The organism is Nocardia salmonicida NBRC 13393, from assembly GCF_001613085.1.
GTDB lineage: Bacteria > Actinomycetota > Actinomycetes > Mycobacteriales > Mycobacteriaceae > Nocardia > Nocardia salmonicida.
On sequence record NZ_BDBR01000031.1, the window covers coordinates 57,672 to 115,342 of the forward strand.

At 68.2% G+C, this 57,671-nt stretch carries 53 protein-coding genes (1 of these 53 only partly in view); 37 read left to right on the plus strand and 16 right to left on the minus strand.

The window, feature by feature from the left end; genetic code table 11:
* The 13 genes from NS1_RS26075 to NS1_RS26135 all read left to right on the plus strand — a co-directional run.
* Nucleotides 1-821, plus strand: the 3' portion of a protein-coding gene (locus tag NS1_RS26075) for an amino acid ABC transporter permease (protein ID WP_084504425.1). 187 nt of this gene lie to the left of the window's left edge; 821 of the gene's 1,008 nt are visible here — the last part of the coding sequence; its start codon lies off the left edge, out of view; its stop codon occupies nt 819-821.
* The gene (locus tag NS1_RS26080; RefSeq protein ID WP_062988629.1) at nt 818-1,579 is read left to right on the plus strand and encodes an amino acid ABC transporter ATP-binding protein; all 762 of its coding nucleotides are present in this window, start codon (nt 818-820) and stop codon (nt 1,577-1,579) included. Before NS1_RS26075 ends, NS1_RS26080 begins: the two co-directional genes overlap by 4 nt.
* A 32-nt stretch (nt 1,580-1,611) precedes the next feature.
* Nucleotides 1,612-2,574 carry an ABC transporter substrate-binding protein gene (locus NS1_RS26085; RefSeq protein ID WP_084504427.1) on the plus strand — a complete coding sequence of 321 codons (963 nt, stop codon included), beginning with the start codon at nt 1,612-1,614 and terminating at the stop codon, nt 2,572-2,574.
* Between the two features lie 28 nt (nt 2,575-2,602).
* On the plus strand, nt 2,603-3,673 hold the full coding sequence (locus NS1_RS26090; RefSeq protein WP_062988630.1) for an LLM class flavin-dependent oxidoreductase: 1,071 nt from the start codon (nt 2,603-2,605) through the stop codon (nt 3,671-3,673).
* Nucleotides 3,670-5,289: an ABC transporter substrate-binding protein gene (locus tag NS1_RS26095; RefSeq protein ID WP_084504429.1), complete on the plus strand. Its 1,620-nt coding sequence runs from the start codon at nt 3,670-3,672 to the stop codon at nt 5,287-5,289. Before NS1_RS26090 ends, NS1_RS26095 begins: the two co-directional genes overlap by 4 nt.
* Nucleotides 5,290-5,291: 2 nt before the next feature.
* On the plus strand, nt 5,292-6,407 hold the full coding sequence (locus NS1_RS26100) for an ABC transporter permease (protein WP_084504431.1): 1,116 nt from the start codon (nt 5,292-5,294) through the stop codon (nt 6,405-6,407).
* Complete coding sequence (locus tag NS1_RS26105; protein WP_062988632.1) at nt 6,400-7,296, plus strand: ABC transporter permease; 897 nt, start codon at nt 6,400-6,402, stop codon at nt 7,294-7,296. Before NS1_RS26100 ends, NS1_RS26105 begins: the two co-directional genes overlap by 8 nt.
* Nucleotides 7,293-8,957 (plus strand): dipeptide ABC transporter ATP-binding protein, encoded by a 1,665-nt coding sequence (locus NS1_RS26110; RefSeq protein WP_062988634.1) that lies wholly within the window; start codon nt 7,293-7,295, stop codon nt 8,955-8,957. Before NS1_RS26105 ends, NS1_RS26110 begins: the two co-directional genes overlap by 4 nt.
* Nucleotides 8,954-10,114 carry an LLM class flavin-dependent oxidoreductase gene (locus NS1_RS26115; RefSeq protein ID WP_062988636.1) on the plus strand — a complete coding sequence of 387 codons (1,161 nt, stop codon included), beginning with the start codon at nt 8,954-8,956 and terminating at the stop codon, nt 10,112-10,114. The genes NS1_RS26110 and NS1_RS26115 overlap by 4 nt, the downstream gene beginning before the upstream one ends.
* Entirely contained in the window at nt 10,111-11,478 is a 1,368-nt protein-coding gene (locus NS1_RS26120; RefSeq protein WP_062988638.1) for an NtaA/DmoA family FMN-dependent monooxygenase, read from the plus strand. Before NS1_RS26115 ends, NS1_RS26120 begins: the two co-directional genes overlap by 4 nt.
* On the plus strand, nt 11,475-12,284 hold the full coding sequence (locus NS1_RS26125) for a DUF1684 domain-containing protein (protein WP_062988640.1): 810 nt from the start codon (nt 11,475-11,477) through the stop codon (nt 12,282-12,284). The genes NS1_RS26120 and NS1_RS26125 overlap by 4 nt, the downstream gene beginning before the upstream one ends.
* Nucleotides 12,281-13,429 carry an LLM class flavin-dependent oxidoreductase gene (locus NS1_RS26130; RefSeq protein ID WP_062988642.1) on the plus strand — a complete coding sequence of 383 codons (1,149 nt, stop codon included), beginning with the start codon at nt 12,281-12,283 and terminating at the stop codon, nt 13,427-13,429. The genes NS1_RS26125 and NS1_RS26130 overlap by 4 nt, the downstream gene beginning before the upstream one ends.
* A gap of 261 nt (nt 13,430-13,690) precedes the next feature.
* Entirely contained in the window at nt 13,691-14,269 is a 579-nt protein-coding gene (locus NS1_RS26135; protein ID WP_062988644.1) for a DUF2867 domain-containing protein, read from the plus strand.
* A gap of 9 nt (nt 14,270-14,278) precedes the next feature.
* Here the strand turns inward: NS1_RS26135 and NS1_RS26140 are convergent, their stop codons facing one another.
* Complete coding sequence (locus tag NS1_RS26140) at nt 14,279-15,280, minus strand: methylenetetrahydrofolate reductase (RefSeq protein ID WP_373864363.1); 1,002 nt, start codon at nt 15,278-15,280, stop codon at nt 14,279-14,281.
* A 250-nt stretch (nt 15,281-15,530) separates the two neighbouring features.
* Between NS1_RS26140 and NS1_RS26145 the strand changes: the two genes are divergently transcribed.
* From NS1_RS26145 to NS1_RS26170, 6 genes are all read left to right on the plus strand, one after another.
* Nucleotides 15,531-16,685 carry a polyprenyl synthetase family protein gene (locus NS1_RS26145; RefSeq protein ID WP_084504451.1) on the plus strand — a complete coding sequence of 385 codons (1,155 nt, stop codon included), beginning with the start codon at nt 15,531-15,533 and terminating at the stop codon, nt 16,683-16,685.
* A gap of 13 nt (nt 16,686-16,698) precedes the next feature.
* The gene (crtI, locus tag NS1_RS26150; RefSeq protein ID WP_062988646.1) at nt 16,699-18,276 is read left to right on the plus strand and encodes a phytoene desaturase family protein; all 1,578 of its coding nucleotides are present in this window, start codon (nt 16,699-16,701) and stop codon (nt 18,274-18,276) included.
* Nucleotides 18,277-18,377: 101 nt separating this feature from the next.
* A complete protein-coding gene (locus tag NS1_RS26155; protein ID WP_062988648.1) occupies nt 18,378-20,039 on the plus strand; it encodes an alpha-(1->6)-mannopyranosyltransferase A in 1,662 nt (553 codons plus the stop codon).
* 22 nt (nt 20,040-20,061) lie between these two features.
* Nucleotides 20,062-21,114 (plus strand): phytoene/squalene synthase family protein, encoded by a 1,053-nt coding sequence (locus NS1_RS26160; RefSeq protein ID WP_084504434.1) that lies wholly within the window; start codon nt 20,062-20,064, stop codon nt 21,112-21,114.
* 36 nt (nt 21,115-21,150) lie between these two features.
* A complete protein-coding gene (locus NS1_RS26165; RefSeq protein ID WP_062988650.1) occupies nt 21,151-21,432 on the plus strand; it encodes a type II toxin-antitoxin system Phd/YefM family antitoxin in 282 nt (93 codons plus the stop codon).
* Nucleotides 21,429-21,839 carry a type II toxin-antitoxin system VapC family toxin gene (locus NS1_RS26170; protein ID WP_062988652.1) on the plus strand — a complete coding sequence of 137 codons (411 nt, stop codon included), beginning with the start codon at nt 21,429-21,431 and terminating at the stop codon, nt 21,837-21,839. The genes NS1_RS26165 and NS1_RS26170 overlap by 4 nt, the downstream gene beginning before the upstream one ends.
* 3 nt (nt 21,840-21,842) lie before the next feature.
* Here NS1_RS26170 and NS1_RS26175 read toward each other — a convergent pair whose 3' ends face one another.
* On the minus strand, nt 21,843-22,211 hold the full coding sequence (locus NS1_RS26175; protein ID WP_062988752.1) for an Rv2175c family DNA-binding protein: 369 nt from the start codon (nt 22,209-22,211) through the stop codon (nt 21,843-21,845).
* A gap of 125 nt (nt 22,212-22,336) precedes the next feature.
* Here NS1_RS26175 and pknB point away from each other — a divergent pair, with 125 nt between their 5' ends.
* A complete protein-coding gene (pknB, locus tag NS1_RS26180; protein ID WP_062988753.1) occupies nt 22,337-24,256 on the plus strand; it encodes a Stk1 family PASTA domain-containing Ser/Thr kinase in 1,920 nt (639 codons plus the stop codon).
* A gap of 159 nt (nt 24,257-24,415) precedes the next feature.
* Here pknB and NS1_RS26185 read toward each other — a convergent pair whose 3' ends face one another.
* Nucleotides 24,416-25,801, minus strand: a complete 1,386-nt coding sequence (locus NS1_RS26185) for a class II 3-deoxy-7-phosphoheptulonate synthase (RefSeq protein WP_056816537.1) — start codon at nt 25,799-25,801, stop codon at nt 24,416-24,418.
* 183 nt (nt 25,802-25,984) lie between these two features.
* On the opposite strand from NS1_RS26185, the gene NS1_RS26190 reads away from it, so the two are divergent.
* A complete protein-coding gene (locus NS1_RS26190; RefSeq protein WP_056816848.1) occupies nt 25,985-26,482 on the plus strand; it encodes a polyadenylate-specific 3'-exoribonuclease AS in 498 nt (165 codons plus the stop codon).
* A gap of 60 nt (nt 26,483-26,542) precedes the next feature.
* Here the strand turns inward: NS1_RS26190 and qcrB are convergent, their stop codons facing one another.
* Genes qcrB through ctaE form a run of 4 tightly spaced genes read right to left on the minus strand, consistent with a single transcriptional unit; the run spans nt 26,543 to nt 30,827 of the window.
* Entirely contained in the window at nt 26,543-28,153 is a 1,611-nt protein-coding gene (gene qcrB, locus NS1_RS26195) for a cytochrome bc1 complex cytochrome b subunit (RefSeq protein ID WP_062988654.1), read from the minus strand.
* Nucleotides 28,150-29,289: a cytochrome bc1 complex Rieske iron-sulfur subunit gene (gene qcrA / locus NS1_RS26200; RefSeq protein ID WP_062988758.1), complete on the minus strand. Its 1,140-nt coding sequence runs from the start codon at nt 29,287-29,289 to the stop codon at nt 28,150-28,152. Before qcrA ends, qcrB begins: the two co-directional genes overlap by 4 nt.
* Nucleotides 29,286-30,158: a cytochrome bc1 complex diheme cytochrome c subunit gene (gene qcrC, locus NS1_RS26205; protein ID WP_169812834.1), complete on the minus strand. Its 873-nt coding sequence runs from the start codon at nt 30,156-30,158 to the stop codon at nt 29,286-29,288. The genes qcrA and qcrC overlap by 4 nt, the downstream gene beginning before the upstream one ends.
* A 57-nt stretch (nt 30,159-30,215) precedes the next feature.
* Nucleotides 30,216-30,827, minus strand: coding sequence for an aa3-type cytochrome oxidase subunit III (gene ctaE, locus NS1_RS26210; RefSeq protein ID WP_056816546.1), 612 nt, complete (start codon nt 30,825-30,827; stop codon nt 30,216-30,218).
* 179 nt (nt 30,828-31,006) lie between these two features.
* On the opposite strand from ctaE, the gene NS1_RS26215 reads away from it, so the two are divergent.
* Together NS1_RS26215 and trpD are read left to right on the plus strand one after the other, a co-directional pair.
* Nucleotides 31,007-31,423, plus strand: coding sequence for a hypothetical protein (locus tag NS1_RS26215; RefSeq protein ID WP_062988656.1), 417 nt, complete (start codon nt 31,007-31,009; stop codon nt 31,421-31,423).
* Nucleotides 31,424-31,511: 88 nt separating this feature from the next.
* Nucleotides 31,512-32,573, plus strand: coding sequence for an anthranilate phosphoribosyltransferase (trpD, locus tag NS1_RS26220; RefSeq protein WP_062988658.1), 1,062 nt, complete (start codon nt 31,512-31,514; stop codon nt 32,571-32,573).
* A 10-nt stretch (nt 32,574-32,583) separates the two neighbouring features.
* Here the strand turns inward: trpD and NS1_RS26225 are convergent, their stop codons facing one another.
* The 5 genes from NS1_RS26225 to NS1_RS26245 form a co-directional block, all read right to left on the minus strand.
* Nucleotides 32,584-32,859, minus strand: a complete 276-nt coding sequence (locus tag NS1_RS26225) for an Lrp/AsnC family transcriptional regulator (RefSeq protein ID WP_056816554.1) — start codon at nt 32,857-32,859, stop codon at nt 32,584-32,586.
* A gap of 4 nt (nt 32,860-32,863) precedes the next feature.
* Nucleotides 32,864-33,415: a phosphoribosylanthranilate isomerase gene (locus NS1_RS26230; protein WP_062988660.1), complete on the minus strand. Its 552-nt coding sequence runs from the start codon at nt 33,413-33,415 to the stop codon at nt 32,864-32,866.
* Nucleotides 33,416-33,547: 132 nt separating this feature from the next.
* The gene (locus NS1_RS26235; protein WP_062988760.1) at nt 33,548-35,350 is read right to left on the minus strand and encodes a DEDD exonuclease domain-containing protein; all 1,803 of its coding nucleotides are present in this window, start codon (nt 35,348-35,350) and stop codon (nt 33,548-33,550) included.
* A 132-nt stretch (nt 35,351-35,482) separates the two neighbouring features.
* On the minus strand, nt 35,483-36,526 hold the full coding sequence (locus tag NS1_RS26240) for a tetratricopeptide repeat protein (protein ID WP_062988662.1): 1,044 nt from the start codon (nt 36,524-36,526) through the stop codon (nt 35,483-35,485).
* Nucleotides 36,527-36,533: 7 nt separating this feature from the next.
* Nucleotides 36,534-37,808, minus strand: a complete 1,275-nt coding sequence (locus tag NS1_RS26245) for an ATP-binding protein (RefSeq protein WP_062988664.1) — start codon at nt 37,806-37,808, stop codon at nt 36,534-36,536.
* 674 nt (nt 37,809-38,482) lie between these two features.
* On the opposite strand from NS1_RS26245, the gene NS1_RS26250 reads away from it, so the two are divergent.
* The 13 genes from NS1_RS26250 to NS1_RS26310 all read left to right on the plus strand — a co-directional run bounded on the left by NS1_RS26250 (nt 38,483) and on the right by NS1_RS26310 (nt 51,876).
* A complete protein-coding gene (locus NS1_RS26250; RefSeq protein WP_062988666.1) occupies nt 38,483-39,052 on the plus strand; it encodes a C40 family peptidase in 570 nt (189 codons plus the stop codon).
* Nucleotides 39,053-39,276: 224 nt separating this feature from the next.
* Complete coding sequence (locus NS1_RS26255; protein ID WP_084504438.1) at nt 39,277-40,341, plus strand: NlpC/P60 family protein; 1,065 nt, start codon at nt 39,277-39,279, stop codon at nt 40,339-40,341.
* Between the two features lie 9 nt (nt 40,342-40,350).
* Nucleotides 40,351-41,358: a hypothetical protein gene (locus NS1_RS26260; protein WP_062988668.1), complete on the plus strand. Its 1,008-nt coding sequence runs from the start codon at nt 40,351-40,353 to the stop codon at nt 41,356-41,358.
* A 63-nt stretch (nt 41,359-41,421) separates the two neighbouring features.
* The gene (locus NS1_RS26265; protein WP_062988670.1) at nt 41,422-42,549 is read left to right on the plus strand and encodes a glycosyltransferase family 4 protein; all 1,128 of its coding nucleotides are present in this window, start codon (nt 41,422-41,424) and stop codon (nt 42,547-42,549) included.
* 43 nt (nt 42,550-42,592) lie between these two features.
* Nucleotides 42,593-42,982, plus strand: a complete 390-nt coding sequence (locus NS1_RS26270) for a hypothetical protein (protein WP_062988672.1) — start codon at nt 42,593-42,595, stop codon at nt 42,980-42,982.
* Between the two features lie 103 nt (nt 42,983-43,085).
* Nucleotides 43,086-43,523, plus strand: a complete 438-nt coding sequence (locus tag NS1_RS26275) for an SRPBCC family protein (RefSeq protein WP_056816585.1) — start codon at nt 43,086-43,088, stop codon at nt 43,521-43,523.
* Nucleotides 43,524-43,549: 26 nt separating this feature from the next.
* Complete coding sequence (locus NS1_RS26280) at nt 43,550-44,800, plus strand: ArsA family ATPase (RefSeq protein WP_084465713.1); 1,251 nt, start codon at nt 43,550-43,552, stop codon at nt 44,798-44,800.
* Nucleotides 44,790-45,500 (plus strand): hypothetical protein, encoded by a 711-nt coding sequence (locus NS1_RS41200; protein WP_174562681.1) that lies wholly within the window; start codon nt 44,790-44,792, stop codon nt 45,498-45,500. Before NS1_RS26280 ends, NS1_RS41200 begins: the two co-directional genes overlap by 11 nt.
* Complete coding sequence (locus tag NS1_RS26290; protein ID WP_062988676.1) at nt 45,497-46,492, plus strand: ROK family protein; 996 nt, start codon at nt 45,497-45,499, stop codon at nt 46,490-46,492. The genes NS1_RS41200 and NS1_RS26290 overlap by 4 nt, the downstream gene beginning before the upstream one ends.
* Before the next feature lie 118 nt (nt 46,493-46,610).
* Nucleotides 46,611-47,339 (plus strand): lysophospholipid acyltransferase family protein, encoded by a 729-nt coding sequence (locus tag NS1_RS26295; RefSeq protein ID WP_056816594.1) that lies wholly within the window; start codon nt 46,611-46,613, stop codon nt 47,337-47,339.
* Between the two features lie 183 nt (nt 47,340-47,522).
* Nucleotides 47,523-48,902: an ABC1 kinase family protein gene (locus NS1_RS26300; RefSeq protein WP_062988678.1), complete on the plus strand. Its 1,380-nt coding sequence runs from the start codon at nt 47,523-47,525 to the stop codon at nt 48,900-48,902.
* A 97-nt stretch (nt 48,903-48,999) separates the two neighbouring features.
* Entirely contained in the window at nt 49,000-50,553 is a 1,554-nt protein-coding gene (locus tag NS1_RS26305; protein ID WP_084504440.1) for an alkaline phosphatase D family protein, read from the plus strand.
* Between the two features lie 51 nt (nt 50,554-50,604).
* Nucleotides 50,605-51,876 carry an FAD-binding oxidoreductase gene (locus NS1_RS26310; RefSeq protein WP_056816601.1) on the plus strand — a complete coding sequence of 424 codons (1,272 nt, stop codon included), beginning with the start codon at nt 50,605-50,607 and terminating at the stop codon, nt 51,874-51,876.
* A 225-nt stretch (nt 51,877-52,101) separates the two neighbouring features.
* On the opposite strand, the gene NS1_RS26315 is transcribed toward NS1_RS26310, so the two are convergent.
* Together NS1_RS26315 and ctaC are read right to left on the minus strand one after the other, a co-directional pair.
* A complete protein-coding gene (locus NS1_RS26315; protein WP_062988680.1) occupies nt 52,102-52,518 on the minus strand; it encodes a cytochrome c oxidase subunit 4 in 417 nt (138 codons plus the stop codon).
* A gap of 10 nt (nt 52,519-52,528) precedes the next feature.
* Nucleotides 52,529-53,518, minus strand: coding sequence for an aa3-type cytochrome oxidase subunit II (gene ctaC, locus NS1_RS26320; RefSeq protein ID WP_373864364.1), 990 nt, complete (start codon nt 53,516-53,518; stop codon nt 52,529-52,531).
* Nucleotides 53,519-54,002: 484 nt separating this feature from the next.
* Here ctaC and asnB point away from each other — a divergent pair, with 484 nt between their 5' ends.
* Nucleotides 54,003-55,946, plus strand: coding sequence for an asparagine synthase (glutamine-hydrolyzing) (gene asnB, locus NS1_RS26325; protein WP_062988768.1), 1,944 nt, complete (start codon nt 54,003-54,005; stop codon nt 55,944-55,946).
* 56 nt (nt 55,947-56,002) lie between these two features.
* Here the strand turns inward: asnB and NS1_RS26330 are convergent, their stop codons facing one another.
* Nucleotides 56,003-56,929, minus strand: a complete 927-nt coding sequence (locus NS1_RS26330; protein ID WP_373864365.1) for a carbohydrate kinase family protein — start codon at nt 56,927-56,929, stop codon at nt 56,003-56,005.
* 221 nt (nt 56,930-57,150) lie between these two features.
* Nucleotides 57,151-57,507, minus strand: coding sequence for a HesB/IscA family protein (locus tag NS1_RS26335; RefSeq protein WP_056816608.1), 357 nt, complete (start codon nt 57,505-57,507; stop codon nt 57,151-57,153).
* Nucleotides 57,508-57,671: the final 164 nt, after the last annotated feature.

The following is a 57,671-nucleotide window of genomic DNA, read 5'->3' on the forward strand; positions in this document are numbered from 1 at the left end:
TGATCACCAATCCCGGCTGGGACTGGGGCACTTTCGCCCAGTACTTCACCGCGAAGTCGGTGATGGCCGCGCTCCGGGTGACCATCGAGCTGACCCTGTGGGGCACCGTTCTCGGTTTCGTGCTCGGCACGCTGCTGGCGATCGGGCGGGTGTCGAACAATCCCGTACTGCGGGTGATCGCGTGGACCTACATCTGGGCGTTCCGTTCGATCCCGCTGATCGTGCAGCTGCTGTTCTGGTTCAACATCGCCTACCTGTATCCCCGCCTGTCCGTGGGCATTCCGTTCGGTCCGGCCGTCTTCGATTTCGAAGTCAACGGCGTCATCAGTGGTTTCACCGCGGCGGTGATCGGTCTGGCCCTGCATCAGGCGGCGTACTCGGCCGAGTTGATCCGCGCGGGTCTGCTCGCCGTGGACGACGGTCAGCTCGAAGCTGCCGCCGCGCTGGGCATTCCGCGCCGGCGGCAGTTCCGCACGATCGTGTTGCCGCAGGCGATGCGCTCGATTCTGCCGAACGCGGCCAACGAGGTGATCAGCCTGTTCAAGGGCACCTCGATCGTGTCGGTGATGGCGATCGCGGAGCTGTTCTACCAGGTGCAGGTGATCTTCGGGCGCAACGGCCGAGTGGTGCCGCTGCTCATGGTGGCGACCGTCTGGTACATCGTGCTCACCACGGCTCTGTCGATCGTCCAGTACTACATCGAACGCCACTACGCCAAGGGCGCGCACCGCGAGGCGCCGCCGACACCGTGGCAGCGGGTCCGCGCCAAGGTCACCGAGATCGCCGCCGGTGCGGCCGCACCCCGAGGAGCAACCCGATGACCGCAGCGGTGCTGGCGCGCGGAATCCGCAAGTCCTACAACGGCACCGAGGTACTGCGTGGCGTGGATCTGGCGGTGGACACCGGCGAGGTGGTCGCCGTGATCGGACCGTCCGGCTCGGGCAAGTCCACCCTGTTGCGGGTGCTCAACCATCTGGAAGCGCAGGACGCGGGCACGGTTCACGTCGACGGTGAGCTGATCGGTTACCGGCAACGTGGCAACATCCTGCGTTCGCTGCCCGACCACGCGGTGCGCGCCCAGCGCAGCCACATCGGCTTCGTGTTCCAGCAGTTCAACCTGTTCCCGCATCTCACCGTGCTCGACAATGTGGTGCTCGCCCCGATCTCGGCACAGCGCCGCCCGCGCGGTGAGGTGGTCGCCGAGGCGAAACAGCTCCTGGATCGGGTGGGCCTGGCCGATTTCGTCGACGCTTACCCCCGGCGGCTCTCCGGCGGACAGCAGCAGCGCGTGGCCATCGCGCGGGCGCTCGCCTTGAAACCACGACTGATCCTGTTCGACGAGCCCACCTCCGCACTCGACCCGGAACTGGTGGGCGAAGTCCTCGCGGTGATCCGCGATCTCGCGCACAGCGGCACCGCCCTGGTGATCGTCACCCACGAAATCGGATTCGCCCGTGAGGTCGCCGACACCGTGGTGTTCCTCGACGAGGGACAGATCGTCGAACAGGGCCCGGCGGCCACCGTTCTCGACCAACCGACACATCCACGCACGCAGGCATTCCTGTCGCGCGTGCGCTGATCATCCCCTCCCACGAACAGGTTTCGACACTGATGAAGCTCTCCACACTGATCGGCATCGTCGCGGCAGCCACCCTGCTGACGACCGGCTGCACCGCCGATCCCGAAACCGCGAACACGGTCGAGGCAGGCAATGTCACCTTCGATCTGTCCCCGGGTCAGGAAGGTCGCCTGCACGTGGCCAGGGCCGACGCGATCGCGGCCAAGGTGCCGAGGGCGATTCGCGACCGGGGCACCCTGGTGGTGACCGGCGCCTCCGGTGCCGCGCCGCCGCTGCGGTTCTACGCCACCGACGACAAGACCGTGGTCGGATCCGAGGTCGACTTCGCCGCCCTGGTCGCCGACATCCTCGGTCTGAAACTGGTCACGCAGGTGGCGGATTGGTCGCAGAACTTCGTGCGCGTCGATTCCGGCGAGGTGGACGCGTTCATCTCCAACGTGACCGTCACCGAGGAGCGCAAGGAGAAGTACGACTTCGCGACCTACCGCAAGGACAATGTCGCGCTCGAGGTGCCCAAGGACAGCTCGCTGGTCTACACCGACCGCAAGAGCCTGGCGGGCAAGCGGATCGGCGTCGGCGCGGGCACCAATCAGGAACAACTGCTGGTGAAGTGGAACGAGCAGAACGTCGCCGACGGCCTTGCTCCGATCGACATCGCCTACTACCAGCAGAACACCGACTACTACCTGGCGTTGTCCTCCAAGCGGATCGACGGCTACATCGGCCCGAACCCCTCCGGGGTCTACCACTCGACGACCACCGGCGAGACCGAGCTCATCGCCACCTTCTCCGGCGCGGGCGAGGCGCTGCAGGGCGAGATCGCGGTGCTCATCAAGAAGGACAACGGCCTCATCGCCGCGGTGCACGAGGCACTGGTCCATGCCATCGCCGACGGCAGTTACCAGAAGGTCCTCGATCGCTGGGGTCTGGATTCGGAGAAGGTCACCGAGTCGCGGATCAATCCGCCCGGACTGCCGAAGAAGCCCGCCGCATGAGGTCATCGGAGAAGCGGGGAGTCCGCGCATGAAATTCCTGCTGATGACGCTGATCACCCGGGTACCCGATCCGGTCACCGGCGTGGTGCCGACGACCCGCGATCGCCTGCACGAAGTGATCGAACAGGCAAGGCGCGCCGAGGAATTCGGCTACGACGGCTTCGCCGTCGGTGAGCGGCACGAGGATCCGTTCCTGTCCGCCGCTCCCCCGGTGGTGCTGAGCCATATCGCGGCCCTCACCTCGCGGATCAGCCTGTTCACCGCGGTCACCACCTTGAGCCTGCTCGATCCGGTGCGCGCGTTCGAGGACTATTCCACCCTGGACAACCTGTCCGAGGGCAGGCTCGAACTGATCATCGGCAAGGGCAACGGCGCGGCACAGGCGCAGCTCTATCACGTCACCACCGAGGATCAGTGGGACCGCAATCGTGAAGGGTACGAACTGTTCCGGAAGCTGTGGGACAGCGACGAAGTGACGTGGTCGGGACAGTTCCGGCCCTCGCTCACCGCCGCCAAGGCCCTGCCGCGACCGCTACAACCGCGATTGCGGATCTGGCACGGCAGCGCGACGAGCAAGGAATCGGTGGAACTGGCCGCCCGCCACGGTGACCCGGTGTTCTCGGCGAACGTCACCAATCCGATCGAGCCGTACGCCGAGCTGATCCGCCACTACCGCGAGCAGTGGGCGCACTACGGGCACGACCCGGCCGACGCGCTGGTGGGCGCGGGAACCGCGGGTTTCCACGTCGCGCGCACCTCGCAGGAGGCCGTCGAGGTGTTCCGGCCGCTCTACGAGGCCCGCACCTCCTTGCAGCGCAAGATCGGCAATCCGGTCGTGTTCGAGACCATCGAGGACTTCGTCGCCCGCTCGTCGGCCTTGGTCGGCAGCCCGGAGCAGGTGATCGACAAGGTCGGCCGCTATCACGAGCAGTTCGGGCACGAGGTCATCCACCTGTCCGCCGAACGCGACGGCCGCACCGAAAACCGATACCTGGACAGTCTCGAACTGTTCCAGGCCGAGGTGGCGCCCGAACTGCGCCGCCGCATCCCCAGCCGTCCCCTGGCCACCGGCCGTGAATTCTCTGGAGTTACCTCGTGATCCGTCCCCGTCATCGCATTGCCGCCCTCGCCGGCGCACTGGCCGCCGTCACCACGGTGGTCGCGTGCGGCAGTGACTCCGGCGGCTCGGGAGGTCAGGCCGGACCGCCGCAGCCCGGCGGCACGCTGCGCTATGGCCTCTCGCAGGCCCCGACCTGCTCGGATCCGGCTCAGTCGGCCAGCAATCAGACCATCTATGTCGCTCGCCAGATCGTCGACTCGCTCACCGATCAGGACCCGAAGACCGGCGCGATCACACCCTGGTTGGCCAAGAGCTGGGAGGTCAGCCCGGACGCGAAGGTGTTCACGTTCAAGCTCGCCGACGGCGTGACCTTCAGCGACGGCACTCCGCTCACCGCGGACTCGGTGCGCGATACCTTCGACTCGACGATCAAGCTCGGCGGAGCGAAGGCCGCGCTCGGCGTCAGCTATCTCACCAACTATGTCGGCACCACCGCCGTCGACAATCTCACCGCCCGTGTCGAATTCAGCCAGCCGAACGCACAGTTCCTGCAGGCCACCTCGACCCCGCAGCTGGGCATCCTCGCCCAGTCCACCAACGCCGAGCCCGCCGAGGCGCGGTGCGCGGGCGACAACATCGGCAGCGGACCGTTCACCTACACCAGCTGGAAGCAGGGCTCCTCGGCCACGCTGGCCAAGCGGGCCGGCTACAACTGGGGCTCGGCCGTTTTCGGGCACCAGGGCGAGGCGTACCTGGACAAGATCGAGTTCACCGTGGTCCCGGAATCGGGTGTGCGAACCGGCAGCCTGTCGTCGGGTCAGCTCGATGCGGTCAGTGACGCGCTGCCGCAGGACGCGCCGCAGATCGAGGCCGCGGGCGGGCGGGTGCTGTCCACCTCCAACCCGGGAACCCCGTTCGGCTTCCAGCTCAATGTGACTCGTGGTCCGCTGCGTGACCAGGCCGTCCGTCTGGCTCTGCTGACCGCCCTCGATCGCAAGCAGCTCGTCGACACCGTGCTGGGCCCGCAGTTCGAGTACGCGACCGGCAGCCTGGCCTCGGCCACGCCTGACTACCTGGATCAGTCGGCCCGGCTCGCCTACGACCCGGCCAAGGCCGAGGCCGCCCTCGACCAGGCGGGCTGGGTGCCCGGCGGCGACGGTATCCGCGCCAAGAACGGTGAGCGCCTGAGCTTCTCGGTAACCTTCAGCCAGGTGTTCGCGGGCAACCAGGCGATTCTGGAACTGGCTCAGCAGCAGCTGCGCCAAGTCGGGGTAGATCTGAAGCTCGACCTGGTCTCCGGACCCGAGAGCACCGCGAAGATGAACTCCAAGGACTACGACTCCTTCTACGGCAATTCCACTCGCGCCGATGGTGACATCCTGCGTACCTCGTTCTCGCTGACCGGTCGCAATCTCAATGTGCGCGGCCCGATTCCGGCTCTGGACGAGGCCCTGGACAAGCAGCTGGCCACCAACGACCCCGCGGCTCGCAAGGAGCTGCTCGCGACCGTGCAGAAGCTGGTGCTCGACAACGGCCTGTACCTCCCCACGATCGAACTGTCGCAGGCGATCGGCGCGGCCGGGCACACCCAGGACCTGAAGTTCGAAGCCTCGGCACGGCTGCAGTTCTTCGACACCTGGCTGAGCGGGCACTGATCATGGGCCGATACGTGGGTTCGCGGGTACTGCAGGCGGTCTGGGTGCTGTGGGCGTCGTTCACGATCTCCTTCCTCGTGCTGTACGCGCTGCCCTCGGACCCGGTCTCGATGGCGGCCGACGGCGCCGGTCTCGGCACCCCGGTCGACAAGGCCGCGGTGGCGGAGATGCAAGCCCGCTACGGGCTGGACAAGCCACTGTGGGAGCAGTACGTGACCGCGCTCGGAAACGCCGTCACCGGCGATCTGGGCCGGTCCATCAACACTGGTCAACCCGTCACCGAGGCCCTCGGTGATTCACTACCGCCCACGCTCGGGCTGGCGGCTCTCGCACTGCTTTTCGCGGTGATCGGCGGGACCGCGCTGGCCTTCGCGGCTACCTACACACGACGGCCGTGGCTGCGCAACACCCTGAGTGCGCTACCGCCACTGGGTGTTTCGGTGCCCACCTTCTGGACCGGTCTGCTCCTGCTGCAGCTGTTCTCTTTTCGGCTGCACTGGTTCCCGGCCTTCGGTGGGACAGGGGTGCGCGGGACCCTGCTACCCGCGCTGACCCTGGCCTTACCGATCGGAGCGGTGCTCGCTCAGGTTCTCGCGGCCGGTCTGGAACAGACCTGGCGGCAGCCTTTCACCGACGTGGCGGTGGCCAAGGGCGCCTCGCGGTGGTGGGTACAGCGCCGCCACATCGCTCGCCTGGCGAGCGTGCCCGCCTTCACGATCGCCGGCGTGCTGGTCGGCACGATGCTCGCGGGGTCGGTGGTGGTCGAGTCGGTGTTCGCCCGTGTGGGCGTCGGCCGACTCACCCAGACCTCGGTGCTCAATCAGGACATTCCCGTGGTCCAGGGCGTGGTGTTGCTCTCGGCGCTGATCTTCGTCGGCGTGAATCTGGCGGTGGACCTGCTCTATCCCCTGCTCGATCCACGCATCACCGGATCGCGGCGCAGTCGTCCGGTCGAGGCGCAAGCAGACGCGCCTGCCGACAGTCCCCTACCGGTCGCCGCGGCGTCTGTGGCCGCCGCAGACCTCGCGACAACGCCGCGCAGCAGCGGGGCGTTGACAGGTGCCACCGCTGCTCGGTGGCCTCGCACCACCGACACCGAAGGAACCGAGCATGGTTGACGTTCTAGTGCGACGTGAGGTGGTGGCTGATCGGCCCGTCGCGACGTCCGGCGTCGCGCCCCGCAGTCGCGGTGCACAGGTTGTCCGCTGGACGCGCGGACACCTCGGACTCGCGCTCTCGGGTGTCGTTCTCGTGATCGCCGTCGGGTGGGCCGTGGCGCCATCGCTGTTCGCCTCCGGTGATCCGCTCATCGGGGTACCCGCGGAGAAGTTCCAGGCACCCAGCGCCGCACACTGGTTCGGCACCGACAATCTCGGGCGCGACCTGTACACGCGGATGGTGCACGGTGCGGGGCTCTCGCTCACCGCCACCCTGACCGCGGTCGCGATCGCGTTGGTGGTCGGGTCGGTGCTCGGGCTGCTGTCCGGCGCCGCGGGCGGCATCGCCGACACCGCGATCATGCGGGTCGTCGACGTGCTGCTGTCCATCCCGTCGCTGCTGCTGGCGCTCGCGCTGGTCACCGCCCTCGGTTTCGGCACCCGCAATGTGGCTGTCGCCGTGGGTATCTCGCTGATCGCGAATTTCGCCAGGGTGATGCGGTCGGAGGTGCTGCGGGTGCGGCACGCGCCCTATGTCGAGGCCGCGCACGCATCGGGGGTGCGGTGGTACGCGGTCCTCATCCGCCACGTCCTGCCCAACTCCTTCCAGCCCGTACTCGCCTTGGCGGCCGTCGAATTCGGTATGGCGGTGCTGGCCGTGTCGTCGCTCAGCTTCCTGGGCTACGGCACCAAACCGCCTACCCCCGAATGGGGTTCGCTGATCTCGGAGGGGCGCAACTTCCTCGCCTCCGCCTGGTGGCTCACCACACTGCCCGGCCTCGTCATCGTCGCCGTGGTGTTGTCGGCCCAGCGTCTCGGCCGCTTCGCGGGAAGGACCGAAAGACGATGAACGACAAGAAGAACGCAACGCAGCGCTCCGCGGCGGACGGCCCCTTGCTCCAGGTGGAGGACCTGCATATCGCGTATCGCACCGGCGCGGGGCCCGTTGCCGCGCTGCGCGGGGTGTCGATCGAGGTGGCGCGAGGAGAGGTCGTCGCTCTCGTCGGCGAGTCGGGGTCGGGGAAGTCGACGTTGGCGCATGCGGTGATCGGGCTGCTCGGGGATTCGGCGGAGGTCGTCTCCGGCAAGGTCGAATTCGCTGGTGAGCGGGTCGATCCGGCTGACGAGAAGGCTCTGCGGCGGCTACGCGGGGCGCGAGTGGGGTTCGTCCCGCAGGATCCGGGCCTGTCGCTCAATCCGGTGCTGCGGATCGGTGATCAGGTGGCCGAGGCGCTGCTGGTGCATCGGCTGGCCGACCGGCGTGGAGCGGGGTTGCGGGCGCTCGATCTGCTGGAGGAAGTCGGGCTGGATCGGCCGGAGTTGCGGGCACGGCAGTATCCGCACGAGTTGTCCGGAGGACAGCGGCAGCGGGGGTTGATCGCGATCGCGCTGGCGTGCGGACCGGAGTTGATCATCGCGGACGAGCCGACGAGCGCCCTCGACGCGACGGTGGCGCGGCAGGTGCTGGATCGGCTGGCCGAACGGATCGCGGCCCGCGGCACGGCCGTGCTGCTGATCACCCATGATCTGGCCGTTGCCGCCGAACGGGCCGATCGGCTGGTGGTTCTCGAGCAGGGCAAGGTCGTCGAATCCGGCACTACCGCACAGGTTCTGACCCACCCGGCACAGCCGTACACGCAGCATCTGCTCGCCGCGTCCCCGGCGCTCTCGGCCACCGAATTCCGGCCCCTACGTTCCAGAGCGGAAACACCTTTGCTGTCGGTTCATGCCCTGCACAAGCGATTCCATGCGGGAGCGGGGTCCATCACCGCCGTGGACGAGGTGGAGTTCAGCCTCGATCGCGGGGAAACGCTCGCGCTGGTGGGTGAATCCGGTTCGGGCAAATCGACGACCGCGCGGATCGCGCTGCGGCTCACCGAGGCCGACAGCGGGACGGTCACCTTCGACGGCCACAACCTCAGCAGTGCCCGCCGCAATCGTCTGCGTGCGCTGCGCAAACGGTTCCAGGTGGTGTATCAGAACCCGTACTCCTCGCTGGACCCGCGCTGGGAAGTCGCCGACATCATCGCCGAGCCCTTGCGCGCCTACGGCGTCGGTGACCGCGCCGCCCGCACGGTACACGTGGCCGAGCTCCTCGAACAGGTGGCGCTGCCCGCGGATTTCACCACTCGCAAGCCCGCCGAACTGTCCGGCGGGCAGCGACAACGAGTGGCGATCGCCCGCGCGCTGGCCCTGCGCCCCGACCTGCTCGTGCTCGACGAACCGGTCTCCGCGCTCGACGCCTCGGTGCAGGCACAGATCCTCGACCTGCTCGACGGCCTCCAGACCGAGCTCGCCCTCGGCTACCTGTTCATCTCCCACGACCTGGCCGTGGTGCGCCGCATCAGCGACCGGGTCGCGGTGATGCGCCACGGCCGCATCGTCGAAACCGGGCCGACCGCGACCCTGTTCACCGATCCACAGCACGCCTACACCAGGGAGCTGCTCGCGGCGATCCCGCGACCGGGTGTGCGCATCGATCCCCTCGACGGAAAGGACATCACCCGATGAGCGAGCCCGCACTGTTCCTCGGCATCGAAACAGCGGGGACCGGAACCCATCCCGCGTCATGGCGGCGCGCCGACTCCGGGGCCGAGGACCTGTTCACGCCCGGATATTGGACCGGCGTGGTGTCCTCGGCCGAGCAACTCGGGTTCGACGCGGTCTTCCTGCCCGACTCGTTCGCCATCCAGGAGGGCGGCGCGGCCGTGACCCGCGGCCGACTCGATGCCGTCGCGATCGCCGCCCGAACCGCGCCACCCACCGGCCGGATCGGCCTGATCCCCCAGGCATCGGTCACCCACACCGAGCCGTTCCACGTGTCGAAGGCGGTGAGCGCGCTGGACTTCGCGAGCCGAGGGCGCGCCGGCTGGGAGGTGACGGTGTCCACCGACCAGGTCGAGGCGAAGGCGTTCGGCCGCAAAGAGGTTCAGCAGCCGGAGTCGCTGTGGCACGAGGCCGACGAAGCGATCGAGGTGGTGACCCGACTGTGGGACAGCTGGGAGGACGACGCCGAGATCCGCGAGGTCGCCACCGGCCGGTTCATCGACCGCGACCGCCTGCACTACATCGACTTCGCCGGTGACAACTTCTCGGTGAAGGGCCCGTCGATCACCCCGCGATCCCCCCAGGGACAGCCGCTCGTCACGGTCCGCGCCGACGACCCCGAGTCGACCGAGGTCGCCGTTCGCCGCGCCGACATCATCCGGATCACCGCGCCCGATCTCGCCACCGCGACCGAACGACGCCTGGCCCTCCGTACCGCCGTCGCCGCCGCGGGCCGCGACCCGGAAACGGTACGGATTCTGTTGGATCTGCCTGTTCACCTGGCTGATTCGGCCGACGAGGCGCGGGCAGCGGTAGGTGAGCTCGACCGGTGGACGGCACGGTCCGACGTCGCCACCGAGCAGCCGCATCTCGATACCGGTCTGCTCCACCATGTGGGCACAGCCGCCACGCTCGACGATCTGCTCGGCGAGATCACGCGGTCCCGCGTCGTCGACGGCGTAGTCCTGCGACCACTGGCCCTGCGCGCCGCGCTGACCGCGCTCACCGCCCACCGCCCTGCTGCCGCACCGCACGACACCGGCGCGCCCCGCACCCTGCGTGACCGTCTCGGTCTCCCCCGCCCACTCAGCCGATACGCCATGACAGGAGCAGCGCTGTGACCTCGAAACCGCGCAAGCAAGTCCGCCTTGCCGCGCATTTCCCCGGCGTCAACAACACCACCGTCTGGGCTGACCCGGCGTCGAAGTCGCAGGTCGACTTCGCGTCCTTCGAACATCTGGCGCGGACCGCCGAACGCGGCCTGTTCGACTTCTTCTTCCTGGCCGAGGGGCTGCGGCTGCGCGAGCATCGCGGGCAGATCCACGACCTGGACGTGGTCGGCAGGCCCGACACGTTCACCGTGCTCAACGCGGTGGCGGCGGTGACCGAGCGGCTGGGGTTGGCGGGCACCATCAACAGCACCTACAACGAACCGTTCGAGCTGGCCAAGCAGTTCGCCTCGCTCGATCACCTCTCCGGCGGTCGGGCCGCGTGGAACGTGGTCACCTCTTCGGACGCGTTCACCGGCGAGAACTTCCGGCGCGGGGGCTACCTCGAACACGGTGAGCGGTATCGGCGGGCCGAACAGGTGGTCGCCGCGACCAGGGCGCTGTGGGACAGCTGGCCCACCGACTCGCTGGTGATCGATCGGGAGCGCGGTGTCTTCGCCCGCGAGGTTCCCGAGACCACCTTCCGCAGTACGCAATTCGACTTCGCGGCGCCGTTCGTCGTCCCGCCGAGTCCGCAGGGACACCCGGTGTTGCTGCAGGCGGGCGATTCCGACGAAGGACGCGAGTTCGGCGCGAAGACCGCCGATGCGATCTTCACCGGGCACGGCACCCTCGAGGCGGGCCAGAAGTTCTATGCCGATGTCAAAGGTCGGCTGGCCAAATACGGTCGCGCACACACCGATCTCTTGGTTCTGCCCGCGGCCACATTCGTCCTGGGCGACACCACCGAGGAGGCGAACGAGCGGGCCCGCGCCATCCGCTACCAGCAGGTGAGCCCGCAGACCGCCATCGCCTTCCTCGAACAGGTCTGGGGCCGTGACCTTTCCGGCTACGACCCCGACGGCCCGCTGCCCGATGTCGAGCCCGACGCCGCCGCCGAGATCACCCGAGGCCGGGTCAGGCACGCGAAAGATCCGCTGGCCGTGGCGACAGCGTGGCGTGAGCAGGCCGAGGCGGGCAACCTCAGCATCCGCGAACTGATCATCGAGGTCACCGCCCGTCAGCAGTTCATCGGCACGCCGGCCCAGGTCGCCGAGCAGATCGACCGCTACGTGCAGTCCGATGCCGCCGACGGTTTCATCCTCGTCCCCCACCTGACGCCCGCCGGACTCGACGACTTCGTCGACACGGTGGTCCCCGAACTGCAGGAACGCGGCAGTTTCCGCACCGAATACACCGGCACCACTCTGCGCGACCATCTCGGTCTGCGTCACCCCCACCACCACACCGTCGCCGAAGGAGCACGCGCGTCATGACAATCACCGTCGAGAACCCGACCGCCACCACGACATTCGCCGACGACTGGGCGCGCTGGCACCATGCCCGCGAAGACGGCCTGCGCGATCCGCTCGGGTGGCTCAGCCTGGCCGGGCTGCACTGGCTCACCGACAGCCCGGAGCGCCTCGACGGCGTCCCCGGCACCTGGTGGGTCACCGACGAGAAGGTGTTCATCACCGCGCAGCCCGCGGACCGGCTCGATGTCGACGGCGAGCGGATCGGCGGCGTGCAGATCGTGGTCCCCGTGGAGGGCGCGCCGGGGGTGAGCGTGCTCAACGAGTCGAGGGTTCTCGAGGTGATCCGCCGCTCCGGGAAGTACGCGGTGCGCGTGCACGATCCGGCCGCTGCGACGCTGACCGCGTTCACCGGGGTCTCGGCCTATCCGGCCGACCCGCGCTGGGTCGTGACCGGGCGTTTCACCGCGTTCGAGCAGGCACGCACCATCACCACGGGCGCCGTGGTGGACGGGCTCGAGCACCAGCACAGCGCCGCGGGGATCATCGAATTCACGATCGGCGACAGCCACGAAGCGCTGCTCGCCTTCGGCACCCCCGCCGATCTGAAAGTGCTGTTCACCGACGCCACCAGCGGCGTCACCACCTACCCGGCCGCCCGTTCGCTCGCCGTCGGAGCGGTCGAGGCCGACGGCACCGTCACCCTCGACTTCAACCGGGCGGTGAACCTACCGTGCGCGTTCACCGATTTCGCCACCTGCCCGGTGGCGCCACGCGAGAACCAGCTGCGCGTGGCGATCGAAGCGGGAGAACAGGATCCGAAGCTATGAGCGTTCCGCTGTCGATTCTCGATCTGTCGCCGATCAGCGAAGGGTCCAGTGCCGCACAGGCATTGCGCAATACCGTCGACCTCGCTCAGCACGCCGAGCAGTGGGGATATCACCGATACTGGTTGGCCGAACACCATTTCGTGTCGGTGGCGAGTTCGTCGTCGCTGACGCTGCTCGGCTTGGTCGCCGCGGCCACCTCGCGCATCCGGGTCGGGACCGGTGCGGTGCAGGTGGGCCATCACACGTCCGCCTCGATCGTGGAGGCGTTCGGCACCGTCGACGCACTGTATCCGGGACGACTCGATCTGGGTCTGGGTCGGTCAGGACATCGGCGCAGCCAGTTCGGCGCCGAGACCGCGACTACACGGGGCGGACGTCCGGTGCTCGACGCGGTGACCGGACGCACCGAGATCCGCGACGGTGTGGTGGTTCCCCCGCCGTTCGATCCGCGCCGGGTCACCGACCGCACGAAGTTCCTCGCCTCGGCGGAGGCGCTGCAGCAGCCCGGCGCGGAGTCGCTGGACTTCGCGGACCAGGTGGCCGAGGTGCAAGCGCTGATCGAAGGCCGCTACTTCACCCCCAAGGGTGTGGAACTGCACGCGGTTCCGGGTGAGGACATCGATGCCGAGCTGTGGCTGTTCGGCAGTTCGGCGGGCGAAAGTGCCGAGCTGGCGGGCAAATCGGGGTTGCCGTTCGCGGCGGCTTACCACGTCGCGCCGGGCACCGCGCTGGACGCGGTCGCGGCGTATCGGGCGGCGTTCCGACCATCGGAGCAACTGGCCGAACCGCGCGTCATCGTGTCGGCGGATGTGGTCGTCGCCGCCGATGACGACACCGCCGGTCATCACGCGAGCAGCTACGGACACTGGGTTCACAGCATCCGCAGCGGAGGCGCCACCGAATACCTCGACCCCGCGACGGCGTCCCCACTCACCCCCGACCAGCTGCGCCTCGTCGCCGACCGTCTGGCGTCCCAGATCGTCGGCTCGCCCACCACGGTGGTCGAGCGGCTCGATGCCCTCCAAAAGGTCACCGGCGCGGACGAACTGCTGATCACTACCATGACCCACGACCACTCCGACCGCCTCGAATCCCATCGTCTGCTGGCCGAGGTATGGGGACTGCGAGCCGCCCGCGCCGCCTGACCACGCCGACCGGCCCATCCGACCGATGAGGGCGCCCCGAGATGTCGACTCGACGACGGGGCGCCCTCATGTCGTCTGTCCGTCGCCGTTCACAATCGACCGAGCAAACGCTCGAACTCCGCGAGCTGAGCGGGCTCGTATTCGGCCGGGATCGCGTCGTGCTCGTCAAGCCCGCATCCGTCACACTTCCACCTCCTATACGTAGGCGTATATCAGCGGTATTCTCGAGTTATACGCAGCCGTACACATGGAGGTTCCGTTATGCGACTACCCGAATCGGCCCACACCGGCCAACCCTGGCGCATCCACGAGATCGCCCCCGACTTCGACGTCGAGGACATCTGGCAGTTCCGCACTCCAGGCGGCGGTCCCGACGACTTCCCTGCCCTACTGGCCGCCCTCCAGGCCGAACGCGCCGCCGAGTCCACCGGCGCCGGCGGCCTGCTGTTCGAGATCCGCTGGAAGCTGGGGGAACTGTTCGGCTGGGACCGCGAAGACTCGGGCACCGGCATCCGAGTCGCCTCCCTCCGCGACCGCCTCCCCGCCGACCTCCGCGACACCGGCGTCCCCGCCGACGACAGCCCCCTCACCGCCCTCTACGTCCTCGACACCGAATACGCCGCCGAAATCGCCAACGGCACGATGCACGGCATCATGCACCTCGGCTGGGTCCCCGACCCCACCGGCTACCACCTGCAAATGGCCGTCCTGGTGAAGCCCAGCGGCCGGTTCGGCCGCCTCTACTTGGCCCTGATCAAGCCCTTCCGCTACGGCATCGTCTACCCCGCGATGACCCGCAGCTGGGAACGAACCTGGAACGACCTCGCCGTCACGCGGTGAGCGCTGCTCCTACGCGCTGAGCGGGGCGGCGGTTACGCCGTAGCCGAGGTTGGTGAGGACTTCGCTGGTGGCTTTGGCGAAGTTCAGGGTGATGAAATGGAGGCAGGGGGCGCCTTCGTCGGTGAGGCGTTGGGCCATTTCGGTGGCTATTTGGATGCCTTCGGCGCGGACCGCGGCGCGGTCTTCCTCCGGGCCGGTGCCTGCCGCGCGGGTGAGGCGGGCTACGACGTCGGCGGGGACGGGGCGGCCGCTGAGTTCTTCGGCGCGGGCGACGGTGCGCAGGGAGGTGATGGGCATCAGCTCGGGGATGATCGGCTTGGCGCCCTCGATGGGGTCCAACGCGATCACGCGGTCGCGCAGGCGCAGGTAGTGCTCGACGTCGAAGAACATCTGGGTGATCGAATACTCCGCTCCCGCACGGAGTTTCGCGGCCAGGTGGCGTGTGTCGTGGTCGAGGTCGGGCGAGCGGTGGTGACCCTGGGGGAACGAGGCGACGCCGACGTGGAAATCGCCGAGGTCGCGCACGATGCGAACCAGTTCCTCGGCGTATTCGACACCGCCGGGGTGCTTGGCCCATTCACCCAGTGGGTCGCCGGGCGGGTCGCCGCGCAGGACCAGGACGTTGCAGATGCCCGAGTCGGCGTAGGAGCCGATCAGGGAGCGCAGTTCGGCGATGCTGTGGCCGACCGCGGTGAGGTGGGCGACCGGGAGCAGCGTGGTTTCCTGCGCGAGGGCACCGGTGATGCGCACGGTGCGGTCGCGCGTGGAGCCGCCCGCGCCGTAGGTCATCGACACGAAGGCGGGATGCATGCGTTCGAACTCGCGGACCGCACGCCAGAGCCGAGCCTCGCCCGCCGCGTCACGCGGGGGGTTGAACTCCACGGAGAAGGGCACATTACTGCCCGAGTGAGTGCGCAGACTCTGCACCACCGAGGGGGTGTTCGAGACGATCGACGGCCGCTGGGCGGGTCGATCTGGGGTCGAACTTCCCCGTCCATTGTCGAAATCCACCGGCTCAGTCTAGTGGGAAGCGATGACGCTCCGGCACCGACTGGGAATCCGGCCACCGAACACCGGGCATTGTGTCAAGTCCGATGGACGAGCCGCCGCGACAGAACCCACCGAAACGCCGGGTGTGGGCTGCGTCGCAGCGGCGCTGTGCGCCGGGAGCCCGCCGAGCCCGCCCGCGTATCGTTCGACACAACGCTGGTGACCGCACCACCGAGTGCCCAACCGGTCCCGCTGTTCGCCCACTTCGCCCCTGGAGGCCGCCCTGTCCGCCGGAATCGGTACCCCGCTCTCCCGGTCCGCCGCCGACGCTCTGACCTCGGTCGATCTCGTCGCGCTGACACCGGGAACACCGGCCTTCGTCGCCGCTGTCGAACAGGTGCTGACCAGTTTCTTCGCCACCCGGCGTGAGATCGTCGAGCCGCTGGGACCCGTCTTCATCGATGCCGTCGAGGCGCTGGAACAGTTCGTTGTCCGTGGCGGCAAACGGACGCGGCCGGGGTTCGCGTGGACCGGGTGGCTGGGCGCCGGTGGCGACCCCGCGGGGCCCGACGCCGCCGCGGTACTCACCGCCTGTTCGGCGCTGGAATTAGTTCAGGCGTGCGCGCTCGTGCACGACGACATCATCGACTCCTCGCGGACGCGGCGCGGGTTCCCGACCGTGCACATCGACTTCGAGGATCGGCACGAGGCGGCGGGCTGGCCCGGCGACGGCGCCGCCTACGGCTCGGCCGTCGCGATTCTGATCGGCGATCTCGCGCTGGCCTGGGCAGATGATCTGGTCAACGAAGCCGGGTTGAACCCACACGCGCTGGCCCGGTTCGCACCGGTGTGGGCGCGGATGCGGACCGAGGTGCTGGGTGGGCAGCTCCTCGACATCAACGGCGAGGCCGGTGGCGACGAATCGGTCGAGGCCGCCTTGCGGATCAACCGGTACAAGACCGCCGCGTACACGATCGAACGGCCGTTGCACCTGGGTGCGGCGCTCGCGGGCGCCGACGAAGCGCTGGTGGACGCGCTGCGGACCTACGGGACCGACGTGGGGATCGCGTTTCAGCTGCGTGACGACTTACTGGGCGTGTTCGGCGACCCAGTGGTGACCGGCAAGCCGTCGGGCGACGACCTGCGGGAAGGCAAGCGGACCGTACTGATCGCCGAAGCGCTGCGCCGGGCCGACCCGGCATCCGCGGACCTGATCCGCACGGGCCTCGGCACCGACCTCGACGATGCCGCCGTCGATCAGCTGCGCACGGTGCTCACCGACCTCGGCGCGGTCGACGAGGTGGAGCGGCGGATCGGCGAGCTCACCGAGACCGGGCTCGCCGCGATCGCGACCAGTTCCGCGACGCTGGAAGCCAAGCAGTTGCTCCACGCCATGGCGTTGGCCGCTACTCGCCGCGCAGCCTGATAGGAAAAGTGTTGTGGGACAAGTGAATCATGTCGTCGTAGTCGGAGCCGGGCTGGCAGGTCTTGCAGCCGCGCTGCATCTGCGGGGCGCGGGCCATCAGGTGACGGTGCTGGAGCGGGCCGATCATCCGGGCGGGCGGGTGGGTCGATACCGGTTCGACGACTACGAGATCGACAGCGGCGCAACGGTACTCACCCTGCCCTCGGTGATCGACGACGCACTGGCCGCCGTTGGGCACACCAGGGACAGCGTCGACCTGCGCATCCACCGTCTCACCCCCGCCTATCACGCACGCTTCGCCGACGGTAGCGCCATCCGCGTCTTCGACGATGCCGACCAGATGGCCGCCGAGGTCGAAAGCGCTTGCGGGCCCGCCGAAGCGCGCAACTACCGGCGACTGCGCGACTGGCTCGGTCGCGTCTACGACGCCGAGTTCGACGAGTTCATGAACGCCGATTTCGATTCGCCGCTCGATATGGTGCGCACGCCGCGCGCCAGGGCCGCGTTGGTCGCGCTCGCCAAGCTCGGCGGGTTCGGCAAGCTGGGGCCTCGCGTGCGGTCCTACCTGCGCGACGAGCGGCTGACCAGGCTGTTCACCTTCCAAGCTCTGTACGCGGGCATGTCCCCGGATGACGCGCTGGCGGTCTACGGCGCGATCCCGAACATGGATACCTGCCTCGGGGTCTACTTCCCCGAAGGGGGGATGCGCGCGATCACGGCCGCGCTCGCCGAGGCCTTCACCGCCGCGGGTGGTCAGCTCGTTCTGAACGCCGAGGTCGACGGCATCGACTACGGGACGCGCACCGATCGGATCGCGAGCACCGGTGGCCGACGTGCCGAAGCCGTTCGCACGACAGACGGCGGCACCTATCCTTGCGACGCGGTGGTCCTCACCGCCGACATCGGCTCATTGCCTCGATTCGGCCTGCGTCATCGCCGCGGCCTGCGCGCTTCGCCGTCAGCGGTGGTCGCCCACGGCACCATTCCCGCCGAGATCGCCGCGACCTGGCCCGTGCAGGCGCACCACACCATCGAGTTCGGCGCCGCCTGGGCACAGACCTTCGCCGAGATCGCCGCGCGCGAGGGTCGCGGCCGACTCATGAGCGATCCTTCATTGCTGCTCACGCGGCCCGCGCTGACCGACGCCGCCCAGTTCGTCGACCGGGCGACCGGCCGCTTCGAACCGCTGTCGGTGCTCGCACCCTGCCCCAACCTGACCGCCGCCCCGCTCGACTGGGACCGCCTCGGCCCGGCCTATCTGCGCGAACTGCTCGCGGTCCTGGAGCAGCGCGGCTACACCGGGATCACCGAGCATTTCCGCGTCGACCACCTCGACACACCTGCCACCTGGGCCGCCCAGGGCATGATCGCCGGCACGCCGTTCTCGATCGCGCACCTGTTCCGGCAAACCGGCCCGTTCCGGCCACGCAATCTGCCAAGGGGTGTGGACAACGTCGTTCTCGCAGGTTGCGGCACCACTCCGGGGGTGGGTGTGCCCACCACGCTGCTGTCGGGCAAGCTGGCTGCGGCACGAATCACCGGCAGCCGGGCACACGCCGGTACCGACCACCGGGTTAGTGTTCCCACTTGAAGCCGTAAACTGACGGCCGACTTATCAGCTCGCGGTTGCGACCGCCGACCATCCGGGGGGACCGACCGAACATGCCGCCCTCCGAGACGACCGTAGGCACAATGGACAACACGCGCACACTCGAGCGCCAGCGCCACCTACCCGCTCGAACCGACCCGGGCGTTCGGACATGGCTGCGCACCGCAGGTGAGTTCGCCAGGAGCCCCGAAGGCCACGCGGCCATCATGGGATTCTTCGGCGCGGCCATGATCACCTTCGGCGGCTTCGGCGCGGGCGCTGTCCGCAAACGCGACCCGCTGCTCGAGGCGCTGCACCTGTCCTGGCTCCGGTTCGGCCACGGGTACGCGTTGTCGTCGATCCTGATCTGGATCGGTGTGTTGATGATGATCACGGCGTGGGTTCGACTCGGCCGGATCACCAGCAGCAAAGGCGAATCGACGGTCACCCTCAACGAGTTGCGGGCGATCGTCGGAATCTGGATCACGCCACTGCTGTTCGCGGCGCCGATGTTCAGCCGCGATGTGTACTCCTACCTTGCCCAGGGCGCGCTGCTCCGCGACGGTTTCGACCCCTATCAGGTAGGGCCCGTCGCCAATCCGGGTGTGCTGCTGGACAACGTGAGCACGGTCTGGACCACCACCACCGCGCCCTACGGGCCGGTGTTCCTACTCATCGGCCGCGCGATCACCTCGATCACCGGCGACAATGTGATCGCCGGGACCATCGCCCTGCGCTTCGCGATGCTGCCCGGCCTGGCGCTGATGATGTGGGCCGTGCCGTATCTGACCAAGCATCTCGGCGGTAAGCCGACGGTGGCGCTGTGGTTGGCGGTGCTCAATCCCCTGGTGCTGGTGCACCTGATCGGCGGCGTGCACAACGAGATGCTGATGGTCGGGCTGATGTGTGCGGGCGTCGCGCTCGTGCTCGAACGCCACCATGTGGCGGGCATCGTGGTGGTCGCCATCGGCGTCGCGATCAAGGCGACTGCCGGGGTGGCGTTGCCGTTCCTGGTGTGGATCTGGATTCTGCACGAGAAGGAACGACGAGCCGCCGAGCGTCGAGCCGTAGTGGATTCCGATGCCGCGCTCGCCGAAGAGCAGAAACACCCCGACGCTGCCAGACCGTCCCCGGATATGCCGCACCCACTGCTCGTCTTCGCCAAGATCGCCGGAATCGGCGTGGGCGTATTCGCGCTGGTATTCGGCGCGGCGTCGGTGATCGCGGGGGTCGGCTTCGGCTGGGTCACCGCGTTGCAGGGTTCGAACAAGATCATCAACTGGCTTTCGTTACCGACGATTCTCGCGCACATGGTCACCTGGGTGACCCCGCTGGATCGCGACGCGGTACTGCAAGTGACCCGTCCCCTGTGCCAGATCGCCATGGTGGTGTTGCTCGTCGCGACGTGGTGGCGGTTCCGCCACAGCGAACGCGAGGCCGTGATGGGCATCATCATCGCCTTCGTCGCGATCGTGCTGCTCTCTCCCGCCGCGCTGCCCTGGTACTACTCGTGGCCGTTGGCGCTGGCCGCCGCGTTCGCCCTGTCGACCACGACGTTGATGTGGCTGGTGGGGATCTGCACATGGTTGATGCTGGTGTTCCAGCCGGACGGGTCGATCGGGCTCTACAACTTCTGGCACGTAGCGCTGGCGACGTTCGCCGCCGTGGTCGCGGCGGTGTCGCTGCGGACCGTTGATCCGCTGCGTCTGCGTTCGGCCACGTCGAAGGCTGTGGCCGGCAAACCGGCGCCGCCCGTCCGGGCATGAGTGGTGCGCGGGAGCGCCAGGCATGATCGCGCACTCGGTACTTCCCGATGCCCTGCCGCCCAGCGGCGATCTCGACGCCGCCTATGCGAGTTGTCGGCGGATCGCCGCCGAGCACGGGCGCACGTACTACCTGGCGACCACGCTGCTCTCGCCGGAGCGTCGGCGGGCCGTGCACGCGCTGTACGCGTTCGCGCGAATGGTCGATGACATCGTCGACCACGCCGACGACCCCGCCCGTGTCCTCGACCCGCGCGACGGCGCACGGCAGGTCGTCGACGTCTCCCCCGGCGCGCATCTCGACCTCGTCGAGAGACAGCTGCGCACAGCCCTCGAGCACCGTGACGTCGTCACCGCCGACGCGCGCCGACGCCAGATCGTCACCGCGGCCGCCGACACCATCGCCCGCTACGACATCGCGCACAGTCACATCTGGACGTTCCTCGACGCCATGCGCATGGACGTCCCCGGCACGGCCACCCACCGCACCCGCTACGCCACGATGAGCGAGCTCCGCGAGTACATGCGCGGATCCGCTGCCGCTATCGGCCTGCAACTGCTGCCGGTCCTCGGCACCGTCGTCCCCGTCACCGAGGCCGAACCCGCGGCCGCCGCCCTCGGCGAGGCCTTCCAGCTCACCAATTTCCTGCGCGACGTCGCCGAGGACCTCGACCGCGATCGCATCTACCTGCCCACCGACGAACTGCGGGCCTTCGGCGTGGACGAAGCCCACCTGCGCGCCTGCCACCATCGTGGCCATACCGACGCACCCCTGCGACGCGCGCTGGCTCACCTGATCGCCGTCAACCGCGGCATCTATCGGCGAGCCGTGCCCGGCATCGCCCTGCTCGCCCCCCGGGTCCGCCCGGCGATCGCCACCGCGGCCACCCTCTACGCCGAGATCCTCGACCGCATCGAAGCAGCCGACTACCAGGTCTTCACGAGCCGCGCCACGGTCCCCCACCGTCGCCGAATCCTGGTCGCCGCCAAAGGCTTGACCACCCCACTGGCCACCGCTGATCGCCGGACCAGCATCGCAAACCAGTCGTCCATCGACATCGGGCCGAATTCTGTCTAGTCTGTCCAGATAGGAGCCGATCAGGGGTGGTGCGCTATGCGGTGGCAGGTACAAGAAGCCAAACAGCGATTTTCTGAAGTGCTGCGCGCGGTCGAGGCCGAGGGCCCCCAGACCATCACTCGCCACGGCGACGAGGTCGCTGTTGTCATCGACATCGCGGAATATCGGCGACTGACCAGGCCGGATATCAGCTTCGTCGATCGATTACTGGTGACTTTCGGTGGGCTCGACGACGAGACCGCCGACGTCATCGACGAAGTAGAAGCCGAGCGGGCGCGGTCGCTGCCTCGCGAAGTCGACTTCACCGAACTGCCGTGAGTTTCCTCATCGACACCAACGTCGTCTCGGAACTGATGCGGCGGGCACCGCACCCCGCGGTTCTCGACTGGTTCGCGCGTAACCGCACCAACGAGTTGTGGTTGAGCGTGATCACCGTCGGCGAACTCCGTCGTGGCGTCGCTCTCCTACGCGCGCGGCGGGAGAGCGCCCGCGCGGATCGGATCGAGGCTGCCGTCGACGAGATCGAGGGCAGCTATACGCAACGCATTCTGGCTGTCGATGTCCCCGTCATCCATCGATGGGCGCTCATCCCCGCCACCGTCGACGTCAGCGACGGTCTGATCGCGGCAACGGCATTGACACACGGGCACACCGTGGCGACCCGAAATACCAAGCACTTCAAGGGTTCCGGTGCCGCCCTGGTGAACCCGTTCGATCCGGTCTGACGATCAGAAGGGTTCGGCGTGGGCGCGGCGGACTACCTCGCGTGCCAGGTGGCCGTGGAGGGCGTCGACGGGGCGGCCAGGGAGGGAGGGGTCATCGGTATAGAGCCACTCGAGGATGTCCTCGTTGCTGTACTTGCCGTCACGCATCACGGTGATCACGCCGGGGAGCATGCGGACGATCTCGTCTTCGGAGTCGAAGAAGCGGGAGGGAATGCCGGGGATGCCGTTGCGGCGGATCGCCAGGATCTGGTGGTCACGCAGCAGTTGGTGCACCGAGGTGACCGGGACACCGAGTATGTCGGCCGCCTCGGGGAGCGAGACGATGGTTTCGGTGTCGGGCAGCACGTCGTCGCTGCAGGGGAAGGCACTCACCCACACAACGGTAGTACGTGTCGGCACACACGCATCGTCTGGCATGCCCACACCACCCGGTTACCATCGTGGTGGCCGCACACGGCGGCCGGTTGAATGCCGGAGGACATCACTTGATCGGCCAGATGCTGGAAGGGCGCTATCGCATCGATGCGCCGATCGCTCGTGGCGGGATGTCGATGGTCTTCCGCGGGACCGACACCCGGCTCGATCGCCCCGTCGCGATCAAGGTGATGGACCCGAAGTTCGCCGGCGACCCGCAGTTCCTGAGCCGCTTCGAGTTCGAGGCGCGCGCGGTGGCCAAACTCAAGCACGCGTCACTTGTCGCGGTCTACGACCAGGGTGTCGACGGCGAATACCCGTTCCTGATCATGGAATTGGTCGAGGGCGGCACGCTACGTGAGCTCCTGCGCGAACGCGGGCCGATGCCGCCACACGCCGTGCGGGCCGTGGCCGAGCCGGTGCTGCGCGCGATCGGCACCGCCCACGACGCCGGCCTGGTTCACCGCGACGTGAAGCCGGAGAACGTGCTGATCTCCGACGCGGGCGAGGTGAAGATCGCCGACTTCGGCCTGGTCCGCGCCGTGGCCGCGGCCAATACCACCTCCGCGAGCGTGATCCTCGGCACGGCCGCCTACCTCTCCCCCGAGCAGGTCACCACCGGCACCGCGGACGCCCGCAGTGATGTGTACTCCTTCGGCGTCCTGATCTTCGAACTGCTCACCGGGCGGGTGCCGTTCACCGGCGACAACTCGCTGTCGGTGGCGTATCAGCGGGTCGAGAACGACGTGCCCGCGCCGAGCAACTTCATCGGTGGGGTGCCGCCCGAATTCGACGCACTCGTCGCCAAGGCGACCTCCCGCGACCCCGCGCAACGCTTCGCCGACGCCAACGAGATGGCGGCGAAACTGCAGTCGATCGCGATGGAGCTGAACCTGCCGCCGTATCGGGTGCCCGCACCCCGGGATTCGGCCGAACATCTCAGCGAGAGCTATCAGACCGGCGCCGCGCATCATCCCGGCGAGCGCCCGATCACCCCGCCGCCGCTGGCCGCGCACCATTCCCCCGCACCGGAGCCGCACCACACCAGGGTGGTGACCGCGCCGCGCCCGCGGCCGGAGGAGTACGCCCCCGCACCGGCGGCGACCGCGTTCGGCACCGGCGACAGCCATGCTCGCCGAACAGGCTTGGTGTGGGTCGGCATCGTCACCGCGCTGACCCTGTTGGTCGGCATCGGCGGCTGGTGGCTCGGGGTCGGCCGTTACAGCTCGGTGCCCCCGATCGCGGGCATGGACTCCGAACGGGCCGTCGCCGTGCTGCAAGAGGCCGGTTTCGACACAGAGCTTCGGCAGAAAGCTTCCGACACCATTCCGGTGGGCGGGGTTGTCGGCACCGATCCGTCGGCCGGGTCGCGGGTGACCAAGAGTTCCACGATCGCGGTGCTGATCTCGAACGGCAAACCGCGGGTGCCCGATATCAAGGCGGGCGATCAGATCAGCGCCGTCAACCAGGCGATCCGCGACGGCGGTCTGCAACCGATCGACGCCGGTGAAGCGGCCAGTACCGCACCGAAGGGCTCACTGGCGAAGGTAGAGCCCGCGCCGGGTACGATCCTGCCGATGGGCGGCCAGGTGAAGGTGTACCGCAGCAAGGGATCTCAGCCTGTCAATGTGCCCGATGTGCGTGGCAAGACCGCCGAGGAGGCGGCCAGCGCGCTGACCACCGCGGGCCTGGTCGTTCGCGATACGCGCGTGCAGTTCGACAAGAGCATCGAGGGCGACAAGGCCATCGCCACCGAGCCCGCCGTCGGCGCCACCCTGCAATCGGGCGACACCGTGACACTGATCCTGTCGAACGCGGTGAAAGTGCCCAATGTGATGGGTCAAAGCGTCGGCAGTGCCCGTTCCAAGCTGCAACAGCTCGGTCTACGAGTAGAGGTCAAATCCCTCACCGACTCCGACAGTTCGCTGGTGATCGGCCAGGTTCCGGGTTTCAACTCGAACGTGGAGGCGGGCAGCGTCGTGACGCTCACCGCCTTGCCTTGAAGGGGCAAGGATCCCGAGAAGGACAAAGAAAAACCCGGACGCGGCCCTCGCTGACCACTCCCGGGCTCGCCGACCGCACACCTCGAGTCCGCCATGACCGCACTACCAGCCAGTTGGGACCGGCAGGGCCGCGAACTCGAGCGCGCCAGCGCTCCGAAATTACCGCAGCATCTCCGCGACCAGGAACGACAGTTCCAGGGACTGCTGGGTGTTCAGGCGCGGGTCGCAGGCCGTTTCGTAGCGGCCGCTGAGGTCGAGATCGGAGATGTCCTGGGCGCCGCCGAGGCACTCGGTGACGTTCTCGCCGGTCAGCTCGATGTGCAGGCCACCGGGGTGGGTGCCGAGGGCGTGGTGGACCTCGAAGAAGCCCTGGACCTCGTCGACGATGCGGTCGAAGTGGCGGGTCTTGAACCCGGTGGACGACTCGTGGGTGTTGCCGTGCATCGGGTCGCACTGCCAGATCACCTGGTGGCCGGTGGCCTGCACCTTCTCGATGATCTGCGGCAGCACATCGCGCACCTTGCCGTTGCCCATGCGCGCGACCAGGGTGAGCCGGCCCGGCTCGTTGTTCGGGTCGAGCCGCTCGACGTATTCCACAGCCAGATCCGGCGTGGTGGTCGGCCCGATCTTGAGGCCGATCGGGTTCGCGAGGAGTTCGGCCAGCGCGATGTGGGCGCCGTCGAGCTGACGGGTGCGCTCACCGATCCACAGGAAGTGCGCGGACAGGTCGTAGAGCAGCGGTTCACCGGTTTCGGACTCGCTCAGCCGCAGCATGGCGCGCTCGTAGTCCAGGACGAGTGCCTCGTGCGAGGCGTAGATGCGCGCGGTCTTCAGGCTCGGGTCGTTGACCTGACAGGCGGCCATGAAACGCAGTCCGCGGTCGATCTCCTCGGCGAGGGTCTCGTAGCGCGCACCCGCGGGCGACTGGGCGACGAAATCGCGGTTCCAGTCGTGCAGGCGGTGCAGGTCGGCGGTGCCCGCGCTGGTCAGGGCGCGAACCAGGTTCATCGCGGCGCTGGCGTTGGCGTAGGCGCGGACCAGGCGTGACGGGTCGTGGCGGCGCAGCGCCTCGTCGGCGACAAGGGAGTTGACCATGTCACCGCGGTAGGACGTCAGGCCGAGCGCGTCGGTGTCGGACGAGCGCGGCTTGGCGTACTGCCCGGCGATCCGCGCCACCTTCACCACCGGCATACTCGCGCCGTAGGTGAGCACCACGGCCATCTGCAGCAGCGTGCGGATATTGCCGCGGATGTGGGGTTCGGTGTTGTCGGCGAAGGTCTCCGCGCAGTCACCGCCCTGCATGAGGAACGCCTCGCCGCGAGCCACCTGGGCCAGCTGCGCCTTGAGGTCCTCGACCTCGGCGGGCAGGCAGATCGGCGGCACGCTCTCGAGCACGGTGCGCATGGTCGCGGCCTCGTCGGCGTCCCACGACGGCTGCTGCAGGGCCGGGCGGGCCAGCGCAGCGTCGAGGCGACCGCGTAGGTCGTCGGGCAGCGGCGGCAGTTCCGGCAGGCGGTCAATGGGTACATCGACGGTCCAGGTCACCAGTTAAGAATACGGCCCCCAGCCACTGGCGTATATCTGGCGCACCTACAGCGGGCACCGCCGACCCGTGCGCGGTACGCGCGACGTACCGACATAAGGTTTCGTCGACCCGTCGTGGGTCTCTCGCCCGCCGCGTCGAGTCGGACCCCACGAGCAACCTACCGACACGAAGAGGCGATCTCCCTGCGATATTTCTACGACTCGGAATTCATCGAGGACGGCACGACGATCGACCTGATCTCGATCGGCGTCGTCTGTGAGGACGGGCGCGAGTATTACGCGGTGTCCACCGAATTCGATGCGAAGCGGGCAGGGCCGTGGGTGCGCAAGCACGTGCTGCCGAAGCTGCCGAGTGCCGGGTCGCCGCTGTATCGCACCAGGGAACAGATCCGCGACGACCTGTTTAAGTTCTTCCTTCCCCGGCCGAGTGTGCAGCCCGAGCTGTGGGCCTGGGTCGGCGCGTATGACCACGTGGCGCTGTGCCAACTGTGGGGCGACATGACCGCGCTGCCCAAGGGCATGCCGCGCTACACCAACGAACTGCGCCAGCACTGGGCCGTCAACGGCAGCCCCGCCCTGCCGCCCATCCCCGACGACGCCCACGACGCCCTCGCCGACGCCCGCCACAACCTGGCCAAGTTCGAGGCCATCGAGACCTACCGGCGCACCCCGCGGCTGTAGGACGAGGCGAAGGCCCCGAGTCGAATTCGACTCGGGGCCTTCGTGCTTCGTGCGGTTCGGTCAGTGACCGGACGGCTCGCTGTTGTTGGCGATCGCCTGCTGCTCGGCGAGGACGGTGAGCATACGGTGCTCCTCGTTCTCCTCGATCTCGGCCCAGCTGTCGCCCTCGGCCTTGGGGTCGGCCTTGAGGAAGCTACCGGTGCCCGGCTTGCCCGCCGAACCCAGCTTGTTCATCTTCTTGGGCACCGGGGCGCCCTGGTATTCCAGCGGGATGGCGTGGCCGTGTGCGTCGACCCCGCCCAGCGGCTGGTGCACCTCGATGTACTCACCGTGCGGCAGACGCTTGATCACACCGGTTTCGATGCCGTGCTCGAGCACCGCCCGGTCACTGCGCTGCAGACCGATGCAGAACCGGTAGGTGATGAAGTACGCGATCGGCGGCAGCAGCAGCACGCCGATACGACCGATCCAGGTGGTCGCGTTCAGCGAGATGTCGAACTTCAGCGCGATGATGTCGTTGACACACGACAGCGTGAGCACCACGTAGAACGCGATGGACATGGCGCCGATCGCGGTACGCACCGGCACGTCGCGCGGACGCTGGAGCAGGTTGTGATGCGCCGTGTGGTCGTTGGTGAGGCGCTTCTCGATCCACGGGTAGGCGATCAGCAGCGTGAACACCAGACCCATGATGAGCGCGACCCAGAACACCGCCGGGATCGTGTAGTTGCCCAGGTAGATCTCCCACGGCGGCATCAGACGCGCCATACCGTCGGTCCACATCATGTAGAAGTCGGGCTGCGAACCCGCCGACACCTGAGACGGGTTGTACGGACCGAGGTTCCAGATCGGGTTGATCTGCAGGACACCGCCCATGATGCCGACGATGCCGAGGGTGAACGCGAAGAACGCGCCCTGATCGGCGGCGAACACCGGGATGATGCGCGCGCCGACCACGTTGTGCTCGGTGCGGGCCGGTCCGGGGAACTGGGTGTGCTTCTGGTACCAGACCAGCGCGACGTGCGCGCCGATCAGCGCCAGGATGATGCCGGGCAGCAGCAGCACGTGCGCGATGTAGAGGCGCGGGATGATGATGTCGCCGGGGAAGTCGCCGCCGAACATCAGCCAGTGCAGCCAGGTGCCCACGACCGGGACACCGATGGTGATGCCCGAGAACGCGGCGCGCAGACCCGTACCGGAGAGCAGATCGTCGGGCAGCGAGTAGCCGAAGAAGCCTTCGAACATCGCCAGGATCAGCAGCAGCGAGCCGATCACCCAGTTCGCCTCACGCGGCTTGCGGAACGCGCCGGTGAAGAAGATGCGGAACAGGTGGATGATGATCGACGCCGCGAACAGCAGGGCCGCCCAGTGGTGGATCTGCCGGACGAACAGACCGCCGCGCACCTCGAAGGAGATGTTGAGCGCGGTCTCGTACGCCCGCGACATGCCGACGCCGCGCAGCGGCTGGTAGGCGCCGTCGTAGACCACATGGGTCATCGACGGATCGAAGAACAGCGTCAGGTACACACCCGACAGCAGCAGGATGATGAACGCGTAGAGCGCGATCTCACCCAGCAGGAACGACCAGTGGGTCGGGAAGACCTTGTTGATCGACCGCTTGACGAACGCGGCGGCGCGATACCGCTCGTCCATCTCGTTTACCTGGCTCATGAACGACGCTCCCAGAAGGCCGGGCCGAGCGGCTCGATGAAGTCGCCCGCGGCGACCAGGAAGCCCTCGGAGTTGACGGTGATCGGCAGCTGAGGCAGTGCGCGAGCGGCGGGACCGAAGACCGGCTTGGCCCACTCGGTCGCGAGGAACTGCGACTGGTGGCACGGGCACAGGATCCGGTTGGTCTGCTGCTCGAACAGCGAGGTGGGGCAGCCGAGATGGGTGCAGATCTTCGAGTAGGCGAAGTAGTCGCCGAAGTTGAAGCTCTCCTGCCCCTTACGCTTGATCGCCTTCTCGGCGTCTTCGGTGCGCAGGCGGATCATCATGACCGCGTTGCGGATACCGCGCAGCGACTCGAGCGTTGCGTGCTCGTCGCCGCGCCACTTCTCTTTCCACGGGAACACGGTTTCCATCGAGCCGGCGTCCAGGTCTTCCGGGCGCACCAGCACGATGTCGCCGGGGCGACCGGTGTCGCGGCGGATGTAGACGGTCTCACCCGGGTAGTCCGGGGTCCAGCCCGAGACCCACAGCGGCGACTTGTCGCGCTTGGCCCACGGGTTCTTCACCATGCCGCCGACGAACACCAGCAGCGCGCCGATACCGAGCACACCGACACCGGCGCCCGCGGTACCGAGCATCATCTTGCGGCGACCCAGGGTGGAGGTGTCGAGCGCGTCCTGCAGCTCGGCCGCCAGGGTGCGCCGCTCGACCTCGTCCGACGGGCCGTCGTGGCGCTGCTGGATCGAGATCTCCGCGGGGATGAACCGCTTGCGGATCAGCACCACCGCGATACCGATGACCAGCACCGAGATGCCGAAGGTCAGGCCGACGAGCGGGGTGAACAGCGAGTAGGCGCTGTGGCCCTCGTCGCCGTAGCCCTTCCACTCCCACGGCCAGAACAGGAAGACACCGATGAGCGCGGCGGCGGCGAGACCGGAGACGGCGAACCAGAACGTGACCGCACGTTCGGCGCGCTTCTCGGCCTTGGTGCCGGGCACCGGCCACCGCTCGTTGCGGTAGACGACATCGACGTCGTCGCGATTGGTGCCGAGCTCGACCAGCTCGTCACGCGACATCGCGTCCAGTTCGTCTTCGGTGGGTTCGCGACCCATGTCGCTGTGCTCCTGTCCACTCATGATCGGGATCCGATCCACATCGCGGCGCCGACCACTGCGGTGATGCCGATGACCCAGATCGCCAAACCTTCGGTCGCCGGACCGAAACCGCCGAGGTCCCAGCCGCCGGGCGACTTCTCCTCCGCGGAGTTCTTGACGTAGGCGACGATGTCGCGCTTCTCCTCCGGCGTCAGCTGCCGGTCGGAGAACTTGGGCATGTTCTGCGGGCCGGTGATCATCGCGTCGTAGATCTGCTGCTCGTTGGCCTCGGCCAGCGGCGGCGCGAACTTACCGCCGGAGAGCGCACCACCGCGACCGGTGAAGTTGTGGCAGGAGGCGCAGTTCATACGGAACAGCTCCGAACCACGGGCGATGTCGTCGCCGCGCAGCGATTCCTGGGCGATCTCACCGTTGGCGTCACGGATCACCGAAGGTCCACCACCGTTGGCGGCGACGAAAGCGCCGATCGCATCGGTCTGGTGCGCGTCGAACTTCTCCGGCTTGCGGATCGCCTGGGCGCCGTTGACGGCCATCGGCATACGACCGGAGGAGACCTGGAAGTAGACCGCGGCCTCGCCGACACCGATCAGGCTCGGACCACGATCGGCGACACCCTGCAGGTTCGCGCCGTGGCACGTGACGCACGAGGTCTCGTAGAGCTGCTTGCCCTCGCGAATGAGCGCGGACTGGTCCTCGTGCGCGGTCGCGACCTGGGCCTGCGGGGTGAGCGCGGTAGCCAGGAAGCCGGCTCCGACCAAGCCGATCATCAGCGCGAGAGCACCCGCGATACGACGGCGGGCGCGGCGCTGCTTACGCGCCTTGGCGGCCTGTGCGTCCTGCCCGGCGCCGGGGCCGGCGGGCTCTTGGGCCGACGGGGGAGATGAACTCATCTGTGTCCCTTTGGAGTAGACGGAACCGACTTGTGCAAATGCTGTGCGCGCCGCGCGCTAACGGACGAAGTAGATCGTGGCGAACAGCCCGATCCAGACGATGTCGACGAAGTGCCAGTAGTACGACACCACGATCGCGGCGGTGGCCTGGGCGGGGGTGAACTTGCTCAGCGTGGTGCGGACGAGCAGGAACACGAACGCGATCAGACCGCCGATCACGTGCAGACCGTGGAAGCCGGTGGTGATGTAGAAAACCGAGCCGTACGAGCTGCCGGCGATCGAAGTTCCCTCCTCCACCAGGTGGTAGTACTCGTAGCCCTGCCCGGCGACGAAGAACGCGCCCATTATCAGGGTGATCGTGTACCAGCGGCGAAGGCCGAACACGTCGCCCTTCTCCGCGGCGAACACACCCATCTGGCAGGTGAACGAGGACGCGATCAGGACGGCCGTCACCGGAATCGCGAGCTTCATGTTCAGCTCGGTCGGCTCCGGGGGCCAGTTCCCGTGCGCCTGCGCGCGAGCAACGAAGTACATGGCGAACAGGCCGGCGAAGAACATCAGCTCGCTGGACAGCCAGATGATGGTTCCGACGCTGACCATGTTGGGCCGGTTCAGCGAATGCACACGCTGAGTAATGGCCGATCCTGGGGTGCCTACTGCGGTCGTCACGGGGTAAGTATGACTCTTCGTAGTACGACACATGTACCCGGGTACGAAAGTTTGTGGCGCAAGTCGGAAAACCCACGCACAGAGGGGGTCTACGACATCCGTCGGCGTGTTGGCGACGATCGCGCGACAACCCATTGTGACAGCGTTGGATGTGGATAGGCTGAGACGAGGAGGCGACGATGGTCGTGGTGCGGATGTGGCGGCGACTGTTCGGTGGGTCGACGCGGAAGTTGGACCCGGAGCGCGACGATCTCGTCGTGGTCGCATCGAGTTTCGACGATGTCGAGGCTTGTTCGACCGCGCTGGACCGCGCCGGTGAGCTGGATCGGGAGGCCGACGCGGTGTTGCGCCATCATCTGCGGCTACCCGCCGGCCAGATCGAGGCCGCGTGCGAGATCGCCGGATACGACGGATACGAACGCGCCGAGGCCACCGCTACCGCGCCGGACCTGGTTCCGATCATCTTGCAGCGGGTACAACGGCTCGATCCGCTGACCTGTTCGCAGGAACGCTCGCGGATGGCCGGGCTCGCCCAGCGTCACGACGGCGTCGCCGACGGTTGGGACGCGCTGCAACCGCCGCGCACCGCCCCGTAAACTTGCCCGACGGCGCAAATATCCTTGCGCCCCCTCCGCCTGCCCGATCTACTGTGGCGCAACGGTGTCGTTTAAGGAGAAGCAGCAGATGAGCGTGCGCAGCTGGCCCCAGGTGCTCGGAACCCTCGCCGACGGTGGCGACCTGGCCGCGGACGACACCACCTGGGTGATCGACGAGATCTTCACCGACAACGCCACCGCCGCCCAGATCGCGGCGTTCGGCGTCGCCATGAAGATCAAGGGCCCCACGCCGACCGAACTGGCGGGCATGGTGGCCGGGATGCTCGGACACGCGCGCCTGGTTCGCATCGACGGGGACGCGGTCGATGTCGTCGGTACCGGCGGCGACCGTTCGGGGTCGGTGAACATCTCGACCATGTCCTCGGTGGTCGTGGCCGCGGCCGGGGTGCCGGTGGTCAAGCACGGGAACCGGGCGGCTTCGTCGAAGGCCGGTGGCGCCGATGTGCTCGAAGCGCTGGGGGTCAAGCTCGCGCTCGGACCCGAGTCGGTGGCGCGGTCGGTGCGCGAGACCGGGATCGGATTCTGTTTCGCGCCGCTGTTCCATTCCGGACTGCGTTTCGCCGGGGCCGCGCGCAAGGAGATCGGCATCCCGACCGTGTTCAACGTGCTGGGGCCGCTGACCAATCCGGCGCAGCCGCGGGCCGGGCTGATCGGGTGCGCGTTCGCCGATCTCGCGCCCGTGATCGCGGGGGTGTTCGCGGCGCGTGGGGCGAGTGCGCTGGTCGTGCGTGGACGTGACGGGCTCGACGAGATCACCACCTCCGACCTCACGGATGTGTGGGTGGTCAGTGGTGGGCGGATTCGTCAGACGGTGCTCGACCCGACGCGGCTCGGCATCGTCAGGGTGGACCTGGACGACCTGCGCGGCGGGGATGCCGAGGCCAACGCCCGCGTCGCACGCGATGTGTTCGCGGGAACGCCGGGGCCGGTTCGTGATGCGGTGCTGTTGAACTCGGCCGCGGCGATCGTGGCCTACGACCTTTCCCGCGGGGTCGGCGATGTCGATTCCGATCTCGACGCGGCGCTGGTCGACGGGCTCGAGCGCGCCGCCGCCGCCGTGGACAGCGGGGCGGCGGCCAAATTGCTGCAGAGCTGGGCCGAACTCACCCAGGTGCTCGACGAGCGCTGAGCCCGAGGGCTCACTCCCCCAGCGAGAATCCGGCTTCCACGTCGGCGCTGGAATAGGACTTGAAGGCGATGTGGGTGGTGGTGCGAACCACGCCGTCCACCTTGTCGATGCCCGAGGTGACCACCTCCGCGATGTGCGCGTGGTCGCGGACGCGCACGATCGCGATCAGGTCCACGTCGCCCGCGCAGGAGTACACCTCGGCGACTCCTTCGGTATCGGCGAGGGCCTGCGCGGTCTCGGGGATGCGAGAGTTCTGCGCCTGGATCATCACGATCGCGGTAATCATGGGATCACTCTAGAACTTCCGGCCCCTCGGTGGCCGCTTTGAACCGTCGCATCAGGTCATAGCTCTTCACACCGGGCGCCGATTCCACCGAACTGGACACGTCGACACCGTAGGGCCGATGCCGGGCGATCACGGCGGCGACGTTGTCCGGGTCGAGGCCGCCCGCCAGCACGACTCGGCCCGGCTGCGCGCGCACCCAGTCGGGGAACTCCTCGAACACGCCCGAGCCCGCGCTGGCGTCGTAGAAGAAATATTCGCTGGCCTGCTCGGGGGCGGGCGGGTTCGAGGAGCAGAAGGCCAGGTTCGGCAGGTCGGCCCACTGGTAGAGCTGCACGACGTCGAACCCGTCGGCCACATCGGCGACCTCGCGCGCCTCGAGGGCGACGGCGAAGGTCGTGATGCGACCGCGTGCGTAGTCGGCGAGGGCGCGCGCCTGCCCGGGGGTGCGGTAGCGCTTGCTCTTCGTCGTCACCATGATGCCGATCGCGGAGTACCCGAGCTCGATCGCCCAGTCGATCTGCTCCTCGGTGGTCAGACCGCACACCTTCACGAACATCCGCCGCTACTCCTTCATTCATAGGACCCGCCACACGGAATCCCGGTCCATGATCCCAGGACGCCGGAGCGCACCCGCCGGGTAGTGCCTCGACCGGGCCGAGTCGTCCATCGAGCGGGCGATCTCGCTTCGTCATCGTTCGGCGAGGTACTGCTCCTGTTCGCTCCTGGTGGTCGCGGCGGTTCGCGCGAGCTGCGCCCACCCCACCCACCGCGCGGCGCCGTGCAGCGGTTCGCGGTACCCGTCGCTGGTCCGCACGATCCGCGCGCCGGGTTTGGCGAGCCAGCGAGCGATGACGCCGATTTCCTCCGGTGGGGCTCCGCGCAGGGGTGGAATGTGGTCGTTGAACTCGCCCAGTGGATGCTGGGTCCCACTCCCCGTCGACGCGATGCCCAGGTCGGGAACAACTGTTTCGGCGGCGGCGACGATCTGATCGACAACGGCCATCGGTGGGGTGCCGCGGGCAGCGGTGCCCGCGGCGGCGAGCCGGCCGTAGCGGATGACGGAGAATTCCCAGCCGCCCGCACCGTCGGGCAGCGCGATGACGAGTTCCGCGAGACGAGCCAGGGCCGCGAGACGCTGGGTGCGGTGCAGTTTTGTGACAACGGTGGCGGTGCGGTCACGCAAGCGCGCAGCTGCCTCGAAATGCTCTGCGGTGGAATGGGATTCGATGCGATCGATCATCGCGCGGAGCAGGGTGTCGGCGCGGCCGGTGAACAGGTCGCGCACCGCTTCGACGGCCGGAGCGTAGCTCGTCGCGTCGTGGTCACCGTCGTGGCGGGCGGCGGGGCAGCCGCCGACGACCACGGGTGGGCAGGTGTGTTTCGCCGTGCGGGTGAGACGGGTGGCGCAGGTTCGCATCCCGGCGAACTCGGCGATCGTCGACCCCACATCGACCGCATCGATCCGAGAGTTGAACGGCCCCAATGCTGTTCGGGTCGGGGTGCGCACGGCTACCAACCGTGGGAAGGCCTCGTCGCTGAGGGTGAGCCACCACCCGCGCCGGGGAAACTTCGAGCGGCGGTTGTACGGCGGGGCGTGCGCGGCCAGCAACCGGAGCTCGCGCACCCCCGCTTCGAGGCCGTGCGCGCACACCACATGGTCGACCCGAATCGCCAGTGCCACCATCTCTTTCATGCGGCCACGGGTCTCCGAACCGGTGAAGTAATTGCGCACGCGACGGCGCAGATTCACCGCCGTCCCTATATAGAGGACTTCCTCCGATGGCCCACGGAAGAGATAGACGCCGGGCGCGGCGGGCAGATCGGTCGCGAAAGTGCGCTTGGCGCGCTGGGTTCCGGTGACGCCGGGCAGGTAGTCGAGCAGTTCGGACAGGCTGTGCACGCCCTGATTGCCGACCCGCCCGATCAACGCGTGCAGGACGTCGACGGTGGCGCGGGCATCATCGAGCGCGCGGTGCGTCGGTGTGGTCGACGCACCGAGGATCTGCGCGAGCACCCCGAGCCGCGCCGACGGGGCTTCGTCGCGCGTGAGCACCCGCCGCGCCAGCTTCACGGTGCACAGCACCTGCGGATTGGGCCACGCGATGTCCTGACGTGCCGCGGCCGCTTTGAGGAACGCGGTGTCGAATCGCGCGTTGTGCGCCACCAGCACCGCCCCCGCCGCGAACTCGAAGAACCCCGGCAACACCCCCTCGATCCGCGGCGCGTCGTACACCATCGCCGTGGTGATCCCGGTGATCTGCACGATGGCGGGCGGAATCGCGTAGCCCGGATTCACCAGTGTCGCGAACTCTCCCAGCACCTCTCCCCCGCGCACCTTCACCGCCCCGATCTCGGTGATCGCGTCCCGATCAGCGCTGGTCCCGGTCGTTTCGAGGTCGACGACGACGAAAGTGGTGGCATACAGCGGGGTATCGAGCTCATCGAAGGCCAGCTGCCGAGCGGCAGCCGGGAGCGGAACGGGATCGGGCACGGCGAGCAGCGTAGGACGAGGGTCCGACAAGCTCGCCGCGTCGAACGAATCGGCAGTGGCCGGTCCTCCCGAGGTTCGGGCGCGGCCGCGTCCCACGGCCTTCGGGTCGCCGGCGAGGTGCGCGGTCCCGGCTCAACCGCCCTGCGGCGCGTTCGGGAGGGACGGACGCGGTGTCGGCCAGGGGTTTCCGGTCGGCCAACGGTCCGACGGGAACTTCGGCAGACTCGGCAACGGCGGAAGGTAGCTCGGCGGCAACCGGTAATAGGACCACGGGTAGGTCGTTGTCCGCGAGGTCGATCCGGTCGACGGCGAGTCGGAGCCACCGGCCACAGCCAGCACGCCGTGCCACACCAGCGTCACGAGCACCAGCGCCGCCCAGACCACATGTTTGCGCCGGACGCCGCCACCATTGTTCACCGCGCGATACGGCCGCGGCGCGGTGGCAGACACCGGGACCGGTGTCGGGTTCTCGTTCGGTATCTCCGCCAGCAGTGCCCGCACATCCGGTCCGTACGCCGGATCGAGTTCCGCGGCCCGCCGCAGCCACCGCTCGGCCTCTACCCATCGGCGCCGCTGGAAGGCATGGTTGCCCAGCAGGTAGATGGCCTCGACGTTGTCCGGATCCAAGCGCAGCGCGTGCTCGATCGCCGCCCGCCCGGCCGCCGCACGCTTGCCGATCGTGCGGGCGTCCTGCCACAGCACGCGGCCGCGGACCACGTGGAATACCGCGTTCTCCGGCGCGATCTCGATGGCGCTGTCGATGGCCGCGAGCGCGGCGTCCCGGTCGCGGTGCTGCAGCGTCGTCGCGAGGATTCGATAGCTGTCGGCCGACCAGGGGTCGAGCTCGACGCATCGACGCGCCGCGCGCACCGCCTCGTCCGCGTGGGCAGTGGCAGCGGTCGGGTCGGCGTCGACACGCTCACCCAGGAGCCCGTATTCGCCCAGCGCGAGGATTCGCCACGCGAACACGTTGTCGGGGTGCGATCGCAGCGCGGCCCGAGCGGCGTCGGTCGCCGCGGCGTTCACACCGGATCGCAGCCAGGAGTACGCCAGCTGCGCGTGGGCGTCGCTGTTGTCGGGTTCGGCCGCCAGCACCGGCGCCAGCTCCGCTCGCGCCGCCTCGAACCTGCCCAGGTCGATCAAGGCGGCGGCGCGGTCGAGTTGGTGTTCGCTCATCGGCGTCTCAGCGCCGCTTCATCCGTCTGAGGTAGGTCGCGAGTTCGTCATAGCTGCCATCGCCGTTGGCGAATTCGACGACGTTGCGAGCGGATTCGAACCAGGCTCCGGTGCTCGGCCGGATCTGGGCCAGCGCCGCCTGCACGTCGGCCATGCCGATCGGGCGGACCTCGCCCGATCGCATCGAGTCGGCCATGGCCAGTTGGGTGGCCGAGGTGCAGACGTGGGCCAGGTCGGCGCCGGAGAGGCCGTCGGTGTGGGCCGCGAGGGCATTGAGGTCGATGCCTGCCACGGGCCGGTCACGCAGGTGGTAGTGCAGGATCGAGGTGCGGGCGGCGAGATCGGGCAGGCCGACGAAGATCATCCGGTCGAAGCGGCCCGGCCTGCGCAGCGCGACATCGACATCCCAGGGATGATTGGTCGCGCCGAGCACGAACACCCCCTCATTGCTGTGGGTGGCCGAATCCATCTCGGTGAGCAACTGGTTCACGACCGTGCGCATGGTCGTCGAGGCCTGCATCTGGCTGCGTTTGTGGCCGAGCGCGTCGACCTCGTCGAGGAACAGCACGCAGGGAGCATTACGCCGGGCCATCTCGAAGATGCTGTGCACATTGCGTTCGCTGGCGCCGGTGTAGATGTCGAGGATGTCGGTGATCTCGATCGGGTAGAAGTTGGCGCCGAGTTCACCCGCTACCGCCGAGGCGATGAACGTCTTGCCGCACCCGGGCGGGCCGTAGAGGAGCAGGCCGCCGCGCGCCGAGGTGCCGAACGCCTTGGCCAGCTCGGGGTTGCGCAGTGGACCCAGCAGGGTCAGATCCAGTTGCTGTTTCACCTCGACCATTCCGCCGACATCGGCCAGGCGCAGGGTCGGACGTTCGACGGTGGCGGCGTCCTCGTCGGTGACGAACTCGGTGGGGACGCCGTGCACGAATGCCGGTTCGATGATGTCGCCGACCTCGTCCTCGGCGGCGGCCCAGTCGAAGTCCGGCTGAGCGGCGGAGGATGCGGCGGCCGAGCCGGACGCGGGGGTGGCGGTCGCGGCCACCGAGGGGGTGGCAGGCGCTGGAGAACCACCGGACAACGCTGTCGTGCAGCGCATCATCAGGGCCAGGACCTGGGCGTTCCCCGGTTCGTGGCCGAGCGCTGTCCCACAGTGGGCCAGCGCGTCGGCATAACGCTCCCGTTCGATCAGCAGCTCGATGACGCACACGCGCAGCGCGAGCACCCCCGGACTGCGATCCAGCATCGTCAGCATGTCGGTCAAAACCTGGTCGTCGGCCACCCGCGCCCCCTTCTAACTGCGAACATTCGGCCGTACCCTAACCGCCACAACGGCTTTCCCGCCAAGCGGCGAGCATGCGGATACCACGAAGCAGCCCGTCCCGCGACCCGGCACAACGAGGACCCGCGAACTCCGAAGCCGACAATTCGGCGCGAGACTTTCGTTCTGATGCGAACAAAATGGCCGAGATCAAACTCAATAGTGACCGGGCTCACATATTTATCGAATTCACATGAGTTCACCAGATTTCAACGGGTAAGCGGCCTTACCAATCTCCGCGCGCCGCGGCTTACGGCGCGCCGCCCGCGAGGCGGACCGCGCGGCGAACCGGCGATGATCATCACGAGCACGCACCACCTGCGGATTTGCCGATTCGAGAGGTGGAAAACACCGCGGGAGCCCTATTGGCGACGCGCCGGTAGCACTCGAAAATCGCGATCGGCGTGACCTGGCGTTATCGTTTCGTGATCGTGTGTGACCCAGCTCGCACACTTTCCCCGGTGATATCAGCCGGAACCCCCATTGGACCGATGTCCGACTTTACAAACCCCCGTGATGTCTTCGTAACCTTTTCGAGACCTCACGGAGTCCCGCCGATCGGAAACGGTCAGCGAGACGAAGCCCGCCGCGTCAAACGGACACAGCGTCGTGGGGCAGATTGGAAGTTCCGCATCATGGCGAACAACACCGTCAAGCGTCAGGCGCAGCGTGCCGTTGCCGTCGGAGCCGTCGGCGCTGCCACCATCGGCGCGTTCCTCCTGCCGGCCGCCCCGGCATCGGCCGCCCCGGTGACCGTGCCCGGCATCGGCACGTTCGAGGTTCCGAACGAGATTCCGCTGCCCCAGGGCGTGCCCGGCATCGAGATCCCGGCCGCACCGCAGGTCTTCACCGCACCGCGCGCCACCGCCGCCGACATCGCCCTCGATGCCGCGCTGAGCAAGATCGGCTCGCCCTACGTCTACGGCGCCGCGGGCCCGAACGCCTTCGACTGCTCGGGTCTGGTCCAGTGGGCCTACTCCCAGGCGGGCATGGACATCCCGCGCACCAGCGACGCCCAACTCGGCGCGGGCACCCCGATCTCGATCGACGAGCTCCAGCCCGGCGACATGGTGTCGTTCTACGGCGGCGGCCACTCCGGCCTGTACGCGGGCGACGGCAACGTCGTGCACGCCTCCACCGCGGGCACCCCGGTCCAGATCGCGTCGCTGTCGTCGATGCCGTTCGCGGGTGCTCGCCGCTTCTGATCTGTCGGGCACGGTGCGTCGTTCACGGGGAAGGGCGCACCGAAGCCGCAGTGATCGCCCGGGTATATGCGCCGTCCACTGGGTTGGACGGCGCACGTACCTTTTACTGGACACGCATGCATGCGGTTCCGTAACCTGATCGAGACCTTCTCGGCTGACGAGGAGATCGCGCTCAGGTATTGCGCTGTATCGGCGGACAACGAGAGAACGGGGCACGGGCCACTGTGACTGCACACCACCGGAATTCGCACGCTACGCGTGGTTTCGCCGGAACCCTGTCCGCCGCGATCCTGGTGTGCGCGATCTACACCGCCGGCCCCTCCGGCGCCGACCCCGTCGCCCTGCCGACCACCGCGACCGACGCGATCTCCCGGATGGTCGACCTCTCGCGCCAGTCCGAACAGCTCAACCAACAAGCGCTCACCGCGCAGATCGACCTCGACGCCAAGCTCGCGCTGCAACGCGACGCCGACGACAAGGTCGCCGCCACCTCCGCGGTCGTCGAGGCCGCCCGCGCCGAAGTGCGCAAGTTCCAGCCGATGATCGACCGCACCGCCGTGGCCGCCTATACCGGCGTGCGCACCAACAGCATGTTCGCCGTGCTGTCGAGCGGTTCACCACAGCAGTTGCTGGACAAGATGTCGACGCTGGATGTTCTGGCTCAGCAGACCACCGAGACGGTCCGCCAGTTCAAACAGGCCGCCGACGCCGCCACCGCGGCCGACACCATCGCCCGCACCGCCGCCCAGGCCGCGCATGCCGCGACCACCGCCGCCGACGCGGTGCGCGCCGATGTCGAGCGCAAACGCCAGGATCTCGCCGCGTCGACCACCTCCGTGGTCGAGGCGTGGAGCCAGCTCTCGGCACGGGACAAGTCGACCCTGGCCGGTTCGCCGTTCCCGCCCGGCTTCGACCGTGATTCGTTGCTGGCGGGCCTGGTTCCCGGCAGCGGCACCAGCGCGCTGGCCGCCGCGCTCACCCGCGTCGGCGATCCGTATGTCTGGGGCGCCACCGGGCCCGACCAGTTCGACTGCTCCGGTCTCGTGCAGTGGGCGTTCAAGCAGGTCGGCAAGAACGTGCCGCGTACCAGTTCCCAGCAGGCGGGCTACGGCACGCCGGTGTCCAAGGATGAACTGCTACCCGGCGACGTGATCCTGTTCTATCCCGACATCACCCACGTCGGCATCTACGCGGGCAACGGAATGATGGTGCACGCCTCCACTTTCGGTGTGCCGGTCGCTGTCGCGCCGATCAACACCACCCCGTATCACTCGGCCCGGCGATACTGAGCCGGACCGGTGACCGATCCGCTCCCCCGTGCGGGCCTGCGTTCGTGGTTCTCGTCGAACGGCCGCCTCGAATTCTGCATCACGCTCGCCTCGGTCACGCTGCTGACCGGAGCGTGCGTCGCACTGATCCTGCTGCCGCGCAACGCGGGCTCGTTACAGCTGGCCACCGACGAGGCCGAGGTGCTCGACACCTCCGAGGGCCTCGACAATCCGCGTCTGAGCCCGGTGCGCCGCGAGCTACAGCCCTACGGCCCGATCCTGGTCCGTGAAGTCGCCGACGGTGCCGCCTCCCCGGCACTGCTGGTGGCGCATCCCAGCCATCGTGCCGACCTCGATGTTCTCGAACATCAACTGGGCCGAGCCATTTCGGATGTGAGCGCGGTGTGGGGCACCGACTGGAATCGCGCGCCCGTCGTGGTCGTGGCGAGCACGCCCGCCGAATTCACCGCGCTCACCAGGTCCGCGGGCGCCACCGGCACCGACGTGGCCGCCGTGTCGCTCACCGGGTCCTACGCTCCGGGCACCCAGCCCACCGACCAGCGCATCGTGTTCAACCCCGACGCGCGGCGGCGCGTCGGCACCGAGGGCCTGGCCACGTTGCTGCGCCACGAGCTCACCCACCTCGCCACCAGAGCCGACACCACCGACGGCGCACCGTTGTGGATGCTGGAAGGTTTTGCCGAGTACGTCGCCCAGCGCGATCAGAAGACCACCTTCTCCCAGATCGCGCCCACGCTGACCACTCGGTTGCGTGCGGGCACCGTGCCCACCGAACTCGTCGCCGATGCCGACTTCACCGGTGTCGACGCGGCCTACGCCTACGAAAGCGCGTGGAGCACCTGCGCGTTCCTCGCCGACCGCTACGGCACCACCGCCCTCACCACGTTGTACAAGCGACTGGCCACCGGCCCGCAGTCCCCCGCGGCGCAGGACGCCACGTTCACCGCCGTGCTCGGGGCCTCGCGCGCCGAGGTGCTCGACGGGTGGCGGGCCTGGCTGCGCGGTCGCGCTGCATGACGATCGCGGGTACGCCTGACCACGTCCGCCCACCTGTCAGCCGACCGATTAGGTTGTTCTCTTATGGCCCGAACTCTGCTGGTTACCAACGATTTCCCGCCTCGGCCGGGCGGAATCCAGTCGTATCTGCAGGCACTGTCGAATCAGCTGCCGCCCGAGGACCTGGTGGTGTACGCACCGCGCTGGCGCGGTGACAGCCACGAGAAGTTCGACGCCGCGCAGAAGTTCCAGGTGGTGCGCCATCCGACCACGCTGATGCTGCCGACCCCCGCGGTCATCAAGCGGGCGAGCGCACTGCTGCGCGAACACCGTTGCGACACAGTGTGGTTCGGTGCGGCCGCACCCCTGGCGGTGATGGCGCCGATACTGCGACGCGCGGGCGCCGAGCGCATCCTGGCCAACACCCACGGTCACGAAGTGGGCTGGTCGATGCTGCCGGGATCGCGCCAGGTGCTGCGTTCGATCGGCGAGCACACCGATGTGGTGACCTACGTCAGCAAGTACACCCGTGGCCGCTTCGCCTCGGCCTTCGGTCCGCGCGCGGCGCTGGAGCATCTGCCGCCGGGCGTCGACCCCACCGAATTCCGGCCCGACCCGGCGGCCAGGGAAGAGCTGCGCGCCCGCTACGGACTCGGCGAGCGCCCGACCGTGCTCTGCCTGTCGAGGCTGGTTCCGCGCAAGGGCCAGGACATGCTGATCGTGGCGATGAGCGAGATCCGCGAGCGCGTCGACGGCGCGGTGCTGGTAATCGCGGGCGGTGGACCCTACGAGACGCGGCTGCGCGCGCTGGCCGAGGCCCTCGGCGTGCAGAACAGTGTGGTGTTCACCGGGCGGGTGCCCTCGGGCGAGCTGGCCGCCCATCACACGATCGCCGACGTGTTCGCGATGCCGTGCCGCACGCGCGGGGCGGGCCTCGACGTCGAGGGTCTGGGGATCGTGTTCCTCGAGGCGTCGGCCTCCGGGGTCCCGGTCGTGGCCGGCGACTCCGGTGGCGCCCCCGAGACCGTGCGCGAGGGCGAGACCGGCATCGTGGTGCACGGCCGGTCGGTCTCGCAGATCAGCGATGCCATCGTCGAGCTGCTCACCGACCGGGACAAGGCCGCCCAGATGGGCGCCGCGGGCCGGGCTTGGGTGGAGCAGAACTGGCATTGGGACCGTCAGGGCGCCCGCTTGCGGGAACTGCTGCGGTGACACCCTGCCCGGACCCGGTGTGGCGTCCACTACGCTCAGCCGGGTGAGCAGTATCCAGGTCGCTGATCAGACCTTCCTCGCCGCACCGGGCGCCGCGATCGCCGAGGTGCTGAGCGCCGCGAACAACTGGCGCCGCTGGTGGCCCGATCTGCGCCTCGACGTGCGCGAGGATCGTGGCGACAAAGGCATCCGCTGGACGGTGGCAGGCGCGTTGACCGGCACCATGGAGGTATGGCTCGAGGCAGTCCCCGAGGGGGCGATCCTGCACTACTTCCTGCACGCCGAACCCGCGGCCGAACCGAAGTCGGCGCGCGGGCTGGCCGCGGCCAATCGGGCCCGCCGGGTCGCGGGCCGCGCCATGGCGTTCGAACTCAAGGCACGGCTCGAAGCCGGTCGACCCGCGGGCGTCGCACCCGCGGTCGCCGCCCCCTGACGCACGTTCTCGGCGCGCCTTCGCCGATGGACCGACCGGCACGGGTGCGACAGAGGAGAACCGCGGCACCAGCCGCCATAAACAGAGAAGAGGCTTGGGCGCCATGGCTGACCGGACTCAGAGATCGATCCTGATCGACGCACCGTCGCAGCAGGTGATGGCCGTCATCGCGGATCTGGAGTCCTATCCGGAGTGGGTGGCTGCCGCGAAGTCGGTGGAGGTCATCGAGCGGGACGCGCAGGACCGCGCGGCCACCGCCCGGTTCGTGCTCGACGCGGGCGTCGTCAAGGACACCTACGTACTGTCCTACACCTGGCGGGCCGACGGCAAAGCCGTGTCATGGCGTCTGCTCAGCGGTGACCTCCAGAAAGCCCAGGACGGCAGCTACGAACTGCTCGACCGGCCCGGCGGCGGCACCGAGGTGGTCTACGAACTCACCGTCGACCTGAACATCCCGATGATCGGCATGTTCAAACGCAAAGCCGAGAAGGTCATCACCGACACCGCGCTCAACGAGCTGAAGAAGCGGGTCGAAGGCTGAGCGCCCCGGGCGGTACCCGCGTCGAGCTGTTCGTCGGCAAGGGTGGTGTCGGGAAGACGACGCTGGCCTGCGCGACGAGCATGGCCTATGCCCGCTCGGGTCAGCGCGTGCTGATCGCCTCGCTGGATCAGGCCCATTCGCTCGGTGACGCGCTCGGTTTCCGTTTCCCGCACGATCCGGGCACCGTCGCCGGAGTGGCCAGGGTGGCGCCCGGTATCGAAGTGATCGAGATCGACTCCCTCGCCCTGCTCGAAGACCGTTTCCGCGATGTGGTGGCCATGCTGGCCACGGGCGGCGGCCACGATCACGGCTTCGACCTGGCGGCGCTCGACCCGGCCGAACTCACCGGACTGCCCGGTGTGCAGGAACTGTTGATGCTGGTCGAGATCGGCCAGTACGCCGAGGAGAACGACTGGGACGTCATCGTCGTCGATTGCCCGCCCTCGGCCGACATGCTGCGCATCGTCACCGCCCCCGACACGATGCTCAACTACCTCGAACGGCTCTGGCCCAAGCACGCGCGCACGATGAGCGCGATCGGGCTCGACCTGCGCAAGGCGGTGCTCGCGGCGGCGGTCGAACGGATCGTGGTGGCGGTGACGCAGGTTCGCGACCTGCTCGCCGACCGCACTCGCACCAGCGCCCGCCTGATCACCGGCCCCGAACAGGTCGCCGTCGCCGAGGCGCGACGGGTGCGTTCGGCGGCCGCGCTGCTCGGCCTGCGGATGGACGCGGTGGTGGTGAACAAGGTGCTGGCCCCGGTGCCGCCGCCCGGCGACAACGCCCACCCGGCCGTGCACTGGTATCTCAACCGCCGCGCCGAGCAACTCGAGGTGGTGGCCCGGCTCCACGAACAACTCACCGATGTCCCGATTCTGATCGCCCAGCACGCCGGTGCCGAACCGGTGGGGGTGAATTCGCTGTCGGCGTTCTCGCATTCGGTCGACACGCCGCCCGCCCCACACGCGCAGGGCACGGAATCAGGCGAACCGGTGGTTCGATGGGAGTCCGGCTCCGGTGTCGACTCCGTGTACGCGATGCGGATGCGGCTACCGGTGGTCGATCCCGGCACCTTGCGGCTGGGCCGAGTGGAGGACGATCTGATCGTGGGAGCCGACGGGGTACGCACACGCGTACGGCTCGCGCCGGTGCTGCGACGCTGCACGGTAGCGGGCGCCGAACTCGACACCGGTCACCTCGTGGTCCGCTTCCGGCCCGATCCGCGGGTGTGGCCCGCCGATCCGAACTACACGAAGGCCACCGCAGATGAGCACTGACTCCCAGTCCGAGCGCCACGGCCACGACGGCTTCGCCGAGTTCACCGAGGAACTGCGCCTACTCTCCGAAGTCCTGCTCGCCCGAGTCGAGCCGGTGCTGCGCCGCACCGCTGCCGACGGCCGAGCCGACCTGGGCGGCTGCGCCTGGTGCCCGGTCTGCGCGGCCGCGGCCCTGGTGCGCGGCGACCACCACGACGTCGTCGCGGCCCTCGCCGAACACGGCACCTCCCTGGTGACGGTCCTGCGCGAAGCCCTCGCGGGCATCCCCGTGGAACCGGTCCTGCCCCCGGAGTGGGCCGATCACGCTGCGGGCCACCCGGATTCGACCGACGGTGCCCGAGGACGTGCGGCACACCCCGATTCCGACCCCGCCGCGGCCGGTCCCACGGGTGAGGACCCCGCCTCCACCGCATCCGGCCCACAGCAGCACACCGCCGCCGCGCAAGCCGACGCCGGCGGCGGGCCGAAGTGGGGCACGTCCCGCAAGAACGCCGCCGCCCCGCGCCCCCGCCGGGTCGACGAGTACTCCGCACCACGCACCTCCCGCACACCGCGGGCCCCCCGCATCGCCCCCGAATCGGCCGATACCGCCGCGAACGCGTCGGGCACAGGCGCTTTCGCCACCACCGAGGATCGCTCGGCCACCGCTCGCGCGCCACGCTCGCAATATGTCGACATCCCGGTGACGATCCGGGGATGACCAGCCGGATCGACCCTCAACACCTGCTCACCGTCGGCATCGACGTGGGTGGCACGAACATTCGCGCCTCGGTGGTCGACGCCGAGGGCGAGGTGCTCGACACCGTGCAGGCGCCGACCCCGCATTCGGCGCGTGCGCTCGAGGACGCGATCGACCGCTCGGTGCGCGAGCTGGCCCGGCGCCATCCGATCGCGGCGGTCGGGCTGGCCGTCGCCGGTTTCATCTCCACGGATCAATCGACGGTCCTGTTCGCGCCGCACCTGCCGTGGCAGAACGCCCCCGTCGCGCAACGGCTCACCGCGCGTCTGGGCCTGCCGGTGATCCTCGAACACGACGCGAACGCCGCGGGCTGGGCCGAGTACCGCTTCGGCGCGGCGGCGGGCGGGCAGACGGTGGTGCTCGTCGCGATCGGCACCGGCATCGGCGCCGCGCTGCTCATCGACGGTCGGCTCTATCGCGGCAGCCACGGCATCGCCCCCGAACTCGGCCATCTCCAGGTCGTCCCCGAGGGCCGCGCGTGCCCCTGCGGCAAACACGGCTGCTGGGAGCGCTACTGCAGTGGAACGGCACTGGCCGACACCGCCATCGAAATGCTCGCCACCGACCCCGTGCGCTCGGTGCTGGCCCGTGACGTGATCCGTGATCCCGGCTCGCTCACCGGCCGACGGGTCGCGAACGCGGCCCAGGACGGCGACCCACTCGCGGTCCGGGTGATGGCCGACTTCGCCCGCTGGCTCGGACTCGGCCTCGCTTTCGTCAGCGATCTGTTCGATCCCGACCTCGTGGTGATCGCGGGTGGCGTGAGCAGTTCGGCGCCGCTGTTCCTCGACGAGGCGCGCGAGCACTACGCGATCGCGGTCACCGGATCCGGGCATCGGCCGCTGGCCAGACTGCGTACCACCCAGCTCGGAGAGGCCGCGGGAATGATCGGCGCCGCGGAGTTGGCCAGGGTGTCGATCGACACGCCGGTGGCAGGTCGCGCGGCGAGATAAGGGTCACAGCCATGTGAGCCAGCTACCATCCTGGGTTGGTTGTGACCTGCGACCAGCGGTAAAGTCGTTGTCCGACGAGGCTCTACACAATTATCCCGGTCCCTGGGGAAAGGACGCCATGTTCTACTGGCTGCTCAAGTTCGTTCTCGTGGGACCGTTCATGCACATGTACAACCGGCCCGAGGTCGAAGGGGTCGAGAACATCCCGACCGACGGCCCGGCCATCATGGCGGGTAATCACCTCTCCTTCTCCGACTGGCTCTTCGCTCCTCTGCTGAGCCCGCGCCGGATCAACTACCTGGCCAAGGCCGAGTACTTCACCACCCCCGGTTTCAAGGGCCGCCTGCAGAAGTTCTTCTTCAGCGGCACCGGCCAGTACCCGATCGACCGCAGCGGCGCCTCGGCCGCCGAGGACGCGCTCAACGCGGCCACCAAGCTCCTCGACGAGGGCCGCCTCGTCGGCCTGTACCCCGAGGGCACCCGCTCCCCCGACGGCCGCCTGTACAAGGGCAAGACCGGCATGGCGCGACTCGCGCTCGAGACCGGCGTCCCGGTGATCCCGGTCGCGGTGATCGGCACCGACAAGGTGAGCCCGCCCGGACCGTTCAAGTGGCGTCGTCAGAAGGTCACCCTGAAGTTCGGTGCGCCCCTCGATTTCTCGCGCTACGAGGGGATGAGCGGCAACCGCTTCGTCGAGCGCGCCGTCACCGACGAGGTGATGTACGAACTGATGCGCCTCACCGGCCAGGAATACGTCGACGTCTACGCGCACAGCCTCAAGAAGGGCGTCGCCCCGACCGACAATCAGCTCGACGCCACCCGGATCCCCGAAACCAAGGCGAGCTGAGCCGAAACCTGTTCCGCCGCCTGGACACCATCGCACTGTTCACGCGCTGATCGACTGGACGTCTACGCATCCACGGTCGTTGCCCGGACGCTCGCGCGCCCGATTGGTACCCTGTGCCAGGCACGGGCCGATGGGCGGGCGGGCCACCAGAGGTGGCGGGCGTCGGCGGACAGCGAGGTAGGCATGGCCGGAGGCGAATCCGACGAGGGTCGCGTCATGGCGTTCACCCGCCGTACGACACCTCGCGACGGTAATCCACCCACCGGCCGAGTAGTACGCAGCGCCCGTCTGGCCGCGGTACCGGTCGCCTACGCGGGTCGGCGCATCGCAGGCTTCGGCAAGCGCGCCGCGGGCCGCGACCCCGCCGACGTAGACCGCGACATCCGCGTGCGCACCGCCGAACACCTCTTCCAAGTGCTCGGCGAACTCAAGGGCTGCGTCGCGAAACTGGGCCAACTCCTCGGCCTGCTCGAACTCGGGCTGGCTCCCGATCTGGCCGAGCCGTACCGTCAAGCCCTCGCTCGCCTGCACGATTCGGCACCCGCCATGCTGCCCGGCGCGGTCCACGCGGAACTCGCCGCCCATCTGGGCCCGCACTGGCGCTCACTGTTCCTCGAATTCGAGGACCGCGCCGCCGCCGCCGCCTCGGTCGGCCAGGTCCACCGCGCCCGCTGGCACGACGGCACCCAGGTGGCGGTCAAGGTGATGTATCCCGGTTCCCGCCGCGCGGTACTGGCCGATCTCCAAGCTCTGCGTCGCGCGACCCCGCTGTTCACCGCGCTGCTGCCCGGCGCCGATACCCGCCCGGTGGTGGAGGCGCTGTGCGACGAGATCCGCGACGAACTCGACTACGCCCGTGAGGCCGTGAACCAGCGCGCCTTCGCCACTGCTTTCGCCGACGACCCCGACGTGGTGGTGAGCCGGGTGATCGCCCAGCGCGGCGATGTCCTGGTCACCGAATGGCTCGACGGCGTTCCCCTGTCCCGGTTGATCGTTCGCGGCAACGCCGACGAACTCGATCGCCTCGGCGTGCTGATCATGCGCTTTTTGTTCTCCGCCCCCGCCCGCGCCGCCCTGGTCTACGGCGACCCCCACCCCGGCAACTTCCTTCGCATGCCCGACGGCCGCCTCGGTGTCGTCGACTTCGGCGCCTGCACCCCCTGGCCCGCCACCTTCCTCGACGTGGCGAGCGACATCGGCGCCGCCGTCATCGCCGACTCCCCCGCCGACCTCGAGGCAGCCATGCGCCGCCACGGCTTCGTGGCCCCCGACCGCGAGCTCGACATCGCCACCGTCGCCGCACGCTTGCAACCGGTCCGAGAAGCCCTCCTCGCCCCCACCTACCCCCTCTCGGCCGACTGGCTCCGCGAACAAGTCCGCCTGGCCACCGACTTGCGCCTGTCCAATGTCCTACGCCAACTGACGATGCCCCCCGGCCACACCCCCATCCTGCGCTCCTTCCTCGGCGGCGTAGCGGTCCTGTGCCAACTCCACACCGCCGTCCCCCTCCGCGCCGAATGCACCCGCTGGTACCCCGAAACCGCCGCCGCCGCAGGGCTCTAGACGCGTCAGCCGAGTTCGGCCCGTCGTACGACATCGTTCATGTTCCGTTGCCTTGCTAACGACCGGATGTTACGACCGGTGGCGCACCGTGAGGCTCATGGCTGTCTCGGATTTCGCGATGTCTCGACGCACGCTGCTGCGCGCCACCGCACTCGGTGTGGTGACTACTCCTGCCCTGGTGGCCTGCGCTGACGACGGGCCCGCGCTGGTGCGGGCCAGGCCCGCGCTCACGCACGGGATCGCCGTCGGTGATCCGCGTAGCGACGGCGCGCTGATCTGGGCTCGGTCGGATCGGCCTGCCACGCTGGTGGTGGAGACCTCGGCGACCGAGAAGTTCAGCGACGTCAAGCGATTCACCGGGTCGCTGCTCACCCCGGCCACCGACGGCACCGGGCGCGTGCGGGTGAACGGTCTGCCCGCCGGGCAACTCGTGCACTACCGGGTGCGCCTCGACGGGGAGGACGGGGCGAGCTCGGAGACTCTCACCGGTGTCTTCCGCACGGCGCCGACCGCGCCCTCCGATATCTCACTGCTGTGGTCCGGTGACGTCGCGGGCCAGGGGTTCGGCATCAACCCCGACCTCGGCGGCATGAAGGTGTTCTCCACCATGGCCGCCCGCGACCCACACCTGTTCCTGCATTCCGGCGACTGCATCTACGCCGACAACGCGCTCAAAGAGTCCGTGACGCTGCCCGACGGCCGGGTCTGGAAGAACATCACCGCCGAGGCGAAGAACGCTCCCGCGGAAACCCTCGACCAGTTCCGCGGCAACTACGCCTACAACCTCACCGACGACAACTATCGCCGGTTCAACGCCGCCGTCGCCCAGATCGTCCAGTGGGACGACCACGAGACCACCAACAACTGGTCGCCCGGCGGCACGGTCGCCGCCGACAAGGGCTACACCGAGCGCAGCATGGACACCCTCGCGACGCGTTCCTGGCAGGCCTTCCACGAGTGGATGCCCCTGGAGCCGAAGGAAGCCGTCGACGGCCGTCTCTACCGCAAGATCTCCTACGGCCCGCTGCTCGACGTGTTCGTCCTGGACATGCGCGCCTACAAAGACGCCAACACGGCCAATACCGCGCCCCGGGGCCAGATCCTCGGCGCCGCCCAGATCAAGTGGCTCACCGAGGGCCTGAAGGACTCCAAGGCCACCTGGAAGATCGTGGCCGCCGATCTGCCGCTCGGCGTTGTCGTCCCCGACGGCAAGACCGCCTTCGAAGGCCCCGCCAATGCCGCCCCCGGCGCACCCTCCGGCCGCGAAACCGAGATCGCCCAGGTGCTCTCGGCGATCAAGGCGAACAGGGTCGCCGACGTCGTGTGGCTCACCGCCGACGTCCACTACACCGCCGCGCACCACTACTCCCCCACTCGCGCCGCCTTCACTGATTTCGACGAGTTCTGGGAGTTCGTCTCGGGCCCGCTCAACGCCGGCGCGTTCGGCCCCAACCCCCTCGACCCCACCTTCGGACCCGAAGCGGTCTACGTCCACGCGCCGCCCACACCCAACGCCTCCCCCCTCGACCCGGAGTACCAGCACTTCGGTGAGGTGAGAATCGACGGACGCACCGGAGAAATGACCGTCAACTTGTGCGACGCGACCGGAAAAGTCCTGTTCACCAAGCAACTCGCGCCCACGCGGAAATAGGTGCTAAGTACCCTGCGCAAGAACCGCCCACCTGTGGTTAGCTATGCGGTCATGGGCACGCCGCATACCGTCATCTCCGAAGAATATCTCCCCACCGACACGGCGGATGTCGTTCGCACTGTGCGTGATTCACGCGGCCGGTCGGAACGGTTGACGGTGCGCGGCGGTGAACAGACCGAAGAGTCCTACGGTCTGGCCGATCAGCGTGGCGTGCTCTCGCTGCGCAAGATGAACTCGGTGCTCGACATCAACCTGGGCAGGCGCACCGTGCGGGTGCAGGCGGGCGCGAAGCTGTCCGAGATCGACCGCCGCCTCGGCGCGCACAGTCTCGGTCTGCCGGTGGTCGGCGATCATCGCGACATCACCGCGGGCGGCTTCGCCTCCGTCGGTGGGGTGAGCACCGCCTCGCACCGCTACGGCATGTTCATCGACCAGATCGTCGACCTCGAGTACGTCGACCCCGACGGCCGGATCGGCACCTGCGGGCGCGGCCATCACACCGAGCGTTTCCACCGCATTCTCGGCGCGGGCGGTCGCGCGGGCATCATCACCGCCCTCACCCTCGATGTGGTCGAGGTCGACAAAGACCACACCATGCTCACCACCGACGCCGACCGGTTCCTCGACTTCGACTCCTTCGTCGAGCACGCCACCAACGAGATCACCAACCCCGGCAGCGCGGCGCTCCAGGTCGGCCGCTGGGTCGATACCGCCCCGCTGAAGGTGGCGCGCCCCGTCGGCGCGGGCCAGGTGACCCTCGGCGCCGTGCGCTTCGGTCAGTGGTCGAGTCTGTACCCCACCGCCCCCACCCGTGGTCTGCGGGCCCGGCGTGAGGTCGGCACCCGTACCCGGAAGTCGTTGGGCGCCATCGCGTCCGCGGCGGGCGGGCGCGCGGGCATGCCGGTCCGCAACGCGGCGGCGGGCGCGCTGATGTTCGCGCCGAAGGTGCTCACGATGCGCGATGCCGAGTACCTGGCCGACACCGTCATCAACTCCTCCGAGCGCGGCCCCGCCTACCGCGTTGGCGTGTTCGCTCCCCTGGCCAACTACGGTTCGGTCTTCTACGGCCTGCACGACCTGTTCTCGGCCCACCGTGAACGCTCGGGCTGCTTCACCGTCATCTCCGCGATGACCTACGGCGTGCGCTCGGAGTACCTGCGCGCCGAAGCCGCCGCCCGTGGCCTCACCCCCGCCGACTACGGCCTGATCACCTTCACCTGCCGCCTGCGCCCCTCAGCCCTGCCCTCGGAGCAGCTGCGCGAGATCGTCTCCGGCATCGACGACATCTGCCGCTCGGAACAGGCCCTGCGCTACAGCGTGTAAGTCACCGAACGTGAAGGCCCCCCACCGTATTCGGCGGGGGGCCTTCACGTTCGGTATGACGAAACCCCATGGGGCCGACCTCGAGGAGGCATCGCGAGCGAAGCGAGCGTCGCGGCCGCCCCGAGGAAAAACGACCCGAGACAATGCACCGCAGGTGCGAGTCTCGGGTCGTTTTTCGTCGGGGCAATCAGGGCCGCGACTCGAGCGCGCCAGCGCTCCAATAATTCAGTGCTTCTCGGCACCCAGGTAGTACTCGAACACCAGGCCCGCTGCGGCGGTGAGCACGAGCACCACGCCGAGACCGATCAGCCAGAACTGGAAGAACGCCAGGCCCAGCGCGGTGACCGAACCAGCGCCGGCCAGCAGGATGGGCCAGAAGCTACCGGGCGAGAAGAAGCCCAGGTCACCGGCGCCGTCCACGATCTCGGCCTCTTCGTAGTCCTCGGGCCGCAGGTCGATGCGGCGCGCGACGAACCGGAAGTAGGTGCCGATGATCAGCGACAGGCCCGCGGTCAGCACGATCGCGGTGGTGCCTGCCCACTCGATGCCGGTGCGCGACTGCGCGGTGAAGAACCCGTAGACGATGCCCACCAGGATGAAGAAGGCCGTGAGCAGTTCGAAGATCCGCGCTTCGATCCTCATATCAGAATCCTCACTTGCTCTCGTTCACCGAAGCGCTCTTGGCATCGCGCTTGGTGTTGAAGGGGTACGTGGAGGTGGCCACCGGCGACTCGCCGATCGATGCCAGCGCCTCACCATTGGTCTTGCCCTCGATGCGCGCCTGCATGTACTTGGCGTACTTCTCCGGCGAGACCGCGCGGACCTCGAAGTTCATCATCGAGTGGTAGGTGCCGCACATCTCGGCGCAGCGGCCGACGAACGCGCCTTCCTTCTCGATCTCGGAGATCTGGAAGACGTTGTCGGACTGGTTTTCCTTCGGGTTCGGCATCACGTCGCGCTTGAACAGGAACTCCGGCACCCAGAAGGCGTGGATCACGTCCGCGGCGGCGAGCTGGAACTCGATGCGCTTACCGGTCGGCAGCACCAGCACCGGAATCTCTTCGCTGGAGCCGAAGGTCTCGACCTTGTCGTAGTGCAGGTACGAGAGGATGTCGTTGGCCGGCTTGCCGTGCACCGGACCCGGCTGCGGATGACCCTTGTCGTTCTTCAGCTCTCGGTACTCGGCGAGCTGCTCTTCGTTCAGCAGCTCTTTCTCCGTGTCGATGCCGTTCCAGGTGAGACCGCCGACATTGTTGATGTTGCGGTAGCCGAACTTCCAGTTCCACTGGAAGGCGGTCACGTCGACGGTGACATCCGGGTTGTCGGTCTTCTCGTGCACGTAGTTCTGCACGACCACGGTGAAGTAGAACAGCACCGCGATGATCACGAACGGGATCGCCGTGTAGGTCAGCTCGAGCGACACGTTGTACCCGGTCTGACGCGGGAACTCCGGGGAGTTCTTGCGCTTGCGGTGGAAGATGATCGTCCAGAAGGTCAGACCCCAGACCAGCACGCCCATGGCGAGCGCGGCCAGCACCGACCAGGTCCACAGCTCGCGCATCCGGGTGGCCTGCGGGGTGATACCCGATGGCCAGCCGAACCGCAGCCAAACATTGTCGATCGAGCAGCCCGAGACGAGCATCGCGGTGATCCCCAAGGACACCGCCAGCCCGGCCCGCCGAAGGATCCGGCCCTGCCGACCCTTAACGGGTCGTGCCCCGATCTCTTCGCTCGCCTTGTGCGCCACGCTCACGCCTTCCTGGTCGCCACACATTCCGACACATTGCGTCGTCCGGGCGGCGATTCGCCCGTTCGACACCTCTTCAAAGCAGTTTCAGGCCGTCCCGAAGTATTGCCGCTGTGACGCCTGCACACCTGAGAAGGACCTGAGTACTACGCAGCGTAGACCAAAGCGGGCACTGTCTTGTCGCGGGGTCACTTTCGACACTCCGCCGTGACCGCCCGGATCGTCGCGACCTGCGGTTTGACTCCCGTCCGGTTGCCGCGCACCCCGAGCGAGCGGGCGAGCGCGGCGTGTCGGGCAGGTGTGCGGCATACTCGGACACAGCGTTTCGGCCCGTCAGTGGCCACCCCCATCACCGAACGAGAGAAGGTTGGGCGACACCGTGTGCGGACTGCTCGGATTCCTGACAGCTGACACCGCGACGACCGCGGTGGTCGATCAGGTGTACGACGCGCTGCACTGCCAGCGGCATCGTGGCCCGGACGAGAAGGGCACCTGGCACGACGATCACATGATCTTCGGGTTCAACCGCCTGTCCATCATCGATATCGAGCACTCGCACCAGCCGCTGCGCTGGGGCCCCGCGGACAACCCGCAGCGCTACGCGATGACCTTCAACGGCGAGATCTACAACTACCTCGAACTGCGTGAGCAGTTGGCCGCCGAGCACGGCGCCGCATTCCCCGATGGCAAGATCTTCGCCACCGACGGTGACGGCGAGGCCATCGTGGCCGCCTTCCACTTCTGGGGTCCCGAGGCCGTGCGCAAGCTGCGCGGCATGTTCGCCTTCGCGATCTGGGATACCGAGACCTCGGAACTGTTCCTCGCACGCGATCCGTTCGGCATCAAGCCGCTGTTCATCGCGACCGGCCCCGGCGGCACCGCCTTCGCCAGCGAGAAGAAGAGCCTGCTGGAACTGCTGAGCCCGCTCGGTGTGTCCGACGAGCTCGACCCGCGCGCGCTCGAGCACTACACGGTGCTGCAGTACGTGCCGGAGCCCGAGTCGCTGCACCGCAACATCCGCCGCCTCGAATCCGGCAACTACGCCACGGTGAAGGTCGGTCAGGAGCCGGTCACGACCCGCTACTTCCGCCCCGACTTCCGGGTCCGCCCGTTCGCCGGGGGGTCGGAGAAGGCCCGCTACGCCGAGATCGCCGCGGCGCTCGAGGACTCGGTCGCCAAGCACATGCGCGCCGACGTCACCGTCGGTTCGTTCCTGTCCGGCGGCATCGACTCCACCGCCATCGCCGCGCTCGCGATCCGGCACAACCCGAATCTGCTGACCTTCACCTCCGCGTTCGAACGGGAGGGGTACTCCGAGGCCGATGTCGCCGCCGAGACCGCGGAGCTGATCGGCGCCAAGCACTACATCCGCATGGTGACGCCCGCCGAGTTCGCGGCAGCGATCCCCGAGATCGTCTGGTACCTCGACGAGCCCGTCGCCGATCCCGCCCTTGTCCCGCTGTACTTCGTGGCCAAGGAAGCCCGCGAGCACGTCAAGGTGGTGCTCTCCGGCGAGGGTGCCGACGAACTGTTCGGCGGCTACACGATCTACCGGGAACCGTTGTCGCTCAAGCCCTTCGAGTACCTGCCCGCCGGTGCGCGCAAGCTGCTCGGCAAGCTCGGTGACAAGATCCCCGACGGCAAGCGCGGCAAGTCGCTGCTGCAGCGCGGTTCGCTCAGCCTCGAAGACCGCTACTACGGCAATGCCCGCAGCTTCAACGACGCCCAGTTGCGCGCGGTCCTGCGTGACTTCCGTCCCGAGTGGACCCACCAGGACGTCACCGCCCCGATCTACGCCCAGTCCGCGGGCTGGGACCCGGTCGCGCGCATGCAGCACCTGGACCTGTTCACCTGGCTGCGCGGCGACATCCTGGTCAAGGCCGACAAGATGACCATGGCCAACTCCCTGGAACTGCGCGTGCCGTTCCTGGACAGCGAGGTCCTGCGCGTCGCCGAGGGCATCCCGTTCGACCAGAAGATCACCAAGGAAACCTCGAAGTACGCGCTGCGCCAGGCCCTGGACGGGATCGTGCCCGATCATGTCCTCAACCGCGCCAAGCTCGGCTTCCCGGTCCCCCTGCGCCACTGGCTGCGCGGCACCGAGCTCTACGACTGGGCCGAAACCCAGATCGCCGAGTCCCAGACCGACCACCTGCTGAACAAGCCGGCCATCCTCCAGATGCTCCGCGACCACAAGGCGGGCCTGTCCGACCACAGCCGCCGCCTCTGGACCGTTCTGGTCTTCATGGTCTGGCACGGCATCTTCGTCGAGGACCGCATCAAGCCCGAGATCCAAGAGCCGGTCTACCCGGTCTCGCTGTAACCCACGAAAAACGCCCCCTGGATCGAAAGAGCCAGGGGGCGTTCGTGTTCCGTAGGTCAGAGCAGGGGGGCCAGTTCGTCGGCGGCGTCGCTGCCGTAGGCCTTGGTGAGGCGCTCGAGTGCGTCTTCGGTGTTGAGGGCCCACTCCTGGGTGCCGGTGGTCTCCAGGATGAGCACGGCGACGAGGGAGCCGAGCTGGGCGGCGCGTTCCAGGCTCAGGCCGGCGCGGTGGGCGGTGAGGAAGCCCGCGCGGAAACCGTCGCCGACGCCGGTCGGGTCGACCTTGGCCACCTCGGGCACCACGCCGACGCGGACCTCGGTGCCGTCGGCGTCGACCACCAGCACCCCTTCGGAGCCCAGCGTGGTGACGCGGATGCCGACCTTGGCGGTGATGTCGGCTTCGCTCAGACCGGTCTTCTGCTGCAGCAGGGCCCACTCGTACTTGTTGGTGAACAGGTAGGCCGCGCCGTCGATCAGTTCGCTGGCCTGCTCGCCGTCGAGGCGGGCCAGCTGCTGGGACGGATCGGCGGCGTAGGCGATGCCCTGCGCCTTGGCCTGGCGGGTGTGGGCCACCATCGCGTCGGGATCGTTCGCCCCGACCAGCACCAGGTCGATGTCGTGCGCGGCGGCGATCGCGGCGATGTCGATATCGCGCGCCTCACTCATCGCACCCGGATAGAACGACGCGATCTGCGCCATCGTCTCATCGGTGGTGCACACGAACCGCGCGGTGTGCGACGTCGCGGAGACATGTACCGCGGAGCAGTCGACGCCGCTGTTCTCCAGCCACTGCCGGTACTCGGCGAAATCGGCGCCGACGGCGCCGACGAGCACCGGGCGCTGCTTCAGCAGACCCATCGCGTAGGCGATGTTGCCCGCCACTCCGCCACGGCGGATCTGCAGATCGTCGACGAGGAAGCTCAGGGACACATGATCGAGTTGATCAGCGAGCAGCGCATCGGCGAACCGGCCGGGAAAGCGCATGAGGTGGTCGGTGGCGATGGATGCGGACACGGCAACAGGCACGAGGCAGGGCCCCTTCGACGCTAGAGGTAGGAAAACACAGAAGTCCGGGATCACCGGATCCCGGACTTCAACGTTAGCAAGCGCTACCGCCTGTGGTTCACCTGTTCGCTACCTCGCCACGCAACGACAATGTTCCCGGGCGTGGCACGGAAAGCACGGCTAACTCGCAGCTCCGTACGTCAGTTGAAGCTGTCGCCGCAGGCGCAGGAGCCCGTGGCTTGCGGGTTGTCGATGGTGAAACCCTGCTTCTCGATGGTGTCGACGAAGTCGATCGAGGCGCCGTCGATGTACGGGGCGCTCATGCGGTCGACGGCCAGCTTCACGCCGGAGAACTCGACGACGATGTCACCGTCGAGGATGCGATCGTCGAAGAACAGCTGGTAGCGCAGACCGGCACAGCCACCGGGCTGCACGGCGATCCGCAGGGCAAGGTCGTCGCGACCCTCCTGGTCGAGCAGCGCCTTCGCCTTGATGGCGGCAGCGTCGGTCAACGTCGCACCGTGGGTCTCGGTGGCGGTCTCGTTCTGCACAGTCATGGACACTCCTAGTTCGACTCAGCCCGTCAACGGACCTCAGGTGCACAGCGCACGACTGATTCCAACGCTGTCGCAGCAACTGCTATTCCTATTTTGCCACCCTCGGCGCAGCCAGTAGACGCCACCTGGGTGCTTGTGCCCACACTACGCCCTGTGACGGCGTG

What these genes read in the sequence shown, in the direction of transcription:
- NS1_RS26080 (WP_062988629.1), top strand. Translation starts at nt 818, where the DNA reads ATGACCGCAGCGGTGCTGGCGCGCGGAATCCGCAAGTCCTACAACGGC.
- NS1_RS26085 (WP_084504427.1), top strand. Translation starts at nt 1,612, where the DNA reads ATGAAGCTCTCCACACTGATCGGCATCGTCGCGGCAGCCACCCTGCTG.
- NS1_RS26090 (WP_062988630.1), top strand. Translation starts at nt 2,603, where the DNA reads ATGAAATTCCTGCTGATGACGCTGATCACCCGGGTACCCGATCCGGTC.
- NS1_RS26100 (WP_084504431.1), top strand. Translation starts at nt 5,292, where the DNA reads ATGGGCCGATACGTGGGTTCGCGGGTACTGCAGGCGGTCTGGGTGCTG.
- NS1_RS26105 (WP_062988632.1), top strand. Translation starts at nt 6,400, where the DNA reads ATGGTTGACGTTCTAGTGCGACGTGAGGTGGTGGCTGATCGGCCCGTC.
- NS1_RS26110 (WP_062988634.1), top strand. Translation starts at nt 7,293, where the DNA reads ATGAACGACAAGAAGAACGCAACGCAGCGCTCCGCGGCGGACGGCCCC.
- NS1_RS26115 (WP_062988636.1), top strand. Translation starts at nt 8,954, where the DNA reads ATGAGCGAGCCCGCACTGTTCCTCGGCATCGAAACAGCGGGGACCGGA.
- NS1_RS26125 (WP_062988640.1), top strand. Translation starts at nt 11,475, where the DNA reads ATGACAATCACCGTCGAGAACCCGACCGCCACCACGACATTCGCCGAC.
- NS1_RS26130 (WP_062988642.1), top strand. Translation starts at nt 12,281, where the DNA reads ATGAGCGTTCCGCTGTCGATTCTCGATCTGTCGCCGATCAGCGAAGGG.
- NS1_RS26135 (WP_062988644.1), top strand. Translation starts at nt 13,691, where the DNA reads ATGCGACTACCCGAATCGGCCCACACCGGCCAACCCTGGCGCATCCAC.
- NS1_RS26155 (WP_062988648.1), top strand. Translation starts at nt 18,378, where the DNA reads ATGGACAACACGCGCACACTCGAGCGCCAGCGCCACCTACCCGCTCGA.
- NS1_RS26160 (WP_084504434.1), top strand. Translation starts at nt 20,062, where the DNA reads ATGATCGCGCACTCGGTACTTCCCGATGCCCTGCCGCCCAGCGGCGAT.
- NS1_RS26165 (WP_062988650.1), top strand. Translation starts at nt 21,151, where the DNA reads ATGCGGTGGCAGGTACAAGAAGCCAAACAGCGATTTTCTGAAGTGCTG.
- pknB (WP_062988753.1), top strand. Translation starts at nt 22,337, where the DNA reads ATGCTGGAAGGGCGCTATCGCATCGATGCGCCGATCGCTCGTGGCGGG.
- qcrB (WP_062988654.1), bottom strand. Translation starts at nt 28,153, where the DNA reads ATGAGCCAGGTAAACGAGATGGACGAGCGGTATCGCGCCGCCGCGTTC.
- qcrA (WP_062988758.1), bottom strand. Translation starts at nt 29,289, where the DNA reads ATGAGTGGACAGGAGCACAGCGACATGGGTCGCGAACCCACCGAAGAC.
- qcrC (WP_169812834.1), bottom strand. Translation starts at nt 30,158, where the DNA reads ATGAGTTCATCTCCCCCGTCGGCCCAAGAGCCCGCCGGCCCCGGCGCC.
- NS1_RS26215 (WP_062988656.1), top strand. Translation starts at nt 31,007, where the DNA reads ATGGTCGTGGTGCGGATGTGGCGGCGACTGTTCGGTGGGTCGACGCGG.
- trpD (WP_062988658.1), top strand. Translation starts at nt 31,512, where the DNA reads ATGAGCGTGCGCAGCTGGCCCCAGGTGCTCGGAACCCTCGCCGACGGT.
- NS1_RS26225 (WP_056816554.1), bottom strand. Translation starts at nt 32,859, where the DNA reads ATGATTACCGCGATCGTGATGATCCAGGCGCAGAACTCTCGCATCCCC.
- NS1_RS26230 (WP_062988660.1), bottom strand. Translation starts at nt 33,415, where the DNA reads ATGTTCGTGAAGGTGTGCGGTCTGACCACCGAGGAGCAGATCGACTGG.
- NS1_RS26240 (WP_062988662.1), bottom strand. Translation starts at nt 36,526, where the DNA reads ATGAGCGAACACCAACTCGACCGCGCCGCCGCCTTGATCGACCTGGGC.
- NS1_RS26250 (WP_062988666.1), top strand. Translation starts at nt 38,483, where the DNA reads ATGGCGAACAACACCGTCAAGCGTCAGGCGCAGCGTGCCGTTGCCGTC.
- NS1_RS26265 (WP_062988670.1), top strand. Translation starts at nt 41,422, where the DNA reads ATGGCCCGAACTCTGCTGGTTACCAACGATTTCCCGCCTCGGCCGGGC.
- NS1_RS26275 (WP_056816585.1), top strand. Translation starts at nt 43,086, where the DNA reads ATGGCTGACCGGACTCAGAGATCGATCCTGATCGACGCACCGTCGCAG.
- NS1_RS41200 (WP_174562681.1), top strand. Translation starts at nt 44,790, where the DNA reads ATGAGCACTGACTCCCAGTCCGAGCGCCACGGCCACGACGGCTTCGCC.
- NS1_RS26290 (WP_062988676.1), top strand. Translation starts at nt 45,497, where the DNA reads ATGACCAGCCGGATCGACCCTCAACACCTGCTCACCGTCGGCATCGAC.
- NS1_RS26295 (WP_056816594.1), top strand. Translation starts at nt 46,611, where the DNA reads ATGTTCTACTGGCTGCTCAAGTTCGTTCTCGTGGGACCGTTCATGCAC.
- NS1_RS26300 (WP_062988678.1), top strand. Translation starts at nt 47,523, where the DNA reads ATGGCCGGAGGCGAATCCGACGAGGGTCGCGTCATGGCGTTCACCCGC.
- NS1_RS26305 (WP_084504440.1), top strand. Translation starts at nt 49,000, where the DNA reads ATGGCTGTCTCGGATTTCGCGATGTCTCGACGCACGCTGCTGCGCGCC.
- NS1_RS26310 (WP_056816601.1), top strand. Translation starts at nt 50,605, where the DNA reads ATGGGCACGCCGCATACCGTCATCTCCGAAGAATATCTCCCCACCGAC.
- NS1_RS26315 (WP_062988680.1), bottom strand. Translation starts at nt 52,518, where the DNA reads ATGAGGATCGAAGCGCGGATCTTCGAACTGCTCACGGCCTTCTTCATC.
- ctaC (WP_373864364.1), bottom strand. Translation starts at nt 53,518, where the DNA reads ATGCTCGTCTCGGGCTGCTCGATCGACAATGTTTGGCTGCGGTTCGGC.
- NS1_RS26330 (WP_373864365.1), bottom strand. Translation starts at nt 56,929, where the DNA reads ATGCGCTTTCCCGGCCGGTTCGCCGATGCGCTGCTCGCTGATCAACTC.
- NS1_RS26335 (WP_056816608.1), bottom strand. Translation starts at nt 57,507, where the DNA reads ATGACTGTGCAGAACGAGACCGCCACCGAGACCCACGGTGCGACGTTG.